The organism is Oryzihumus sp. (assembly GCF_054325275.1).
In genome coordinates this window covers 1-56,341 of the sequence record NZ_JBTCWL010000001.1, presented here as the reverse complement: position 1 = coordinate 56,341, position 56,341 = coordinate 1, and the positions used below count along the sequence as shown (strand labels likewise).

Annotated in this window: 52 protein-coding genes and 1 tRNA gene (1 of these 53 cut by a window edge); 30 read left to right on the top strand and 23 right to left on the bottom strand. The window is 74.0% G+C overall.

Going from position 1 to position 56,341, the window contains the following annotated elements; translation table 11 throughout:
• The 3 genes in view from ACXVGS_RS00265 to ACXVGS_RS00255 are tightly spaced (at most 44 nt apart) and all read right to left on the bottom strand, a layout consistent with a single transcriptional unit that may run on beyond the window.
• A protein-coding gene (locus tag ACXVGS_RS00265; protein ID WP_458527885.1) for an SCO1664 family protein crosses the window boundary here: on the bottom strand, positions 1-9 show its start. Its footprint begins 792 nt before the window's first position; 9 of the gene's 801 nt are visible here — the first part of the coding sequence; the start codon lies at positions 7-9; its stop codon lies beyond the left edge, outside the window.
• A 44-nt stretch (positions 10-53) separates the two neighbouring features.
• Positions 54-608, bottom strand: a complete 555-nt coding sequence (locus tag ACXVGS_RS00260) for a DUF3090 domain-containing protein (protein WP_458527886.1) — start codon at positions 606-608, stop codon at positions 54-56.
• Between the two features lie 9 nt (positions 609-617).
• The gene (locus ACXVGS_RS00255; RefSeq protein WP_458527887.1) at positions 618-1,355 is read right to left on the bottom strand and encodes an MSMEG_4193 family putative phosphomutase; all 738 of its coding nucleotides are present in this window, start codon (positions 1,353-1,355) and stop codon (positions 618-620) included.
• Positions 1,356-1,413: 58 nt separating this feature from the next.
• Here ACXVGS_RS00255 and corA point away from each other — a divergent pair, with 58 nt between their 5' ends.
• Positions 1,414-2,388 carry a magnesium/cobalt transporter CorA gene (gene corA / locus ACXVGS_RS00250; RefSeq protein ID WP_458527888.1) on the top strand — a complete coding sequence of 325 codons (975 nt, stop codon included), beginning with the start codon at positions 1,414-1,416 and terminating at the stop codon, positions 2,386-2,388.
• 116 nt (positions 2,389-2,504) lie between these two features.
• Here the strand turns inward: corA and ACXVGS_RS00245 are convergent, their stop codons facing one another.
• Positions 2,505-3,359 (bottom strand): undecaprenyl-diphosphate phosphatase, encoded by an 855-nt coding sequence (locus ACXVGS_RS00245; protein WP_458527889.1) that lies wholly within the window; start codon positions 3,357-3,359, stop codon positions 2,505-2,507.
• A 27-nt stretch (positions 3,360-3,386) separates the two neighbouring features.
• Positions 3,387-4,451: an LLM class F420-dependent oxidoreductase gene (locus tag ACXVGS_RS00240; RefSeq protein WP_458527890.1), complete on the bottom strand. Its 1,065-nt coding sequence runs from the start codon at positions 4,449-4,451 to the stop codon at positions 3,387-3,389.
• 63 nt (positions 4,452-4,514) lie between these two features.
• Here ACXVGS_RS00240 and ACXVGS_RS00235 point away from each other — a divergent pair, with 63 nt between their 5' ends.
• Positions 4,515-5,453 carry an aldo/keto reductase gene (locus tag ACXVGS_RS00235; protein WP_458527891.1) on the top strand — a complete coding sequence of 313 codons (939 nt, stop codon included), beginning with the start codon at positions 4,515-4,517 and terminating at the stop codon, positions 5,451-5,453.
• Between the two features lie 10 nt (positions 5,454-5,463).
• On the opposite strand, the gene ACXVGS_RS00230 is transcribed toward ACXVGS_RS00235, so the two are convergent.
• Positions 5,464-5,790 (bottom strand): primosomal protein, encoded by a 327-nt coding sequence (locus ACXVGS_RS00230; protein ID WP_141788191.1) that lies wholly within the window; start codon positions 5,788-5,790, stop codon positions 5,464-5,466.
• Positions 5,791-5,819: 29 nt separating this feature from the next.
• On the opposite strand from ACXVGS_RS00230, the gene ACXVGS_RS00225 reads away from it, so the two are divergent.
• Positions 5,820-6,014: a DUF5703 family protein gene (locus ACXVGS_RS00225; protein ID WP_331114678.1), complete on the top strand. Its 195-nt coding sequence runs from the start codon at positions 5,820-5,822 to the stop codon at positions 6,012-6,014.
• A gap of 104 nt (positions 6,015-6,118) precedes the next feature.
• Here ACXVGS_RS00225 and ACXVGS_RS00220 read toward each other — a convergent pair whose 3' ends face one another.
• Together ACXVGS_RS00220 and ACXVGS_RS00215 are read right to left on the bottom strand one after the other, a co-directional pair.
• Positions 6,119-7,204, bottom strand: coding sequence for a hypothetical protein (locus tag ACXVGS_RS00220; RefSeq protein WP_458534253.1), 1,086 nt, complete (start codon positions 7,202-7,204; stop codon positions 6,119-6,121).
• 132 nt (positions 7,205-7,336) lie between these two features.
• Positions 7,337-8,680: a M20/M25/M40 family metallo-hydrolase gene (locus ACXVGS_RS00215; protein WP_458536499.1), complete on the bottom strand. Its 1,344-nt coding sequence runs from the start codon at positions 8,678-8,680 to the stop codon at positions 7,337-7,339.
• Between the two features lie 108 nt (positions 8,681-8,788).
• Here ACXVGS_RS00215 and ACXVGS_RS00210 point away from each other — a divergent pair.
• The 9 genes from ACXVGS_RS00210 (at position 8,789) to ACXVGS_RS00170 (ending at position 18,268) form a co-directional block, all read left to right on the top strand.
• A tRNA-Leu gene (locus ACXVGS_RS00210) sits at positions 8,789-8,876 on the top strand.
• A gap of 184 nt (positions 8,877-9,060) precedes the next feature.
• A complete protein-coding gene (locus tag ACXVGS_RS00205; protein WP_458527894.1) occupies positions 9,061-9,663 on the top strand; it encodes a DUF4232 domain-containing protein in 603 nt (200 codons plus the stop codon).
• Positions 9,664-9,729: 66 nt separating this feature from the next.
• A complete protein-coding gene (locus tag ACXVGS_RS00200) occupies positions 9,730-11,649 on the top strand; it encodes an amylo-alpha-1,6-glucosidase (RefSeq protein ID WP_458531283.1) in 1,920 nt (639 codons plus the stop codon).
• Between the two features lie 14 nt (positions 11,650-11,663).
• Complete coding sequence (locus ACXVGS_RS00195; RefSeq protein WP_458536498.1) at positions 11,664-14,318, top strand: MGH1-like glycoside hydrolase domain-containing protein; 2,655 nt, start codon at positions 11,664-11,666, stop codon at positions 14,316-14,318.
• An 80-nt stretch (positions 14,319-14,398) separates the two neighbouring features.
• Positions 14,399-15,049 (top strand): DUF1614 domain-containing protein, encoded by a 651-nt coding sequence (locus ACXVGS_RS00190; protein ID WP_458527897.1) that lies wholly within the window; start codon positions 14,399-14,401, stop codon positions 15,047-15,049.
• A gap of 198 nt (positions 15,050-15,247) precedes the next feature.
• Positions 15,248-15,598 (top strand): SHOCT domain-containing protein, encoded by a 351-nt coding sequence (locus ACXVGS_RS00185; RefSeq protein WP_458527898.1) that lies wholly within the window; start codon positions 15,248-15,250, stop codon positions 15,596-15,598.
• 148 nt (positions 15,599-15,746) lie between these two features.
• Positions 15,747-16,427 (top strand): mechanosensitive ion channel family protein, encoded by a 681-nt coding sequence (locus tag ACXVGS_RS00180; protein WP_458531281.1) that lies wholly within the window; start codon positions 15,747-15,749, stop codon positions 16,425-16,427.
• Between the two features lie 93 nt (positions 16,428-16,520).
• On the top strand, positions 16,521-17,546 hold the full coding sequence (locus ACXVGS_RS00175; protein ID WP_458527900.1) for a hypothetical protein: 1,026 nt from the start codon (positions 16,521-16,523) through the stop codon (positions 17,544-17,546).
• Between the two features lie 44 nt (positions 17,547-17,590).
• Entirely contained in the window at positions 17,591-18,268 is a 678-nt protein-coding gene (locus ACXVGS_RS00170) for a hypothetical protein (RefSeq protein WP_458536497.1), read from the top strand.
• 46 nt (positions 18,269-18,314) lie between these two features.
• Here the strand turns inward: ACXVGS_RS00170 and ACXVGS_RS00165 are convergent, their stop codons facing one another.
• Entirely contained in the window at positions 18,315-20,486 is a 2,172-nt protein-coding gene (locus ACXVGS_RS00165; RefSeq protein WP_458536496.1) for a SpoIIE family protein phosphatase, read from the bottom strand.
• 84 nt (positions 20,487-20,570) lie between these two features.
• Here ACXVGS_RS00165 and ACXVGS_RS00160 point away from each other — a divergent pair, with 84 nt between their 5' ends.
• Positions 20,571-21,389 (top strand): anti-sigma factor antagonist, encoded by an 819-nt coding sequence (locus tag ACXVGS_RS00160; protein ID WP_458527903.1) that lies wholly within the window; start codon positions 20,571-20,573, stop codon positions 21,387-21,389.
• Positions 21,386-22,327 (top strand): MEDS domain-containing protein, encoded by a 942-nt coding sequence (locus ACXVGS_RS00155; protein ID WP_458527904.1) that lies wholly within the window; start codon positions 21,386-21,388, stop codon positions 22,325-22,327. The genes ACXVGS_RS00160 and ACXVGS_RS00155 overlap by 4 nt, the downstream gene beginning before the upstream one ends.
• A gap of 110 nt (positions 22,328-22,437) precedes the next feature.
• On the opposite strand, the gene ACXVGS_RS00150 is transcribed toward ACXVGS_RS00155, so the two are convergent.
• Positions 22,438-22,953, bottom strand: a complete 516-nt coding sequence (locus ACXVGS_RS00150; protein ID WP_458527905.1) for a hypothetical protein — start codon at positions 22,951-22,953, stop codon at positions 22,438-22,440.
• 80 nt (positions 22,954-23,033) lie between these two features.
• A complete protein-coding gene (locus ACXVGS_RS00145; RefSeq protein WP_458536495.1) occupies positions 23,034-23,867 on the bottom strand; it encodes a glycerophosphodiester phosphodiesterase in 834 nt (277 codons plus the stop codon).
• Positions 23,868-24,069: 202 nt separating this feature from the next.
• On the opposite strand from ACXVGS_RS00145, the gene ACXVGS_RS00140 reads away from it, so the two are divergent.
• From ACXVGS_RS00140 to ACXVGS_RS00110, 7 genes are all read left to right on the top strand, one after another.
• Complete coding sequence (locus tag ACXVGS_RS00140) at positions 24,070-24,741, top strand: FHA domain-containing protein (RefSeq protein ID WP_458527907.1); 672 nt, start codon at positions 24,070-24,072, stop codon at positions 24,739-24,741.
• Positions 24,742-24,751: 10 nt separating this feature from the next.
• Positions 24,752-26,569: a glycoside hydrolase family 15 protein gene (locus ACXVGS_RS00135; RefSeq protein WP_458536494.1), complete on the top strand. Its 1,818-nt coding sequence runs from the start codon at positions 24,752-24,754 to the stop codon at positions 26,567-26,569.
• Entirely contained in the window at positions 26,566-27,966 is a 1,401-nt protein-coding gene (locus ACXVGS_RS00130) for an FHA domain-containing protein (RefSeq protein ID WP_458527909.1), read from the top strand. Before ACXVGS_RS00135 ends, ACXVGS_RS00130 begins: the two co-directional genes overlap by 4 nt.
• Before the next feature lie 4 nt (positions 27,967-27,970).
• On the top strand, positions 27,971-28,798 hold the full coding sequence (locus ACXVGS_RS00125; protein ID WP_458531277.1) for a protein kinase domain-containing protein: 828 nt from the start codon (positions 27,971-27,973) through the stop codon (positions 28,796-28,798).
• A 146-nt stretch (positions 28,799-28,944) separates the two neighbouring features.
• On the top strand, positions 28,945-29,907 hold the full coding sequence (locus ACXVGS_RS00120) for an ATP-grasp domain-containing protein (protein ID WP_458527911.1): 963 nt from the start codon (positions 28,945-28,947) through the stop codon (positions 29,905-29,907).
• Positions 29,904-30,746: an ATP-grasp domain-containing protein gene (locus ACXVGS_RS00115; protein ID WP_458527912.1), complete on the top strand. Its 843-nt coding sequence runs from the start codon at positions 29,904-29,906 to the stop codon at positions 30,744-30,746. The genes ACXVGS_RS00120 and ACXVGS_RS00115 overlap by 4 nt, the downstream gene beginning before the upstream one ends.
• Positions 30,743-32,131 carry a phosphotransferase gene (locus ACXVGS_RS00110; protein ID WP_458527913.1) on the top strand — a complete coding sequence of 463 codons (1,389 nt, stop codon included), beginning with the start codon at positions 30,743-30,745 and terminating at the stop codon, positions 32,129-32,131. Before ACXVGS_RS00115 ends, ACXVGS_RS00110 begins: the two co-directional genes overlap by 4 nt.
• Positions 32,132-32,170: 39 nt before the next feature.
• Here ACXVGS_RS00110 and ACXVGS_RS00105 read toward each other — a convergent pair whose 3' ends face one another.
• The 4 genes from ACXVGS_RS00105 to ACXVGS_RS00090 all read right to left on the bottom strand — a co-directional run bounded on the left by ACXVGS_RS00105 (position 32,171) and on the right by ACXVGS_RS00090 (position 40,185).
• A complete protein-coding gene (locus tag ACXVGS_RS00105) occupies positions 32,171-34,126 on the bottom strand; it encodes a serine/threonine-protein kinase (RefSeq protein ID WP_458534249.1) in 1,956 nt (651 codons plus the stop codon).
• 13 nt (positions 34,127-34,139) lie between these two features.
• The gene (locus ACXVGS_RS00100) at positions 34,140-36,140 is read right to left on the bottom strand and encodes a hypothetical protein (RefSeq protein ID WP_458536493.1); all 2,001 of its coding nucleotides are present in this window, start codon (positions 36,138-36,140) and stop codon (positions 34,140-34,142) included.
• A 144-nt stretch (positions 36,141-36,284) separates the two neighbouring features.
• Entirely contained in the window at positions 36,285-39,617 is a 3,333-nt protein-coding gene (locus ACXVGS_RS00095) for an ABC transporter transmembrane domain-containing protein (RefSeq protein WP_458531275.1), read from the bottom strand.
• Positions 39,618-39,720: 103 nt separating this feature from the next.
• Complete coding sequence (locus ACXVGS_RS00090) at positions 39,721-40,185, bottom strand: NUDIX hydrolase (RefSeq protein ID WP_458527917.1); 465 nt, start codon at positions 40,183-40,185, stop codon at positions 39,721-39,723.
• 210 nt (positions 40,186-40,395) lie between these two features.
• Between ACXVGS_RS00090 and ACXVGS_RS00085 the strand changes: the two genes are divergently transcribed.
• Positions 40,396-41,133 carry a hypothetical protein gene (locus tag ACXVGS_RS00085; protein ID WP_458536492.1) on the top strand — a complete coding sequence of 246 codons (738 nt, stop codon included), beginning with the start codon at positions 40,396-40,398 and terminating at the stop codon, positions 41,131-41,133.
• Between the two features lie 85 nt (positions 41,134-41,218).
• On the opposite strand, the gene ACXVGS_RS00080 is transcribed toward ACXVGS_RS00085, so the two are convergent.
• On the bottom strand, positions 41,219-41,422 hold the full coding sequence (locus tag ACXVGS_RS00080) for a cold-shock protein (RefSeq protein WP_141788164.1): 204 nt from the start codon (positions 41,420-41,422) through the stop codon (positions 41,219-41,221).
• A gap of 322 nt (positions 41,423-41,744) precedes the next feature.
• On the opposite strand from ACXVGS_RS00080, the gene ACXVGS_RS00075 reads away from it, so the two are divergent.
• Positions 41,745-43,706, top strand: a complete 1,962-nt coding sequence (locus tag ACXVGS_RS00075; protein WP_458527919.1) for an N-acetylmuramoyl-L-alanine amidase — start codon at positions 41,745-41,747, stop codon at positions 43,704-43,706.
• Positions 43,707-43,795: 89 nt separating this feature from the next.
• Here the strand turns inward: ACXVGS_RS00075 and ACXVGS_RS00070 are convergent, their stop codons facing one another.
• Positions 43,796-44,401, bottom strand: coding sequence for a DUF47 domain-containing protein (locus tag ACXVGS_RS00070; RefSeq protein ID WP_458527920.1), 606 nt, complete (start codon positions 44,399-44,401; stop codon positions 43,796-43,798).
• Complete coding sequence (locus ACXVGS_RS00065; protein WP_458536491.1) at positions 44,398-45,405, bottom strand: anion permease; 1,008 nt, start codon at positions 45,403-45,405, stop codon at positions 44,398-44,400. Before ACXVGS_RS00065 ends, ACXVGS_RS00070 begins: the two co-directional genes overlap by 4 nt.
• 234 nt (positions 45,406-45,639) lie before the next feature.
• Here ACXVGS_RS00065 and ACXVGS_RS00060 point away from each other — a divergent pair, with 234 nt between their 5' ends.
• Positions 45,640-46,494 (top strand): LytR C-terminal domain-containing protein, encoded by an 855-nt coding sequence (locus ACXVGS_RS00060; RefSeq protein WP_458532531.1) that lies wholly within the window; start codon positions 45,640-45,642, stop codon positions 46,492-46,494.
• Positions 46,495-46,507: 13 nt separating this feature from the next.
• On the opposite strand, the gene ACXVGS_RS00055 is transcribed toward ACXVGS_RS00060, so the two are convergent.
• Positions 46,508-46,903: a hypothetical protein gene (locus tag ACXVGS_RS00055; protein WP_458535244.1), complete on the bottom strand. Its 396-nt coding sequence runs from the start codon at positions 46,901-46,903 to the stop codon at positions 46,508-46,510.
• Between the two features lie 599 nt (positions 46,904-47,502).
• Here ACXVGS_RS00055 and ACXVGS_RS00050 point away from each other — a divergent pair.
• On the top strand, positions 47,503-49,143 hold the full coding sequence (locus tag ACXVGS_RS00050; protein ID WP_458535816.1) for an alkaline phosphatase D family protein: 1,641 nt from the start codon (positions 47,503-47,505) through the stop codon (positions 49,141-49,143).
• Positions 49,144-49,437: 294 nt separating this feature from the next.
• A complete protein-coding gene (locus tag ACXVGS_RS00045; protein WP_458527925.1) occupies positions 49,438-49,680 on the top strand; it encodes a DUF2795 domain-containing protein in 243 nt (80 codons plus the stop codon).
• 16 nt (positions 49,681-49,696) lie between these two features.
• Here the strand turns inward: ACXVGS_RS00045 and add are convergent, their stop codons facing one another.
• Complete coding sequence (gene add, locus ACXVGS_RS00040; protein WP_458536490.1) at positions 49,697-50,695, bottom strand: adenosine deaminase; 999 nt, start codon at positions 50,693-50,695, stop codon at positions 49,697-49,699.
• A gap of 148 nt (positions 50,696-50,843) precedes the next feature.
• On the opposite strand from add, the gene ACXVGS_RS00035 reads away from it, so the two are divergent.
• Positions 50,844-51,860 (top strand): LLM class flavin-dependent oxidoreductase, encoded by a 1,017-nt coding sequence (locus tag ACXVGS_RS00035; protein ID WP_458536489.1) that lies wholly within the window; start codon positions 50,844-50,846, stop codon positions 51,858-51,860.
• 102 nt (positions 51,861-51,962) lie between these two features.
• A complete protein-coding gene (locus tag ACXVGS_RS00030; protein WP_458527928.1) occupies positions 51,963-52,265 on the top strand; it encodes a hypothetical protein in 303 nt (100 codons plus the stop codon).
• A 75-nt stretch (positions 52,266-52,340) separates the two neighbouring features.
• On the opposite strand, the gene ACXVGS_RS00025 is transcribed toward ACXVGS_RS00030, so the two are convergent.
• The 3 genes from ACXVGS_RS00025 to ACXVGS_RS00015 are packed head-to-tail and all read right to left on the bottom strand — an operon-like array spanning position 52,341 to position 54,965.
• Positions 52,341-52,805: a peroxiredoxin gene (locus tag ACXVGS_RS00025; RefSeq protein ID WP_458527929.1), complete on the bottom strand. Its 465-nt coding sequence runs from the start codon at positions 52,803-52,805 to the stop codon at positions 52,341-52,343.
• A gap of 49 nt (positions 52,806-52,854) precedes the next feature.
• Positions 52,855-53,661: a DUF1295 domain-containing protein gene (locus ACXVGS_RS00020; protein ID WP_458535315.1), complete on the bottom strand. Its 807-nt coding sequence runs from the start codon at positions 53,659-53,661 to the stop codon at positions 52,855-52,857.
• Positions 53,661-54,965: a class I SAM-dependent methyltransferase gene (locus ACXVGS_RS00015; RefSeq protein WP_458527931.1), complete on the bottom strand. Its 1,305-nt coding sequence runs from the start codon at positions 54,963-54,965 to the stop codon at positions 53,661-53,663. The genes ACXVGS_RS00020 and ACXVGS_RS00015 overlap by 1 nt, the downstream gene beginning before the upstream one ends.
• Before the next feature lie 321 nt (positions 54,966-55,286).
• Here ACXVGS_RS00015 and ACXVGS_RS00010 point away from each other — a divergent pair, with 321 nt between their 5' ends.
• Together ACXVGS_RS00010 and ACXVGS_RS00005 are read left to right on the top strand one after the other, a co-directional pair.
• Positions 55,287-55,874: a DinB family protein gene (locus tag ACXVGS_RS00010; RefSeq protein WP_458536488.1), complete on the top strand. Its 588-nt coding sequence runs from the start codon at positions 55,287-55,289 to the stop codon at positions 55,872-55,874.
• The gene (locus ACXVGS_RS00005; RefSeq protein ID WP_458532847.1) at positions 55,871-56,335 is read left to right on the top strand and encodes a TspO/MBR family protein; all 465 of its coding nucleotides are present in this window, start codon (positions 55,871-55,873) and stop codon (positions 56,333-56,335) included. Before ACXVGS_RS00010 ends, ACXVGS_RS00005 begins: the two co-directional genes overlap by 4 nt.
• Positions 56,336-56,341: the final 6 nt, after the last annotated feature.

The following is a 56,341-nucleotide window of genomic DNA, read 5'->3' as shown; positions in this document are numbered from 1 at the left end:
CTCGAGCACCGCGGACACCTCGTCCGCGGTGCTCGGTGGCGTCAGCTCAGCGCTCAGCGCTTGTAGCCGTTCGCGCGCGGGCAGATGTGTCCGGTCAGGTCGAGCGGACCACCACAGAACGGGCACGGCGGGCGGCCGGCCGCGACCAGGGAGGCGCACCGGCGGGCGAACGCACGAGCTGCGGCGGGCGCGATCGCGACCCGCAGCATGGTCGGCTCCTCGCCCTCCGGGCCCGGAGGCGCGACGATGTCCCCCTCCTCGTCGACCTCGACCGGCTCGTCGTTGTCGTGGCACTCGAGGATGACGACCTCGCGCCCGGCGTCCCAGGCCAGGCTCATGCTGCCGACGCGGAACTCGTCCTCGATCGGGGTGTCCAGCGGGGCGTTGTCCTCGACCTCGGCCGCGACGGCCTCGGTCGCCGTGCCCCCGGCGAAGTCGTCGAGCAGGTCGTTGATGCGGTCGGCGAGCAGGCTCACCTGCTGCTTCTCCAGCGAGACGCTGACGAGGCGACGCCCCGAGCTGGCCTGGAGGAAGAAGGTGCGCTGCCCGGGCGGGCCCACGGTGCCCGCGACGAAGCGGTCGGGCGGGTCGAAGTCGATCACCGGCATGGCTCGAGCCTAGTCCGCGCCGCCCGCGCCACCGCCGACGGCGGCGTCTCCCGTCGTGTCGGGCCGTGCCTCGTCGCCGGCGCTCTCCGGCCGCGGGGGCGGGACGATCGAGCGCAGGTCGGCGCCTGCGTCGTTGACCCGCAGGACGAACGGGCGCCGCGCGGTGTAGCGCACCACCGACAGCGAAGCCGGGTCCACGACGATCCGCTGGAAGTGGTCCAGGTGCGTGCCGGCGGCATCGGCGAGGACCGACTTGATCACGTCACCGTGGGACACCAGCAGCCACAACGCATCCGGGCCGTGCGCCCGCTCCACTGCGGCGTCCACGGCGCGCACGGCCTCCACGGCGCGGTGCTGCATCTGGGCGATGGACTCCCCCGGGAAGTCCTCGCCGTCGGGGAAGCGCGCCGCGCTGGGCTGGTCCTGGACCACCCGCCACAGCGGCTCCTTGGCCAGGTCCTGCAGCCGGCTCCCGGTCCACGCCCCGTAACGGCATTCACCCAAGGCGTCCTCGACGTCCAGGGCCACCCCGTCCATGACCTCGAGCAGCTCCTTGGCGGTCTCCTGGCAGCGCTGCAACGGGCTGCTGACCAGCCGCACGACCGGCATCTCGCGCAGCCGAAGGGCCAGGTCGCGGGCCTGCTGCCTCCCGACGTCGTCCAGCCCCACCCCCGGCGTCCAGCCGGCCAGGGTCCCGCTCGCGTTGGCAGTGGTGCGCCCGTGGCGGACGAGGAGGCAGATCGGCACGCACGCCACTGTATGCCGGGTGTTCGCCTCGGTGCCCAAAGCGTGGTGACATTGCCTCGTGATCGTGGACCAGGCCGTCTACCGGGACGGCAAACGCATGCACTGTGGAGACCTCAGCGACGAGCTCGAGCTGTTGCGACGGCGTGGCGAGGGCTTCATCTGGATCGGCCTGAAAGACCCCACCGACGCCGAGTTCGCCCTCGTCAACGACGAGCTGCAGCTGCACCCCCTCGCCGTCGAGGACGCCGTCAAGGGCAACCAGCGCCCCAAGCTCGAGGTCTACGACGGGTCACTGTTCATCGTGCTGAAGACCCTGCGCTACGTCGAGGCCACCTCCGACATCGAGACCGGTGAGGTCATGCTCTTCGTGGGCGACCAGTTCGTGGTCACCGTCCGGCGCGGCGAGGCCAACCCGCTGGCCCGGGTCCGGTCCGGGCTGGAGCACTCCCCCGAGCACCTCGAGCACGGACCGCTGGCGGTGGCCTACTCGGTGATCGACTCGATCGTCGACAACTACACGGTCATCGACACCGAGCTCGAGGAGGACCTCGACCGGATCGAGCGCCAGGTGTTCTCCGGCTCCCGCGAGGTGCACGCCCCGAGCATCTACAACCTCAAGCGCGAGGTGCTGGAGTTCAAGCGCGCCAGCGTGCCGCTGGCCGAGCCGCTACGTCGTCTGGCCGAGGACGAGGAGCTGCCCGGGATGAAGGACGAGGCCCGGCCCTTCTTCCGCGACATCTCCGACCACCTGCTGCGGGTCAACGACCACGCGGAGACCTACGACCGGCTGCTCACCGACGTGCTCAACGCCCACCTGGCCCAGATCTCGGTCCAGCAGAACGACGACATGCGGCGCATCTCGGCCTGGGTCGCCATGGCCGCGGTGCCCACGATGATCGCCGGCATCTACGGCATGAACTTCGACAACATGCCCGAGCTGCACTACCGCTACAGCTATTTCATCGTGCTCGGCGTCATGGCCGTGGCCTGCCTCGGGCTGTACCGCGCGTTCCGCCGCTCCGGCTGGCTCTGAGCACTCAGGGACAGCCACCACCGGACGCATGAAACGGCTCGTTCCGAGCCCCGATACGGCGCCGGAACGGGCCGTTTCATGCGTCAAGCGCGGGTGGGGCCAAGGGCCGGGTCGGCTCAGGTGGCGCTGAGCAACCCCGCCGCCAGGATCACGATCAGCGCGGCGCCGAGGAAGATGCGGTACCAGACGAACGTCGTGATCCGGTGACCCGAGACGTAGCGCAGCAGCCAGGCGATCGAGGCGTAGGCCACGACGAACGAGACGACGATGCCGACGACGAGCTGCCCGATGCCGACCACCTTGGGGTCGACGTCCTTGAGCTCGAACAGGCCCGCCGCGGTCAGCGCCGGGATGGCCATGAAGAAGGACAGCCGGGTGGCCGTGACGCGGTCGATGCCGCGCAGCAGGCCCGCCGAGATCGTCGCACCGGAGCGGGAGACGCCCGGGATGAGGGCGAAGCACTGCACGATGCCGATGATGACGCCGTCGCGCATCGTGATCGACCCCTCGCCGCGGTGGTAGCCCTGGCGCGCGAGCTCCTTGTTGCGCACCTCGGCCACGAACATGACACCGCTCCACAGGATCAGGGCCGCGGCGACGACCCACAGGCTGCGCAGCGCACCGGTGATGAGGTCCTTCGCGAAGAAGCCCACGATGCCCACCGGCAGCGAGCCGACGATGACGGCCCAGGCCAGCCGGTAGTCGTGGTCGTCGCGCATGCGCGGGTTGCGCAGCCCGCCGAACCACGCGCCGAGCAGCCGGGCGATGTCCTTGGCGAAGTAGAGGAACGTCGCCAGGATCGCGCCCATCTGGATGATCGCCGTGTAGGCCGTGACGGCCTTGTCGTCCACGTTGAGGCCGAGCATCTTCTCGGCGATGGTCAGGTGCCCGGTCGAGGACACCGGGAGGAACTCGGTGAGCCCCTCCACGATGCCGAGGACGAGCGAGTCGAGGTAGGTCAGGTGCTCCACGGGGCCACTTTCGCGTCGGTCGGTGGTCTACTCGGCGAGGCCGGTCTCGCCGATGAGCTCGGCCATGGTTCGCACCACGTGCACCCGCTCCTGGAGGGAGCCGGCGAACGGCGAGATCGTCAGGGTCGACACGCCGGCCTCGGCGTAGCGTACGAGGCGATCCCTGACCCGGTCACGCGGGCCGATCAACGCGGTCCGGTCGATCAGCTCGAGCGGCACCGCCGCCGCGGCGTCCCGGTGCTGCCGCGCGAGGTACAGGTCCTGCACCTTCGCGGCCGCCTCCTCGTAGCCCATCCGCACGGCGAGCTGGTTGTAGAAGTTCTTCTCCCGCGAGCCCATGCCGCCGATGTACAGCGCCGTGTAGTGCCGCAGCGGCTCCGCGGCCGCCTCGAGGTCGTCGCCGAGCACCACCGGCACGGTGGGCACGATGTCGTAGCCGGCCAGCGGGTCGGCCTCGGTGCCCTTGCCCGCCTTCGCCGCGCCGGCGCGCAGCGGCTCGAGCAGCTCCTTGGCGTTCTCCGGGCTGAAGAAGATCGCCAGCCAGCCGTCGGCGATCTCGCCGGCCAGCTCGAGGTTCTTCGGCCCGACCGCCGCGAGGTAGACCGGGATCTGCTCACGGACCGGGTGCACGGTCAGCTTCAGGGCCTTGCCGGGCCCGTCCGGCAGCGGCAGCGTGTAGTGCTTGCCGTCGTAGCGCACCGTCTCGCGCCGCAGGGCCATCCGGACGATGTCGACGTACTCGCGCGTCCGCCCCAGTGGGGCGTCGAAGCGCACGCCGTGCCACCCCTCGCTCACCTGGGGGCCGGACACACCCAGGCCGAGCCGGAACCGGCCACCGGAGAGGGTGTCCAGCGTCGCGGCCGTCATCGCGGTCATCGCCGGCGTGCGCGCCGGGATCTGCATCACCGCGGCACCGAGGTCGATCCGCTCGGTCTGGGCCCCTACCCAGGCCAGCACCGTGGGGGTGTCCGAGCCGTAGGCCTCCGCCACCCAGGCCACCGAGTAGCCCAGCCGGTCCGCCTCCTTGGCGAGTGCGATGTTGTCGGCGTCGTTGCCGGCGCCCCAGTAGCCAAGGTTCAGACCGAGTTTCATGGCCGGGAGGCTATCGGCGGGGCTCCACCGTGGGGAGGGGGCGGCGTGGATACAGTCCGAGACATGCACCACAGGAGGATGGGCCGGTCGGGGTTGTCGGTGTCGCGCCTGGCGCTCGGCACGATGACGTGGGGCCGCGAGACGGCCCCCGACGAGGCACGCGACCAGCTGGCGGCGTTCCTCGACGCCGGTGGCGACCTCGTCGACACCGCCCACGGGTATGCCGATGGGCTCAGTGAGCAGGCCCTCGGCAGCTTCCTGGGCGACCTGGTCGAGCGCGAGGACCTCGCGATCTGCACCAAGGCGGGCATCTCCCGGCGCTCGGGCGAACGGGTCGTGGACACCTCCCGCCGGGCCCTCATGAACCAGCTGGACACGTCGCTGGAACGACTCGGCACCCACTACGTCGACCTGTGGCTGGTCCACGCCTGGAGCGCGGACACCCCGCTCGAGGAGACGCTGTCGGCACTGGAGTGGGCCGTGACCAGCGGTCGCGCCCGCTACGTGGGCGTCTCCAACTACTCCGGGTGGCAGAGCGCCCGCGCGGCCACGCTGATGTCCGCACGCTCGATCCCGTTGGTGGCCAACGAGGTCGAGTACTCCCTGCTGAGCCGCAGGGTCGAGGAGGAGGTGGGTCCGGCCGCCGAGGCGCTGGGCCTCGGCCTCCTGCCGTGGTCCCCGCTGGCCCGGGGCGTGCTGACCGGCAAGTACCGCCACGGCATACCGGCGGACTCGCGGGCGGCCTCACGCGACTACCCCGGCTTCACCAGCCGGTTCCTCGGCGAACGGACCGCCCAGGTGGTTGACGCCCTGGTCATCGCGGCGCGCGGGCTGGAGGTGTCACCGGCCGAGGTGGCCCTGGCGTGGGTGCGCGACCGGCCCGGGGTCGTGGCGCCGGTCGTCGGGGCGCGCACGCTGCAGCAGCTGCGCACGGCCCTGGCCAGCGAGTCGTTGTCGCTGCCGCCGGAGCTCGTCCAGGCGCTGGACGACGTGTCGTCCTGAGCCGGCCGGCTCAGCGCGCCGGCGTCTCCTCGTAGTCGGAGTCGTCCAGGCCGAGGTAGACCCCGCCGTCGCCGTCCTCGTCGTCGTGGTCGTCGAGCTCGTCGTCGTCCTCGTCGAGGTCCTCGTCATCGAAGGGCCCGCTGTAGATCTCCAGGGGGGTCACCTCGCCGTAGGCGTCGAGGAGGGCGTCGTCGTAGTCGTCGAAGGCGTCCGCCAGGTCCTGGTAGGCCGCGACCACCGTCGGGTCATTCTCACCCCGCCGCGAGGCGGAGGCCTCCAGATGGCGCTCGAGGGCGGCCACGAACGTGGCAAGGGCGGCGCGCGGATCGGCGGTCATGCCTTGAAGGTATCGGGTTCTGGGCCAGAATGGGCAGGGTGGTCGAGTACGAGTGGCGCGTCCTGAGCTTCCCCCGCGACATGTCCCGCGGGGACGTCCGCCGTGTCATCACCGAGCACGCCGAGTACGGCCACTGGGAGCTGTCCCGGATGCGGCTCTACCTCGGCGGCGCGCGCCGGGCGTGGTTGCGCCGTCGCATCATCCGGGCCCAGCGCACCGCCTAGACCCCACGGCCGGTCGGGAGCCGGCCCCCACCGGTGCCCTGGCACGGCGCACCGGGTGGCCCTCCCCCACGGGGGCCACCCGGTGGCGTCAAGCGCTGCGGGGGTCAGACCAGTCGCACCGCCGTCGTGGCGGCGCGGCGGGCCCGGGCGACCAGCGTCGCGCCCGAGGCAAGCAGGGCCGAGGCCAGCATCAGGAAGAGCGAGACCTGCGTGCCGGTGAAGGGCAGGCTGCCCCCCAGCGAGGGGACGTCGCTGGCGGCCGAGCTGAAGCCGCCGGTGCCCGTGCCGGTGCTGCCGGACGCGCCGCCGGAGCCACCGTTGTCACCGCCGGTCCCACCCGTGCCACCGCCGGACCCGCCACCGTTGCCACCGCCGTTGCCACCGCCGTTGCTGTCCGTGGGGCACGGCACGATCAGCTGGTCGAGCGGCAGGCCCGCGTTGGTCAGCGAGGTGATCAGGTCCTGGTCGAGCACCACCACCGTGCTCTCGACGGGGACCACCGAGGTGGTCAGCCGGGCGCAGGCCCCCACGAGGCTGCCGGCCGTGGCACCAGCGGTGGCCACCGTGTCGGAGCCGGTCCCGGGGGTGCCGGCGCCGTTGCCCGTGCCGGAGCCTGCGCCCGTGCCGGCCGGGCACGCGTTCACGACGCCCGGAAGCGTCTGCTGCAGGGGGGTGCCCACGTCGGCGCCGAGGGCGGTCAGGTCGACGTTGGCCAGGGCCGTGCCGGTGCCGGTGGCCTGGACACAGGCCGTGGTCAGCGGGTCGGCGTCGACGGCCACCGCCGCCAGCTTGGCCGCAGCGCCGCTGGTGTTGAGGACCGACAGCGGCGTGCCCGCGGTCGCCTGACCCACCTGATCGAGCGCGCCCTTGACCCCGACGCTGGCCTGCTTGAGCCCGTCCACGAGCGGGGCGGGCGCCGGCGCCGCGCTCACCGGCGGCAGCGGAGAGGCGGGCGGCGTGGGTGCCTGCTTGAGGATGGGCAGGTTGAGGTCGACCTTGACCGGCAACAGCGTCGTCGACGAGGACGGGGCGGTTGCCGGTAGCGATGGTGCCGGCAGGGCCGGTGCCGACGGCAACGGCAGCGGCAGCCCGTCCGCCTGGGCACCTCCCGCCAGGGCGAGTGCCGACCCACCCGCCAGGACCACTGCCGCGGCGCCGCGGAGCATCGTGTTGTTGAGACGACCATTCATCGTGTCCATCCCCCATTTCCCTGCGTTGGCCGCGCACTGTGCGCGGACGTCCGGTGCTGGGGTCAACGAGGGGTGGGTACGTCAGGTGACGTACCCCACAGGGTGACGGGGGCCGCTACACGCAGTGACGACTCAGCAGTCGGCCAGCAGCCGCTGCAGCACCCGCGCCCCGAAGCGCAGCGAGTCCAGCGGCACGCGCTCGTCGATGCCGTGGAACATCGGGGCGAAGTCGAGGTCGGCCGGCAGCCGCAGCGGCGCGAACCCGTAGCCGGTGACGCCCAGACGGCTCAGGGCCTTGTTGTCCGTCCCGCCCGAGAGGCAGTACGGCAGGATCGCCGCGCCCGGGTCCTCGGCGAGCAGCGCCCGCTTCATCCGGTCGACCAGCGCCCCCTCGAACGGCGCGTCCAGGGCGATGTCCCGGTGCACGACCTCCACCTCGACGTGCTCGCCGGCAAGCTCGCGGATGACCGACATCAGGTCGTCCTCGTGGCCGGGCAGGAAGCGGCAGTCCAGCGAGGCCGTGGCGCCCTGCGGGATGACGTTGTGCTTGTAGCCCCCGTCGAGCATGGTGAAGTTCGCCGTGTCCTGCAGCGTGCCCTGGACGAAGCCCCGGGCCCCGCCGAGGTGGACGAGCAGTTCCTCAGGCGACCGGTCGTCATACGGCGTGCCGGTGAGCTCGCTGAGGCCGTCGAGCAGGGCGCGGACCGAGGCGATGTACTCCCGCGGCCAGACATGCGCGTCGATCCGGGCGATGGCCTGCGCCAGCCGCACGACGGCGTTCTCGCCGTTGGGCACCGACCCGTGGCCGGCGCGGCCGTGCGCGCGCAGCCGCAGCCAGGCGATGCCCTTCTCGGCGGTCTGCAGCAGGTAGGCGCGGGTCGGCTGGCCGGTGCCCTTCGCCGGGAAGGTGACGCTGTAGCCGCCGACCTCGCTGATCGCCTCGGAGACGCCCTCGAAGACCTCCGGGTGGTGGTCGACGACCCAGTGGCTGCCCTTGACCCCACCGGCCTCCTCGTCGGCGAAGAAGGCGAACACCAGGTCCCGCGGCGGCCGGGTGCCGGTGCGGGCGAGGTGGCGCAGGTTGGCCAGCACCATCGCGTCCATGTCCTTCATGTCGACCGCCCCGCGACCCCAGAGGCAGCCGTCGCGGACCTCGGCGGAGAAGGGGTCCACCTGCCAGTCCTCGGCGTTGGCCGGGACCACGTCGAGGTGGCCGTGGACGGCCAGGCCCGGACGGGAGGAGTCCCGCCCCTCGACCCGCACCAGGACGCTGGCCCGCCCCGGCTCGCTCTCGACGTACAGGGGGTCCAGGCCGACCTCGGTGAGCTGGCCCATGACGTACTCGGCGGCCTTGCGCTCCCCCGGCCTGCTGCCGTCGCCGTAGTTGGTCGAGTCGATGCGGATGAGGTCCTGGCAGATCCGCACGACCTCGTCCTCGGGGGCGACGGACGTGGCGCGAGCATCGTTGGAGGTCATGGGCTCCACCCTATTCGGGGGCCGGGTGGCGGGTTCGGAGATGCCCCTCGTTGCGTGCTATCGTTCCGACCCGTTGGAACGCCGCAGGGCGCACCGACACTCACCCTCGTCCGGGTGGCGGAATGGCAGACGCGCTAGCTTGAGGTGCTAGTGCCCTTTATCGGGCGTGGGGGTTCAAGTCCCCCTCCGGACACCACACCAGAAGGCCCCGGTCGCACTGCGGCCGGGGCCTTCCGCGTCCCGACCCACCGGCCCGCCAACCGGGAAGGGTCCCGGGACGTCTCAGGGGTGAGCAGCCCTGCGCTCCCGGCGCTGACCGCGGCTGCGACGCACGAGCCACCCGGTCCCCACCGGCCCGGGGGCGAAAGGAGCCGACCACCATGCGCAGACCACCGTTGGCCCTCACCGGAGCCGTCGCCCTGCTCGCCCTGGCGGGCTGCGGCACGACCACGACGCCCCAAGCCCTCCCGCCATCACCGCGCAGCACGACCGCCGAGCCGTCCTCGCCCTCCCCAGCCTCGCCGACCGGCGGCTCCCCCACCAGCGCCCCGGGCGCCGCGACCCCGACGGGCGAGGGCGCCTGCACCACGGCGCAGCTGCGGCTGGTCGCCGGGCGGGTCGAGGGCACCGCCGGCAGCTTCTACGCCACGTTCTTCCTGCGCAACGGCGGCGCCCACGCGTGCTCCCTGCGGGGCTACCCCGGGTTCGCCCTGCTGTCTGCGGACGGCGCGGTCATCCAGCACCCCGCGACCCGCACCGGCCAGGCGTACCGCACGGTGCTCGTGCGACCGGGGCAGGCGGGCGCCTTCGTGGTGCGGACGGTCGACGCGACCATCCCCGGCACCGGCTGCAACCCGGCCTGGAGGACGGCCACCGTGCAGGTCTACCCGCCTGGACAGCGCAGCCCGCTGCGCCAGCCCAGCCACCTGCAGGCGTGCAACCTGACGGTGGGACCGGTCACCGCCAGCGGGCCCGCCGACTGAGGCACGCCCGGCATCTCACCCCCTCCGGGTGAGGCCGGGCAGGGTCCGGCCGGTGATGCTCGGGGCATGACCGGACCGGTGCCTGACCCGATCGCCTTCGGCCCACAGGTCTGCGCCGACCTCGGGCAGGGCGCCGAACGCGAGTGGCTGCTCGCCGACGGCCTGGGCGGCTATGCCATGGGCACGGCCAGCGGCCTGCGCACCAGGCGCTACCACGGGCTGCTCACGGTGGCTACCGCCCTGCCGGCGCGGATGCTCGCCCTCGCCTCGCTGGACCCGGTGCTGCTGCTGCCCGCCGGACCGGTCCGGCTCGCGGTGCACGAGTGGCGCGGCGGAGCCATCTCGCCCGCCGGACACGTCCTGCTGGAGTCCTTCGACCTCGAGGACGGCGTGCCGCGGTGGCGCTGGCGGGTCGGTGAGACCGTGCTGGAGCGCGAGGTGGCGATGCGCCACGGGGCGGCGTCGGTCGCCGTCGTGCACCGGCTGCTGGCCGGTCCACCGGTCCGTCTGGCCGTGGAGCCGCTGTGCACCTGGCGGGACAGCCACGGGGAGCGCTTCGGCGACGGCTCGCTGGAGATGGTGCAGGTCGCCGACGGGTTCGAGCTCGCGGGGGCCTACCGGGTCCGGGGGCCGGGCTTCGAGCCGGACGGCCGCTGGTTCCGCGGGGTGCACGCCAGGGCCGAGGCCGCGCGGGGGCTCGGACCCGACGAGGACCTGTGGTGTGCCGGCCGCTTCGCCGCCGACCTGGTGCCGGGGCAGGCCCTGCAGGTGGACGCGTGGGCGACCCGCACCGGCGCGCCCGCCGCTCCCCCGACCCCGGAGCAGGTCGTCCTGGAGGCCCGCGAGAGGTCCCGCCGGCTGGTCGCGAGCGCCGCGGCGCCGGACGGTGTGGCCGCCCGCCTCGTCCTGGCCGCCGACGGGTTCGTCGTGGACGTCACCGGGCACCCCGAGGTGGTCGCCGGCTACCCGTGGTTCGGTGCGTGGTCGCGGGACACGATGACCTCCTACGAGGGGCTGTTCCTGGCCACCGGGCGGGCCGCGGAGGGCGAGGCGCTGCTGCGCCACTACGCCGGCACCGTATCCGAGGGCATGCTCGCCAACACCGCGGACACCGGGACGCTGGAGTACAACACCGCCGACGCGACGCTGTGGTTCGTCCATGCCCTGGGGCGCCACCACGAGGTGACCGGCGACGGGGACCTGGCGGCGGCGCTAGTGCCGGTGGTCGATGCCGTAGTGGCGGCGCACCGGGACGGGACCCGCTACGGCATCGGGGTCGACACCGCGGACGGGCTGTTGCGCCAGGGCGCGGAGGGCTTCGCGCTGACGTGGATGGACGCCCGGGTGGACGGGCGACCGATCACCCAGCGGGCCGGGAAGGCGGTGGAGCTCAATGCCCTGTGGGTGCGCGCCCTGGCCGTGGCCGGACGCCTGCGTCGTCTCACCCGCCGACCCTCCGGTGACGTCGATGCGCTGGCGCGGCAGGCCTGCTCGTCGTTCGCGCGCCGGTTCCCGCGCGAGGGTGGTGCGCTGTTCGACGTGGTCGACGGGCCTTCCGGGGACGACCCGTCGCTGCGGCCCAACATGCTGCTCGCCGTCTCCCTGCCCGACGCCCCGCTCCGCGACGCCGCGGTGGTGCATGCCGCGGCACCGCTGCTCACGCCGCTCGGCCTGCGCAGCCTGGCCCGGGGCGCACCGGACTACCGGGGGCGGCACCGCGGCGGTCCCGCCGAAAGGGACAGCGCCTACCACCAGGGCACCGTCTGGCCGTGGCTGCTCGGGCCGTATGTCGAGGCGGCCCGGCGGACGGGCGCACCTGTCGGCGACCCGCTCGGCGGGCTGGTGCGCCACCTCGCGGAGTGGGGGCTCGGCTCGGTCTCGGAGACCGGCGACGGCGACGCCCCGCACGGCGGCACCGGCTGCCCGTTCCAGGCCTGGTCGGTCGCCGAGGCCCTCCGCGCCTGGCGGATGACCCACGACGCGTGACGAAGGAGAGCCCCATGGCCGAGCAGCAGCACCCGGTGACCGCCGAGCACGCCCGGCTGGCCGCCGCCCACGACGAGGGCGGCCAGGACTGGGCCGCCTGGGGGCCCTACCTCAGCGAGCGAGCCTGGGGCACCGTCCGGGAGGACTACAGCGCCACCGGTGAGGCGTGGGACTTCCTGCCCCACGACGCGGCACGCTCCAAGGCCTACCGCTGGAACGAGGACGGCCTCGCCGGCGTCTGCGACCGCGGCCAGACGTGGTGCCTGGCGCTGGCGCTGTGGAACGGGGTCGACCCCATCCTCAAGGAACGGGCCTTCGGCCTGGCCGGGCCGGAGGGCAACCACGGCGAGGACGCCAAGGAGTACTGGTGGTACCTCGACTCCACCCCCACACACTCGTGGATGCGGTGGCGCTACCACTACCCCCAGCGCAAGTTCCCCTACACCGATCTGGTGCAGCAGAACCGCGGCCGCGGCAAGGACGACCCGGAGTACGGGCTGGTCGACACCGGTGTCTTCGACGAGGGCCGGTTCTGGGCGGTGACGGTGGACTATGCCAAGGCGGGGCCGACCGACCTGTGCCTGCGCGTGACCGTGCGCAACCACGGCCCGGACGAGGCGGCGCTGCACGTGCTGCCGACCCTGTGGTTCCGCAACACCTGGGCATGGGGGCGAGACGACTACCGGCCCGAGATCCGCGCGGAGGACCACCGGCTGGTGGCCGTCCACCACGACAGCGGCCCACTCGTCCTCGCCGGTGACGGCTCCCCCGAGGTGCTGGCGTGCGAGAACGAGACCAACTTCGAGCGGCTGTACGGCGTCGCCAACACCACGCCCTGGCCCAAGGACGGGATCAGCGACCGGGTCGTGTCCGGAGCCGCGAGCGTCAACCCCGAGGGCGTGGGCACCAAGGCCGCGCTGCACTACACGGTGACCGTGCCCGCGGGCGGGTCGCGCGAGATACGGCTGCGGCTGTCCCGTCCGTCCGGGGAGCCGGACCTCGGCGGCGGGTTCGCGTGGACGATGCAGGCCCGCGAGGAGGAGGCGGACGAGTACTACCGGGCGCTGACGCCGGCCGGGACGTCCGCGGACGAGGCCCTGGTGCTGCGCCAGGCGCTGGCCGGCCTGCTGTGGAGCAAGCAGTACTACGCCTACGACGTGCGGCAGTGGCTCGACGGGGACCCGGCCGGCCCACCGCCACCGCCGCAGCGCCAGCAGGGGCGCAACAGCAGGTGGAAGCACGTCGCGAACGCCGACGTCATCTCGATGCCCGACACGTGGGAGTACCCGTGGTATGCCGCGTGGGACCTGGCCTTCCACACCGCGGTCCTGGCCCACGTCGATCCGCGCTTCGCCAAGAACCAGCTGCTGCTGATGACCACCGAGCGCTACATGCACCCGAACGGCCAGCTCCCCGCCTACGAGTGGGCCTTCGGCGACGTCAACCCGCCCGTGCACGCCTGGGCGGCCCTGGAGGTGTTCCGCATCGACGGCGGCACCGACACCGACTTCCTCGAGCGCATCTTCCACAAGCTCATCGCCAACTTCACGTGGTGGCTCAACTGCAAGGACCCCGACGGCAACAACCTCTTCGAGGGCGGCTTCCTCGGCCTGGACAACATCGGCCTGTTCGACCGCTCGGCGCCGATGCCGTCGGGCGTGCACCTGGAGCAGGCGGACAGCACCGCGTGGATGGTGATGTATGCCCTGGACATGTTCCGCATGGCGATGGTGCTCGCCGAGCACGACCCGACCTATGAGGACATGGCGATCAAGTTTGCCCGCCACGCGATCACGATCACCGTCACCGCCAACCAGCAGGGGCTGTGGGACGAGGAGGACGGGTTCTACTACGACCGGCTGCGCACCGACGACGGCCGGGTGCTGGAGCTGAAGGTCCGCTCGATGGTCGGGGTGGTGCCGCTGTTCGCCGTGGCCGTGGTCGGCGAGCGACGCCTTTCCCAGCTGCGCCGCCTCGTCCTCACGTGGGCACGCGAGCACGCCCCCGAGCTGGTCGAGGTGGTCGAGACCGACGAGCGCCGGCACGTGCTGTCCCTCATCCGGCCGGACCGCCTCGTGCGGGTGCTGGGCACGGTGCTCGACGAGGAGCAGTTCCTCTCCCCCTACGGCCTGCGCTCCATGTCGGCGTGGCACCGCGACCACCCTCTGCACGTGCAGCTGCGCGGGACCGACTTCTCCGTCGACTACGAGCCCGGGGAGTCGCACACGGTGATGTTCGGCGGCAACTCCAACTGGCGCGGGCCGGTGTGGTTCCCGCTCAACTACCTGGCCGTCCAGGCGCTGCGCACCTACGAGCAGGAGTACGGCGCGCGGCTGACCGTCGAGCATCCCGCCGGGTCGGGACGGCATTGCCGGCTGGGCGAGGTCGCCGACGACCTCAGCGCTCGGCTGGTCTCCATCTTCTGCGAGGACGCCGGCGGCCGGCGGCCGGTGTTCGGCGACTGCGAGCTGTTCCAGACCGACCCCGCCTGGCACGACCTCATCCCCTTCTACGAGTACTTCCACGGGGACACCGGAGCGGGCCTGGGCGCCGGGCACCAGACCGGGTGGACCGCCCTGGTGGCCAACCTCATCCTCCAGCGCGGGGACCGGGCCACCGCGCCGAGACCGGCGGATGTCCCCCGCGCGGAGCCCGTCGCCCGCCGGTGAGCGTCGGGGCCGGCGGAGTCGGTGGGGCCGGCGGGCGCGTCCCGCCGTCCCGTCACGGACCACGCGCCCGCGGGACCGCGGTGCTGGCCCTGGTCCTCGGCCTGGTGGTGGCCGCGGTGGTGGTGCACGCCACCAACGTGGCGTTCTCGGTCGTCGGCCTGAGCCCGGCCTGGGCGATCGCGGTGCTCGCCGGCAGCCTGCTGGGCAGCGCCGTCAACGTGCCCGTGCTCTCCCTCGTGGCCGAACCGGAGGACGCCGGGCCAGGGCGGGTCGACGTCGTCCGGGGCGGCATGGTCTGGACCCTGTGGCTGGACCGGCCCCGGCGCATCACCGTCGCGGTCAACGTCGGCGGGGCCATCATCCCCAGCGCGGTCTCGGTCTACCTGCTGGTGCGCACCGGGCTGTGGTGGGGTGGGCTGTTCGTCGTGGCGCTGGTGGCGCTGGTGGTGCACCGCTACGCCACGCCCGTGCGCCGGGTGGGCATCGTGGTGCCGATGATCCTGCCGGCGCTCACCGCTGCCGCTGCCGCGCTGGCGGTCGCCGGCCGCGCCGACGCGCCGGTGCTCGCCTACGTCGGTGGCACCCTGGGCACGCTCGTCGGTGCCGACCTGACCAACCTCGCGGCGGTACGCCGGATGCCCGCCTCGCGGGTCTCGATCGGCGGGGGTGGGACCTTCGACGGGGTGTTCGTCTCAGGGGTGCTCGCGGTGCTGCTGGCCGCCCTGAGGTGAGGCACGGCATACCTGCGTCGCGCACGCCCCGCCCGGGGACCTTTGGCACTCCGGCAGATCTGCACGGCCGCCCTACGCTCGCCGTGAGGGGGTCACTAGCGTCCGGACCCAGGGCACCCGCCCCGGGACGGAGCCGGAGAGGGAGGAACGATGCTTCACGCCGCAGCCGAATGGGGGACCGGGCAAGTGTTCTGGTCCATGTTCTGGTTCTTCATGTTCTTCATCTGGATCTGGCTGCTGATCGTCATCTTCGGTGACATCTTCCGCAGCGACGACCTCTCCGGCTGGGGCAAGGCGCTGTGGGTCATCTTCGTCATCGTCCTGCCCTACCTCGGCGTCTTCGTCTACCTCATCGCCCGCGGGCACAAGATGCAGGAGCACGCCCAGGAGACCGCGGCCCGCAGCCGGGGCTACCAGGCGCCCGCCGCGGCCGCACCGGCCCACAACGGCAGCACCGCCGAGGAGATCAGCCGCCTGGCCGACCTGCGCGACCGCGGTGTCATCAGCGAGGCGGAGTTCCAGCAGGCCAAGGCCCGCGCGCTCACCTGAGCCGCCCGACCCGCACCGGGCCCGTCCCTGCAGGGGGACGGGCCCGGTGTGTAACGTCGAGGGCCGGGCCAGGGGGCCGGATACGCGTCGCGCCGCCTCCTGCGGCCCGTGACCAGCGATCCCCAGCCGTGCTTGGAGGTATGCCGCTGTGCACCTTCCGACCCACCCCCTGACCGTCTCCTCCCGCCCGGACCTGCGCCGTGCCGGGTCCGCCGCCGCCCTGGCGGTCGTCGGCTTCGCAGTCCTCGCCACGTTCAGCAGCCCGCACTCGCCCCAGCTCGGCGCCAAGCTGCTGGCCTTCGGCGGGGCCACGCTGTTCGCCGTCGTGGCGGCGGTGGCCGTGCGCAGCGGTGCCAACGAAGTGGCGCGGGTGACCGCGCTGCGCGCCGGGCCCGGCACCGCGTCCAACCTGCGCCTGGGCCTGACCATGGCGGGCTACGTCATCGTCGCCTCGGCCACGCTGAGCCTGCTGCAGGTGCCCATCGAGAAGCTGCTGCTCTCCGGCGCCATCACCGGTGTCGTCATCGGCATCGCCGCCCAACAGGCCCTGGCCAACCTCTTCGCCGGTCTGGTGCTGCTGACCTCCCGGCCCTTCGACGTCGGCCAGTGGGTCGTGCTGCGCTCGGGCGCGCTCGGGGGCGAGTACACCGGCGAGGTCGTCGGCGTGGGGCTGACCTACACCGAGCTGCTCACCGACGAGGGACGCTTCTCCCTGCCCAACGCCGGGGTCCTCGCCGCGGCCAGCGGTCCGCGGCAGCGCCCCGCCGGCGCCCGCCCGGCGCACCGCGGTGCCCCGCCGCGTCTGTCCGAGGCGTCCCGCTCCTCCTGACACCCAGGTTTCAGCCCGACGACGCCGGGCGTTCACCCGCGTCGACGGCGCGGGCGGCAGGGTCTGGGGCACCCGCCGACGAGGAGGAGTGCCATGCCCGCCCGCCGCCTGATCGCCCTGACCGCACTCGCCCTGGCCGGCACCCTCGCCGGTGCCGCCCCGTCGTTCGCCGGGACCCCCGCGCCCGACCGGGAGCGGGAGCGCTCGTTCGCCGTCATCGGGGACGTCCCCTACGGCGCGGACCAGGTCGCGGCGTTCCCCCGCTGGGTGGACCAGATCAACGCCGCCGACCCCGCCCTGACCTTCCACGTGGGCGACATCAAGAACGGCTCGACCCGCTGCGACGAGCCGTACTACCGGACGATCCGGGCCGACTTCGACCGCTTCGAGAACCCCCTCGTCTACACCCCCGGGGACAACGAGTGGACCGACTGCCACCGCGAGAACAACGGCGGCTACGCGCCGCTGGACCGCCTCGCCCTGGACCGTCAGGTCTTCTTCGACCACCCCGGTACGACGCTGGGCCGGCACCCGGCGCGCGTCACCTCCTCGGCCGGGGCCGGGTTCCCCGAGAACGTCCGGCTGCGCCGGAGCGACGTCGACTTCGCTGTGGTGCACGTCGTCGGCAGCAACGACGACCTGCAGCCGTGGAGCGGCCTGGGCCAGAGCACGGCGACCCGGGACCAGGTTGCCGAGGAGCAGGCCCGGATGGCCGACAGCATCGCGGTCGTCCGCGAGGCCTTCGCGCAGGCCCGCCGGCGCCACGACCGGGCCGTCGTGGTGATGCAGCAGGCCGACATGTTCGACCCCACCTACACGCCCGCATGGACGGACATCTCGGCCTTCCAGCCGCTGGTGCAGGCGCTCACGGACGAGGCGTCACGTTTCGCCGGCCCGGTCTACCTGTTCAACGGCGACAGCCATGTCTTCCACACCGACCGGCCGCTGGCCGCAGGGTCCCCGTGGCTGGCAACGTATGGCGTGCGCGGCAGCGCCGACAACCTCCAGCGGGTCACGGTCGACGGGTCGAGCAACAACACCGACTGGCTGCGGGTCACGGTCACCCGGCCGGGCACGGCCGACGTGCTGCGCTGGGAGCGGATCCCCTACACCGGCTGAAGGTCGGCCGGTGCGAGCCAGGCTGACCGACGAGACGAGGAGACATGACCCAGACGCCCTCCCTCGACTCACTGGTCCGCACCCGCGAGTCGCTGCACCAGGTCGCCGAGCACGTCCTCGCGGCTGCCCGCAAGCGGCAGACCGGCCACTTCACCCTGCGCGCGAGCCCGGGCGGCTTCTGCACCCCTCCCCTGGAGGACGGGCGCGTCATCGCGGTCGACCACACCGACCTCACCGTCACCGACGCCGGCACCGTGCACCGGGCCCCGCTCACCACCGTGCGGGCCGCCGCCGACCTCGCGGGCATCACGGCCGGCTTCCCCACGACGCACGGCTGGGCGACCCCGCTGGAGCCGGACGCCCGCCTGACCGTCGACCCGGCCGCAGCGGACACCCTGGCCGCCTGGTTCGCCCTCGGGCAGCAGGCGCTGGAGGCACTCGTGGCCGAGCTCTCCGACGAGCACCCCAGCGAACCGAGCCTCTTCCCGGAGCACTTCGACCTCGGGATGACCGCGGGCGAGGTCAACTACGGTGTCTCCCCGGGCGACGCCAGCATCGCCGAACCGTACGTCTACGTCGGACCGTTCGCCGGGCCGCCGGGGCAGGACGAGTACTGGAACGCGCCGTTCGGGGCCTACCGGACCCGCGCGCAGGTGACCACCAGCGACGACGCCCTGGCCTTCTTCCGCGACGGCCGCCGACGACTGCGCACGGGAGCCTGACACCCGGCACACATGCTGACCCGGCTGCCCGGGCGGCTGGAGGCGGTCACTCCTCCTCGGCCGCACCGGCCAGCGGCGCGGCCGACGAACCGGCTGGCGGGGCGTCTCGCGAGCCGTTCGGCGAGTCAGGCGAGGGGGGCACCGGCACGGCATACCTGGCCAGCAGCAGCGACAGGTCGTCGCTCTCCTTGCCCAGCCTCGCCTGGAGCAGCTCCTCGGCGATGGGCTCGGGGGCGTGGCCGTGGCTCAGAGCGGCCACGCCCACGCTGGCGACGAAGTCGGAGAGGGTGTCCAGGCCGTGCTTGCGGCTCTCGACCACCCCGTCGGTGTAGAGGACGAGCAGACTGCCGACCGGCACGCGGACCTCGGCCTCACCCCGGCCCTCGACGGGCACGCCGAGCGGGGGCGACCCGCCACCCTCGAGCGCGGTGACCTGGCCGTCGGGATCGACCAACAGCGGCGGCAGGTGCCCGGCCCGGGCGATGCGGGCCACGCCGGTGCCGAGGTCGAGCAGCACGTAGGCCATGGTCGCGATCTCGTCCGGGTCGAGGTCGAGGGTCACCCGGTCGAGGGCCTGCAGGACCACCGCCGGGGACGGGTCCACGGCCGTGACCGAACGCAACGTCGTGCGCATCTGGCCCATCAGCGCCGCGGCGCGCAGCCCCTTGCCCATGACGTCACCGACGACGAGGGCGACCAGCCCGTCGCCGACCTCAACGCAGTCGTACCAGTCGCCACCGACCTGCAGCCCGCTCTCGCCCGGGACGTAGCGCGCTGCCAGGGTCAGGTCCTGCCGCACCGGCAGCCGGGTGGGCAACAGGGATTCCTGGAGGGTGCGGGCGGCGCTGGCCTGCGCCTCGTAGGCCAGCGCCCGGGCGATCGCCTGCCCACCCTGGGCGGCCAGTCCGGCCAGCAGGTCGGTCTGCTGGCGTGGCCACTCGTGCGGCTCTGGGCCCCAGAGCAGCAGCACCCCGATCGGCTCGTCGCGTTCGCGGATCGGCAGCGCAGCCACCGAGAAGACCTGCTGCCCCAGCTCCCGAGACAGCGAGGGGAAGGATGCCTCGACGTCGCGGCGGGTGCCCAGGAGGACCGGCCGGCCGTGCTCCACCGCCAGCATGGCCGGACCGAATGGCACCCAGGACGCGTCGGCCACGCCGTCGCGCGGACGCGCCGACCCCGTGCCGCCCAGCACGCGCAACCCGCCCGCCCGGCTCGAGACGAGGACGGCGGCGTTCGGGGCACCGGAGGCACTGACGGCGTCCTCGGCGAGCACCCGGCCCACCTCGGCCGGGGTGACCGCCCTGGCCAGGTCCTGCGCACAGGACAGCAGCTGGTGGGTCAGGCGCAGCGAGCGGCGCAGCTGCCCCTCCCTGCGGACCAGCTCGCTGTCGCTGTAGGTCTCCATGTCGTGCAGCTGGGCCAGCACGCTCCACACCGCGCCGGCGGCGAGGACGGCGTAGGTCGCGACCCGCAGGGACAGGCTGGCCCACCACACCGGGGCGAACCGCTGCCCTCCGACGGCGTTGAGGACGAGGTCGTAGACCGACAGCGACAGCGCCACCCCCACCCAGCCGCGCAGGGCCTCCGGCGCGCGGCCCACCCGGTGGACCCACAGGACCGCCGCGACGGCCACGAGCCCGCCGGTGACCAGCAACAGCACCCGCAACAGCGGCAGGTAGGACCCGTCGGGCCGCAGCAGCTGCGGGAACGGCACGAGGTCGAGGGCGAAGACCACGGCGAGGACCACGCCTGCCCCGGCGGCCACGGGCCGCCACCGCGGCGGGGTCCGCAGGATGCCCAGCACCGCGCCCGCGGCGAAGCTGAGGTGGTAGGTCAGGAACAGCGCGCTGGCACTGGGGGTGCTCGTGCCCAGAGGGCCCCCGGACGGCATGACGAACGGGAAGGCCAGGGTCTGCAGCACCATCGCCAGCAGGCCGACGCCCAGCCCGGTGACGACCCAGCCGAGGGCCTCGTCGCCCTCCGCGCGGGAGCGGCGCAGCAGGATGACCGTCGCGAAGGCCGAGCACAGTGGCGTGGCGACGACGAAGGCGACGGACAGGCCCGAGGGGGGCAGCGTGTCGGTGAACAGCGCCGCGACGTAGGCCAGGCCAGCGAAGGCGGCCGTGCCCACCGCGACGACGAGGTCCAGGCGTCGCACCGGTGTCGGTGTCCGGGGCTCCAGCTCCGGGTTCGCCGCACGGGCGAAGGTCTGCGCCACGCCGACATCGTCGCAGGCAGACGCCCTTCAGCCCACCCCTTGCGGAGTCTCGCCCTGCGTCCGCGCCCGGCGTAACCTGCTGGGGTGGAGCCGCCCCGGTGGACGTCCCCCGGCTGGGACGGGCACCTCCTTCTCCTGCACCGCACCGAGCACGACCGGTCTGCGGTCCTGGCCGCGTGGGCGCGGCACGGCCTGGACCGCGGCGAGCGGGTCGTGCTCATCGAACCGGCGGGCGCGGCATACCCTGACTCGGCGACGACGGTGCTGCGGCAACATGGCACCGACCCCGGGGCCTTCCTGGCCTGCGGCCAGCTCCAGGTGCTGACGGCCGACCGGGACCTCTACTCCCTGCAGGGCCAGGTCGGCCTCGTCGAGGGCGCGTTGCGTGACGGGTTCCCCGGCGTGCGGGTGAGCGCTCGGGCGGAGGCAGCGGAGCGCCTGGTCGACGGGCAGGAGCACGCCGACCTCGAGCGGGCCATGAACCGGCTCTGCCACACCCGACCGGTCTCGGCACTGTGCCAGTACGAGGCGGACCTCGCGCCGATGATGCTGCACGCCCTGTGCGGCATGCACGCCGACGGCATCGTGGAGGCCCAGCTGCGGTGCCGGACCACCGGCGACGGGCTGTCCCTCGCGGGAGAGGTCGACGTCTCCAACCACGAGGTGCTCCGGTTCGCCCTGCGCGCTGCCACCACCACCGAGTCCCCCCAGGACCTCGTCGTCGACCTGACCGACCTCGAGTTCCTGGACGTCTGCGGCGCCCGCGCCCTCCTCAACGGCACCAGCGAGCACCGGGAGGCCGGCGGCCGGCTTCGGCTGCTCGGCCCCAACCCTGCGGTCGAGCGGCTGCTGCTGCTGCTCGGCCTCGACCGTGCACCCGGAACCATCCTGGAGCCTCGATGACCCAGCCCCTCGGCATAGACCGGGACAGCTACAGCCACGACCTGCTCGTCCATGACACCGACGAGGAGCTGGTGCGGGCCACCCAGGACTTCGTCGCGGAGGGTCTGGACTCCGGGGGCCAGGTGCTCGTGCACAGCAGCCGCGAGCGGGTGCCACTGCTGCAGGACGCGCTGCGGCCGCACCCCCGGCTGACCTGGGGTTACGACGAGGACCTCTACCAGTCCCCCACCGCGACGCTGTTCGCCTACCAGCGCCAGCTCGCCCTGGCGCCCGAGCCGACACAGGTGTGGGTGACCGGCACGGTGCCGCTGGCGCAGGGCCGCGCCGCCCAGGCCGCCTGGTCGCGGTACGAGTCCATGGTCAACGTGGCGCTCGGGAGCTTCGCCTTCCACGCGCTGTGCACGTATGACGCGCGCACCCTCCCCGGGCACGTCGTCGAGGCTGCCCGGGCGGCACACCCGCACCAGGGCGTCGGTCCGCTGCGGCAGGAGAACCCCGACTACGAGCCGCCGGGAGCGTTCCTGGCCAACCCGCTGGCGTTCACCCCCGGGGTCCCGGACACCGCGCCGACCGCGGACCTCGTCCTGCGTGACCTGCGTGAGCTGCACCTGGCCCGGAGCCTGGTCGCCCGCGAGGCCAGGGCGTCGGGGCTGCCCTCCGAGGCACGTGGCGACTTCGTCAGCGCCGCGCACGAGGTGCTGGCCAACGCGTTCCGGCACGGGGCCCCGCCCGTCAAGCTCGAGATGTGGGTCGGCCAGGGTCGCCTGACTGCCCGGGTGACCGACCGGGGGCCGGGCCTGGCGGACCCGATGTCCGGCGTCGGCTACCCCGACCGCGGTGGGTCCGTGGGCCTGTGGGCCGCCCGCCAGATGTGCGAGGAGCTCGTCATCGGCACGAGCCCCGGCGGCGGCTGCAGCGTGCTGCTGTCCACCGGTTGACCACGCACCTGGCGCCGAGGTCGACGAAACCCACACCGCCCGCGCCGGGAGGTGTGGGTTTCGTCGAGCTGTTGGCATGCCGCGGGTGTGGCCCCCGCGGGCGCCTGGGCTCACTCGCGGAACTGCGGGCCGCTGTGGCGCACGATGCGGTCCTGCTGCCGCTGAACGTCCTCGGGCACCGTGGGGGTGGTGGTGGCTGCCGGGGTCGCGGTCTCCTCGTCCTCGGGATGGTTGCCGGCACGCTCGGCGGGCTGCTCGTCGGAGTCGGTCCTGGTCGCGACGACCATGCCGGTGGCGGGGTTGACGTCCACCTCGACGGCGCTGCCGTCGGTGCGGGCGACGGTGACCGCGAAGACCATGCCGGAGCCGGTCGCCATGCGCGAGGTGAGGACGACGTGGCCGGGCACGGAGGTCAGGGCCACCTCACGTGCCTGGTCGAGGGTGACGGCGTGCGCCCGCGCCGGGTGGGCGTGACCGCCGGCGGCACCCTGGGCGGGTGCGGCCATGGTGGTGGTCTCGACCGGTGCGGCCGAGGTCGCGCTGCCCAGGGCGACGGCGGCGCCCGCGAGGGCTCCGGCCAGGGCGATGCCGAGGACGGCGGGGCGGTGACGGGTGATGGCGTTCATCGGTGTGCTTCCTTTCCTGCCGGTGACCCGGGTGGTCACCTGGTGTGGTCCAGAGGTGGCGGGCACGGCCGGGCCGTGGCTCAGCCGGCACGGGTGCCGGCGGCCGCCGGGACCCGGCCCAGGGCCTCGCGGGCCCGCGCCGGGTGGTCGGTGATGAGGGCGGCGACGCCGAGAGCCGCGACCTGGCGCAGGTCGCTGCGGCGGTTGACCGTCCACGGGGTGACGGCGACGCCGAGCCGGCGCGCGGTGGCGACGGCCGCCGGTGCGTCGAGGACCGCGGACAGGGCGGGGTGCACCTCGTCGTGGCCCGCGTCGACGGCCTGGCGCAGCAGGCTGCTCAGGGCGGTGCCCGGCCGGCCGAGCAGGGCGGTGGGCACCCGGCGCGGGCGCAGGACCGGCGCCAGCGCGGCGAGCAGGTCGCCGTCGAAGGAGGAGACGGTCACGCGCTCGGGCGCCGGGCCAAGGACCCGTGCCAGCTCGCGGCCCAGCCGGTCGGCGTAGCCGGGCAGGTCCACCGCCTTGGCCTCGACGACGACCCGACGGCCGTGGACGCCGGCCACGGCGAGCACGTCGGCGAGGGTCGCCGTGTGGTGCCCGGCCCCCAGGTCCAGGGCAAGCAGCGCCGCCGCCGGGGCCCCGGCGATGTCGACCTGCCGCCCGTCGGCTGCGGTCAGGTGCGGGTCGTGGCTGCACACCAGGACGCCGTCGGCGGTGAGGCGCACGTCGACCTCGACGCCGTCGGCGCCGAGCGCGAGCGCGGCCGCCACTGCCGCCACGGAGTTCTCCGGGCGGCGCAGGCCGGCCAGCCCGCGGTGGGCCAGGACCCGGGGCGCCACGCCTGCCGGCGTGAGCGCCGGCCGGGGGGACGCGGCTGTGGCGGGTCCGGCGCCCGTGGTGGCGGTGATCATTGTCATCGCGGCGTTCCCTCCATCGAGTCCTGGTGCTGACACCGACGACGGTGCCCGGACCGGCCCTGCCCGGGGCAGGCACCGCAGGTGTTGGCCGGCCCGCGCAAGGTGTCGGCCGAGCACCCCCTTGGGGTGGGTCCCGAAAGCGCCCGGGGAGCCCCTGCCCGGGTCGTAGACTGGACGGACGAGCGCACGCACGGAGCGGCCAATGGACGACCCAGCAGCTGGTCAGGGCCCGGCTCCCGCGCCGCCCCGGGTCGGTGTCGGCTGGACCGAAGGGCCGTTCCTCACCTACCCCGACGGCGGCGGGGAGCGGCAGTTCGTCGCGCTCGAGCCCGGGCGCACGATGACCCTGGGCCGTGGCGCCGGCTGCGACGTCCAGCTCGGCTGGGACGAGGCCGTCTCCCGGGTGCACGCCCAGCTCGAGCCGGTCGGGCGCGACTGGACGCTGGTCGACGACGGCCTGTCCCGCAACGGGACCTACCTCAACGGCGAGCGCCTCACCGGGCGCAGGCGCCTGCGCGACGGTGACACCTTCGTGCTCGGCGGCACGTCCTTCACCTACCGCTCCGGCCAGCGGGGCCGCTCGCAGGAGACCAAGGTCGCCGACGGCATCGTCACCGTGGGGTCGCTCTCGCCCACCCAGCGCCAGGTGCTCACCGCCCTGTGCCGCCCCTACCGGGACTCCTCCGGCTTCGCCACGCCCGCGTCCAACCAGCAGATCGCCGGCGAGCTCTACCTCAGCGTCGACGCGGTCAAGACCCACCTGCGCACGCTGTTCCAGAAGTTCCACATCGAGGACCTGCCGCAGAACCAGAAGCGGGCCAAGCTCGTCGAGCGGGCCATCTCCCTGGGCCTGGTCTCCCGGCGCGAGCTGTAGGGGAGGCGCGGTGGCGGGCACACGGCATACCGGACAGGCCGCGATCGAGGACCACGGCGTCATCGGGGACCTGCACACCGCGGCCCTGGTCTCCACCGACGGCGACATCGACTGGCTGTGCCTGCCCCGCTTCGACTCCCCCTCGGTGTTCGCCGCGCTGCTCGACGGCGAGCGCGGTGGCCGGTTCACGGTGCGGGCGGTGGGCGCCGCGCGGACCAAGCAGATGTACCTGCCCGACTCCAACGTGCTGCTGACCCGGTTCCTCGGGGAGCACGCCGTGCTCGAAGTGGTGGACTTCATGGTCCCCCACGCGCACGGCTCGGCCGACCACCGCAGCGCCCACCAGCTGGTCCGCAAGGTGCGCGCGGTCCGCGGCCGGGTCGAGGTCGACATCCGGTGCGAGCCGGCCTTCGACTACGGCCGGGTGCGCGGCGAGGTCGACGTGGTCGAGGGGTCCGGGGCGTTCTTCTCCTCGGCGGCGGGCCGCCTGGTGCTGCGCTCGACGGTCCCGCTGTGGGCCGACGGGGCGGCCGCGGTGGCCCGCCCGACCCTGCACGAGGGCGAGACGATCGCGCTGTCCCTGTCGCGTCAGGGCTCGCCGCGGCCGCTGGACCTGGTCGAGGTCGAGGCCCTGCTGGAGGCCACGACCTCGTTCTGGCAGGACTGGATCCGCCAGTCGCGCTACCGGGGTCGCTACCGCGAGATGGTCGAGCGCTCGGCGCTGACGCTCAAGCTGCTGGTGCACCAGCCGACGGGCGCGCTGGTTGCCGCGGCGACGACCTCGCTGCCCGAGGCGCTCGGCGGCACGCGCAACTGGGACTACCGCTACACCTGGGTGCGGGACGCCGCGTTCACCGTCTACGGGCTGATGGCGCTGGGGTTCACCGAGGAGGCGCAGGCGTTCACGACCTGGCTGGAGGCTCGCTGCCTCGACGCCCCGCCCGGGGAGAGCCTGCAGGTGCTCTACGCCGTCGACGGTGAGCCCTCACCGCCGGAGCAGGAGCTGGGACACCTCGCCGGCTACCGCGGGTCGCGCCCGGTGCGGATCGGCAACGGTGCGGCCAACCAGCGCCAGCTCGACATCCACGGCGAGCTGATGGACTCGGTCTACCTGTTCAACAAGCACGGCCAGCCCATCTCCTACACCTTGTGGGTGGCCCTGTGCCGGCAGCTGGACTGGCTGGAGAAGCACTGGGACGAGCCGGACTGCGGCGTGTGGGAGGTCCGCGGGCCCATGCGCCGGTTCACCTACTCCACGCTGATGACCTGGGTGGCCTTCGAGCGCGCCGAACGCATCGCGCGCCAACGCGGGCTGCCCGCCCCGCTGGCCCGGTGGCGCGACGCCGCCGACCGCGCCTACCTGCAGGTGCAGGAGCAGGCGTGGAACCCCAGCCTGCAGGCTTACGTGCAGTACCCGGGCAGCACCACCCTGGACGCCGGCGCGCTGGTGATGCCACTGGTGAAGTTCACCGGACCGCAGGACCCCCGCTTCCTGGCCACGCTCGACCGGATCGAGCGCGAGCTCGTCACCGACAGCCTCGTCCAGCGCTACCGCACCGACGGCAGCGACGGCTTCGAGGAGGGCGAGGGCACGTTCAACCTCTGCTCCTTCTGGTATGTCGAGGCGCTCACCCGCGCGGGCCGGCTGGAGCAGGCGCGCCAGACCTTCGAGAAGATGCTCACCTACGCCAACCACCTGGGCCTGTACGCCGAGGAGATCGGCCCGTCCGGCGAGGCACTGGGCAACGTCCCGCAGGCGTTCACCCACCTGGCCCTCATCAGTGCCGCGGTCAACCTCGACCGCGCCCTGGCACCGGAGCGACGATGAGCAGCACCGTGGCCCGCGCCCTGGGTGAGGGGTCGCGGGTGGTGGTGCACCCCGGCTCCGGCGTCGTGCACCGCAGCGGCGACGCGCTGCTCGTGATGCCGACAGTCGAGGGTGGCCAGGTCGACGTCGCCACCGACCTGCTCGCCGCCTGCGCGGTGGCGTCCGACCCCACCGGCCGGCGGCGGGCACGGCGGGTCGCGGCGCTGCTGGGGGCCGTCGAGGACCCCGACGCGGTGCCGGGGTTCGTGCTGCTGCTGGACACCGAGGCCGGACCGGTGCTGCTCGCCTCCGGGGACACCGACGCGCTCGTCCGCGGGGAGCACGAGCAGCGGGTCAGCGGTCGGGACTCGCTGGCGTGGGTGGAGCACCGGGTCGACCCCGGCTTCACCGCGATTCTGCTCGGTGGTGTCGCGGAGTCCGGGGCCGTGGCCGAGGCTCCCGTGCTGCCGCTGGACCTGGCCGGGGGCACGGTGCCCGGCGCCGGCGCCACCGTGCTCGCGCCGCAGGCCGGCCTGGGAGCCGGCCGGCCCGGCCCGGTCACGGCCCGGGAGAAGCCGGCCCCCGAGAAGGCGCCCCCGGAAGAGGCGTTCCCCGAACAGGCGCCTCCCGAGGAGACTGCCGCCGGGGCCGGCGCTCCCGAGAAGACCGCGGTCCAGCCACCCGCTGCGGCCGGTGCGGCAACACCGGAGGCGGTGGCCCCGGAGCCCGTCGCCGCCGAGGAACCTGTCACCGGGCCGCTCGGCGGGTCGGTCGGCGACGGAGCCGGCCGGCGTGAGCCCGTGGCCGCGCAGTTCACCGTGATGCGCCCGGTCACCCGCGTCCGCAATGTCGCGCTCGGCGCCGCCCCGACACCCGCCCGCGCGCCCCTGCCCGTCGCCGGGGCAGCCGCCGACCGCACCGAGGCGCCCACGGTGGACCGCGACGTCGTGGTCGAGGGCCTGCCGTGCCCGCAGGGCCACCTCAACGACCCCCGGGCCAGCGCCTGCTCCCTGTGCGGGACCGACCTCGACCCGAAGGCCAGTCCCGTCCGGGCCACGCGACCACCCCTGGGAGTGCTCGTCACCGACGACGGCTCGGTCTTCCTGCTCACCTCCGACGTCGTCGTGGGGCGCGAACCGGCCGGGTCCGAGGAGGTCCGGTCCGGACTGGCCCAGCCGCTGCAGCTGCGCGACGAGGGGCACAGCGTCTCCCGCGTCCACGCCAGGGTGCACCTCGACGGGTGGGACGTCACCGTGGTCGACTCGGGGTCCGCCAACGGCACTTACCTCAGCCGGACCGGTTCGGCCGGCCCCTGGGAGCCGGTGCAGGAGCCGACGCCGTTGGTGGCCGGTGACCGGCTGCGGCTGGGCAAGCGGCAGCTGATGTACGACCGCCACCCCGCCGGCCCGGGGCGGTGAGCCGGTGGACGGGATCGCCGACTACGGCTTCCTGCGCGAGGTCGGCCGCGGCCCGCAGGGGCGGGTCTACCTCGCGCGCCGGCCGGAGCGGCTCGGGCCCGGCGACGAGTGGGTCGCCGTCAAGGTCCTCGACGCCACCGCCTCCGAGGAGACCTTCGAGGTGGTCGCCGCCGAGCTGCAGTGCTTCGCCGCGGTCGACGGCGAGGACCTGGTCGCGTTGCACGAGGCCGGGCTCGTCGGGCCCCGGGTGTACTACGTGCTGGCCCACCACCCGATGGGGTCCCTGGAGCACCCGGCCCACCCGCTGAACCGGCAGGCCCGGCTGGAGGCCGTCGCCCGGGCCGCCCGCGCCGCGCATCGGCTGCACGAGGCGGGGATCGTCCACCGGGCGATCAAGCCGGCCAACGTCCTGCTGGCCGGGACCGGCGCCGTGCTCGCCGAGCCCGGCGTCGCCCACCTCCTCCAGCCCGGGATCACCACCACCGGGACCCACCCGCTCGGTGGCTCGACCACGCTCGAGCTCACCGACCCGGCCGTGGTGCGCGGCGCCCCGGCGGGCCGGGCCAGCGACATCTGGGCGCTCGGGGTGACCCTGCACCTGGCGCTGACGGGCACCGGGCTCTTCCCCTCGATGATGTCCGCCGACCCCATGGTCGCGGTGCGGATGTACCTGCGCAGCACCCCCGAGCCGGACCCCGACCTCGGGGCGGCCGAACGGGCGGTGGTGCTGCGAGCCCTGCAGCCCGACCCGGCCGCGCGCTACCGCACCGCGGCCGACCTCGCGGACGCGCTGGACCAGCTCGCCCCCGCGGCGGGCGGGCACGTGCACTGACGGGCACGGCATACCCACCCAGGGTGGTGCCGACCCACACCTGCCGGGCGCGGCGACCAGCCCTGGGGTCGCTACCCGCCCCTGCCCCGCGAGCCGAGAGTGGTGCTCAGGTCGACACCGGGTCGACAGGATCGGAGCAGCAGCAGATGTCACACCTCGAGCGGCACCAGGACCAGCGGCACTCGTCGCGGGCGATGCGCACCATCTCGGCGTCGACCAAGTCGGCCCCGACCCGCGTGTGCTTCATCGTCGAGGGCAAGTACGAGAACGACGTCATGCCCGGCGCGGTGGCCGACGTGCTCACCGGCTGGGGCCACGAGGTCGACGTCCTGCGCCCCCTGAGTGGGGCGACCGACGTCGACGACCTCGACCCGTTCAACGGCCCCCGCTACGACGCCTACGTCCTCAAGACCGTCTCCGGCGGCCCCGGGCTGAGCATCCTCGAGGCGGCCGCGGCCACCGGCGCCGCCACGGTCAACGACGCCCGCGCCATCCGTCTGGCCCGCGACAAGGCCGTCGCGGCCAGCCGGGTCCGGGCCGCCGGGCTGCCGTTCCCGCGCACCTGGTTCGCCGCCCGCAGCGCCCTGCTGGAGGGCCTGCCGCGCGAGGCATACCCCCTGGTGGTCAAGCCCAACAACGGCAGCTCCTGCGAGCAGGTGCTGCGGGTGGACCGGCCCGAGGACCTGGCCGCGCTGGACATCGACGACTCCGGCTACCTGCTGGCCCAGCCGTACCTGCCCAACCCCGGCTACGACGTCAAGCTCTACAACACCGGCGACGACGTCTTCGCCACGGTCAAGCGCTCCCCGCTGCACCCCGGCGCCCCCGTCGTCGAGGAGCTCATCCCGACCAGCCCCGAGCTCAAGGCCCTGGCCCTGGCCGTCGGCCGCGCGTTCGGCCTCGACATCTACGGCATCGACGTCATCGACACCCCGCAGGGCTGGATGGTCCTGGACGTCAACGACTTCCCGAGCTTCGGCAACGTCCCGCACGCCGCCGAGCGCCTCGCCCGCACGGTGCTGCGCCTGGCCCGCCAGGCCGTCGCCCGTCGCGTCACCGCCGAGACCCGCACCCTGCACGTCCTGCCCGCCCTGGAGGCATCCGCATGAACATCACCCTGATCGCCGAGCCGTCGTCCAACCCCGTGCTGGACACCGCACTGGACCTGCTGCGCGAGCGCCACACGGTGGCCGTGCTGGACCCGAAGTCCTTGTCCCCGTGGGGGTTCCGCCCGGAGCCGTCCGGGCGTAGGGATGGAGACATGGTCCTGCTCAAGTCGCGCACCGCCGAGGCCCGCAGCTGGGCCCACCACGCCGAGCGTGCGGGGGCGGTCGTCGTGAACACGCCCACCGCCACCGACACGGCCCTGGACCGGCAGCTCTCCGCCGAGCTGCTGGAGGCCGCCGGGGTGCCGACACCGCGGACGCTGGCGTTCGCGTCGCTGGCCGAGCTGGCCCGCGAGGCCTACCGGCCCGGCGCCGCGCCGCTGCCGTGGCCGCTGGTCGTCAAGAGCCGCACCAGCCGTCGCGGAGACCTGGTCCGCCTCGTGGTGGGCCGGCACGAGCTGGCCGAGCTGCTGCCGGAGTGGGGCCGGGAGCCGGTGATCGCCCAGCGGTTCCTGCCCAACGACGGCTTCGACCTCAAGTTCTGGGTGGTCGGCGAGCACGTGTCCGTCGCCCGCCGCCCGGCGGCCCTGGAGGTGCGCCGCAAGGACGCCGACGTCGAGCTCGACCCCTCCTCGCTGCCCGAGGGCCTGGTCGACATCGCCCGCCGGGCCGGGCACGCGATCGGCCTGGACCTGTTCGGCGCCGACATCGTGCTCAGCGAAGGACGCCCCGTGGTGATCGACGTCAACGCCTTCCCCGGCTTCCGCGGCGCCTCGGACGCCGCGTCGCACCTGGCCGGCTTCGTCGAGCACGCCTGGCAGCGGCGGGCGGTGGCGTCATGAGCACCACGTGGCTGACCCCGGAGGGCGTCACCTCCACCCTCGCGGGCGTCCTCGACGCCCACGACGACCACCAGGGAGCGCTGCACCTGACCTACCTGCGGCGCAAGCCGGGGCGCGGCATGGTCGCGGTCTACGGCCAGCCCTCGGACCCGGAGCACCTGTTCACGCTCACGGTCGAGGAGCAGGCGATGGCCACGGCCGGGGAGGCACCCCAGCCCTCGGCGTGGCTGGGCCGGTGGCCGGGCATGCTGGAGGTCGCAGGACGCGGGCTGACGCTGCAGTCGTTCCCGCACGACGTGGGCCTGCCCGCCCTCGCCGCCGCGATGACCCCGATGCAGACCCCGGCTCTGCGGAACGCGCTCGAGCAGGCCGTGCGGCACACCCTGCCGGCCGGGGAGCCGTGGCGGCTGGAGGACGTGGAGGCCACTGCGCTGCGCTACAAGCCGGGCGACCGGTGCGTGGTCCGCTACCGGCTGCGCCTCGGCGCGACCGAGCCCGCCTCGCAGCGGGTCGAGCACGTGACCCGCAGCGTGGTCGGCAAGGTCTACCGCGACGTCGCCCAGGCCCGCGAGGCCGCCGCCCTGCTGGAACGCCTTGCCGCGTCGCCGCAGTCACCGCGCTGGAGCCCGGACTCCCTCGGTGTCGTCGAGCCCCTCCCGCTCGCCCTGAGCGAGGACCTGGGGGGCCCGCGTGACACCCCGCCGACCGTGCCCGGCACCGCCGTCATCCGCCCCGCGGACCCCCACGCGCAGGACGCCGTGGTCGCCGCGGCCGGGGCACTGGCCGACCTGCACACGGGCACGGCCGCGGCGCCCGACACCCCGACCCGCACCGGGGCCGACGAGGCGGCCAGGGCGGCCAAGCGCGCGAGCGTCCTCACGGCATACGTGCCTGCCCTGGCCGGCACGGTGGCGGTCGCGGCGGACACCCTGAGCACCCACCTGCTGGCGGCGTCACCGGACACGCTGGTGCCGGCGCACGGCAGCTACAAGCCCAGCCAGCTGCTGGTGCGCGACGGCGCGGTGAAGCTCGTCGACTTCGACCAGTTCTGCCTGGCCGACCCGGCGCTGGACGTCGGCTACTTCCTGGCCTACCTGCGCCCGCCTGGCCTGTGGTACCACCGCGCCGGCACCCGGGAGTGGTTCGAGCAGGCCGCGGCGACGTTCACCCGCGCCTACGACGCGGCGCTGGCCGAGCACGGCTGGTCGGCCGCCTCCCGCACGGGCGTCCAGGCCAGGGCGCACGTCTACGAGGCCGCGCTGCTGCTCAAGATCGCGGCGCGCCGACCCAACCGGCTGCACAGCCCCCGGGTGGGTGAGGTCGACGCCGTGATGCAGGAGGTGCACGCCTGCCTCGCCGCCGCGGACGCGGCGCTCGGCAGCTGACCGGTATGCCGGGTGGCCGGCGTCCCGGTTGCCCGCCGGTCAGCCGAGCCGCACCGAGGCCCGCACCCGGTCGAAGAGTGCGCGCTGGGCGTTCATCTCCCCCTGCGGCGCGAAGAAGGCCAGCAGGACCTGGTCGCCCTGCGGGGTCTGCACCACGTCGACGAGCAGGCTCAGGCTGGCCCCGCCCGCCGGCGACGCGGCCACCCCGGTGAGCTCGACAGCAGGGACCCCGGCGACGGTCACGGTGCGCCGGCCCGGCAGCAGCTGGGTGCCCGGCGGGAGGCTCTGGATGACGGTGTCGCCGAACGTCGGGGAGGCCGGGTCGACCGCGGTGAAGCCCGAGGTCAGGTAGGCGCCCACCGCGTCGCCGGGGTTGCTCCCGATCAGCCGGCCCATGGCGGTCCAGCCCCCGTCGCTGCCCTCGCCGAAGAAGACCGGACCGGCCACGTCCGGGCGTGCCGCGACCACGGCGGAGGTGCCCGGGCTCTCACGCACCGACCAGGCGTCGGGGTAGCGCATCGTCAGGGGGACCGTGCTGTTGCCGGGACGGTAGGTCCGCGTGAGGTCCTGCCCGCCGGAGCCGGTGAGGCGGACCAGCAGGAAGCCCAGCACGGCCAGGAACACCACGAGCCCGGCGACCACCGGGAGCAGCCAGCGACGGGTCCGGCTCGCGGGCGGCGCCTGGCCTGCGGCCTGTGGTGTGGCTGCCAGGGCGGCTCCGGCGGCCGGCTCCTCAGCCCCGGGCGCCTCGGCTCCCACGACCTCGCCGGCGACCAGCTCCTCCTCCAGAGGCCAGCTCGTCCCCTCCCCGTCCCAGCCCCACTGCTCTGCCGCCGCGGCGTCCGCGTCGTTGGCCTGCACCTGCTCGGCCCAGGCGGCCTCCGCCCAGTCCTCACCCGGACCAGCCTGCGCCCACTCCCCGGCCGGTGCGGCCGCCTGGTCACCGACCTTCCCGAGGGCCTCGTCCACGTCCGGCGCCGCGGCGGCCCCGACCGGACCTGCTGACACACCGGCCTGAGCGTCGGCCGGCATGTCGACCGGCACGTCAGGGACCGCACGCTCCCCCGACCAGCGCGTCTGCTGGGCCCCTGCCACCGGCCCGAGGGCCCCCGCTGCGCCCTCGCTGTCCGCCCCGGGCTCGCGCACCGCGTCGGCGAGCGCACGGACCATCTCGTGGCAGGAGGCGAACCGCTCCTCGGGGAACTTGGCCATGGCCCGGGCGACCACCGCGTTGACCCCGGTCGGCAGCTCCGGACGCAGGACCGACGGGGGCGGCGGCGGCTCGATCAGGTGCGCCCACAGCACCGCCGCGTCGTCGTCGCGGCGGAACGGCACGCGGCCGGTGAGGCACTCGTAGAGCAGGCACCCGAGGGCATACATGTCCGCGGCCGGGCCGACCGGCTTGCCCTGGATCTGCTCGGGGGCCACGTAGTCCACCGTGCCGAGGAAGTGGCCGGTGCCCGTCAGCCCACCGGAGAGCGAGGACGTCCGCTTGGTCAGGCCGAAGTCGGTCAGGTAGACGTGCTCGGCGGTCACGTGGTCACCGTGCTCGTGGGTGTGCGTGATGAGGATGTTGCCCGGCTTGACGTCCCGGTGGACCAGGCCGAGCTCGTGCGCCGCGTCGAGGGCGTCGCCGATCTGGGTGAACAGACGCACCGCGCGCTCGGGGTCCAGCGCGCCGTCGCGCGCCAGCAGGTCCTTGAGGTCGCTGCCCACGACGTAGCGCATGGCGATGAAGAGCACGCCGTCGGCGTCACCGGCCTCGTAGATCGGCACGATGTTGGGGTGGTCGAGCGAGGCCGCCAGCCGTGACTCGCGGATGAAGCGCTGGCGGAACTGCTCGTTGGCGGCCAGAGCCGTGGAGAGCAGCTTGAGGGCGACCTTGCGGCCGAGGCGGGTGTCCTCCGCTCGGTACACCGTCGCCATCCCGCCTCGGCCGATGACCGACTCGATCCGGTAGCCGGCGATCACCGACCCGGTCGTCTGCTCGGTCATCTCGACTCCCCTGTCACGCCACGGGCTGGCCGCACCAGCCGCAGAACCGGTCGCCCGGGGTGAGCCGGCCGCCGCAGGTGGTGCAGAAGTTGCGCGTCCGGGCGCCGCCGCCCGGGGTGGCGGGTGCCGAGGCGGGCGGCCGTCCCGGCCCGGAGGCGGACGAGGGTGGGCCAGCCGGTCCGGACGCCGGGGTGCGCACCGGGCCGGGGCCCGACGGGGACGGCACCGGGCCGGATCCCCCGGGCCGCACGGCCGAGGCCCCGGGAGGACGGCCGCCCACGGCAGCGCCGGCGGGTGCCGGTCGCGGGCCGGCCTGTGCCGGCGGAGAGCTCCCCGGGGAGGGCGCGGTCGGCGGCGGCACGGGCCCCGAGGGCTGGGCGCCGGGCCGGGGTGCGCCGGGCCCCGACAGGGGTCGTGAGGCTGCCGCGCCGCTGGGGCGCGCGCCGGCGGGCCCTGCGCCACCCGCAGCGCCCGGACGCGGGCTGCCGGCCGCGGCGCCTGCCACCCCGGCCGTGGCCATCGCCGGCGCCGGAGGTGTCCCCTGCGGTGCGGCCGCCGCAGGCGCCACCGGGGTGGACGGACCGGGCGCGCGCCGTCGACGCAGCACCGCCCAGGCCACCAGCCCCAGGAGGACCAGCCCGAGCAGGACCAGCCCGGCGACCAGCCAGGGCGAGACCGAGGTCGAGGTGTCCGCGGCGGCCTGGCCCGGCAGCTGACCGGGCTGGCTGACCGAGCTGCCGCGCAGCTTCGTGGCGATCGCCAGGTTCTGGGTGGCGAGGTAGTGGCCCGGGAACAGCGCGAGGGCGTTGCGGAACCCCGGGATCGACCCGGCATACCCGCGGTTCTTGAACAGGTGCATGGCCTGCTCGAAGGAGGTGTCGACCGGCCCGCGGTGCGGGGTGATGCTCGCGGCCCGCAGCGCGGCCGTGATGGCCGCGGCGGTGACCAGGCGTGGGGTGGCAGCGGGCGGCAGCGTCGCCGTGCCGCCCGGGCTGGGCGACGCAGACGCCGAGGCGGACGGGCTGGCAGCGGTGGTCGCGCTCTCCGTGGCCGGTGTCGGGGTGCTGCTGGCGATGTCGGAGGGGCTGGCCGCGGACGGGTTCGCGCTGGCGGGACCGCTCGGGGGCACGAGGAGGCCGATCACCTGTCCCTGCTCGGCCACCACCGGCCCACCGGTCAGCCCCGCGGGGACGAGCCGGCCGAGCCGCAGCGCGTCCGACAGGTCCTCGGCGGTGAGCCCGGTGGTCTTGAGCCCCGTGCCACCGACGGTGGCCAGGTGCGTGTTGAGCGCCAGCAGGGGGTTGCCCGGGCGGGGGACGCCGGTGAAGCCGAGCGCGGACAGCGCCTGCGCACCCGAGGTCGACCGGCCCAGGTCGACGGTCGGCATGCTCGTGGCGCCCCGGACCCGGACCACGGTCACGTCGGGAGTGGGCTTGCCGATGACCTCGGCCGGGAACGCGCCGAACCTCGCCTGTGACGTGACGTAGGGGTAGACGCGGAAGTCCCACGTGGCCCGGACCACGCAGCCACCGGCGTCGTTGGTCTGCCCGCCGGGGTAGCAGGCCTGCAGCCGTTCCTCGGTGCGGTCGCCGGCGGGCCCGATGTGGTGGCGGGAGTACGGGTCAGCCGGGAGCGGAGCCGCGCTGCCGTACTGCTTGAGGAACGCCTGGTTCACGGCGTAGACCTCGGCCCGGGTGAGGTCGGCCGCACCGAGCGCGCCGGTGGTGACGACGACCCCCGAGGGGTCCACGGCGAAGCCGCTGGCCGAGGCGAGCACCGGGTTCCAGACGCTCTGGATGATCCCGATGTGCACGCCCGAGGGGTCACCGACCGGCCGGTGCTCGATCAGGGCGACCTCGACCTGGGCCCGGGCCTCGACCCAAACCACGGCCGGCGCGGCCCGCTCGGTCGGCGTCGGGTGCTTGTGCGCCCAGGCGAGCGGTGCCGGCCCGAGCACCAGGGCAAGGACCACCGCCACCCCTGCGTAGATGTAGCGAGACCTGCGGCCGGTCATGACAGCTCCGCTCGACGTGGCGGCTCAGCCCGGTGTCCACGGCGGACCAAACCATCCAAAACCCGTTGCCGAGGGGTGTCAACGCACCGCTGAACCCCTTGCACCACAAGTGGATACGTGTTTCGGACTAGGCCGGTTCAGCCCTCAGGCGCGGACCCTCAGGTCGGCCGGCAGGGGCGCCTCCAGCGCCGCCAGGGCCAGGCCCAGCCGGTCGGGCTTGAGCTGGCACCAGCTGCGCAGCGCGAGCCGGGCCAGGGACACCTGCCGGTATGCCGTGACGCGGGCCAGCAGCGCGTCCGCGCCGCCGGGGTCGGTGGCCAGGTAGGTCTCCAGGAACAGCCGCTCGGGGTCCTCACCGGTGGGAGCCGCCCCCGCGCCGGTCACCGCGCGGGCCTTGCGCGTGGTGACCGCCAGGTGCCCGACGAACTGCCCGACATCCAGGGCCGGGTCGGCGGTGCAGGTGTGCCCGAGGTCCACGACGCTGCTCATCGGCCCGTCGAAGATCACCCGCGAGGGCGTCAGGTCGCCGTGGGCGAACCCGGCCGGCCCCTCCCCCATCCCCAGCGCCAGCACCGCGGACAGGTGGGTCTGCAGCCGGGCGGCCAGGGCCGGCGCCAGCGGGGCGACCGCATCGAGGTCCTCGCGCAGGGCGTCCACGTCCCCACGCAGGGTGCGCGTGGGGCCCAGCCGCAGGCCGCAGGCGTGCCACGTCGCCGCGATCCGCGCACTGGCCCGCGTGGCGGACTCGACGGTCAGCTCCCCCGGGCCCGGCGCGGGCGCGCCGGCGTGCTGGGCACGGACCAGCCCGGGCAGCAACGGCGTCCCGGGCAGCGCCTCGAGCAGGACCAGGCCGAGGTCGGGGGCCTGTCCCTGCAGCCGGGGCACGAGGAAGGGGTGCGCCGCCTCCCCCGCTGCCTCGAGGTGCCCGCGCAGGGCGGTGGCCACCCGGCCGACGAGGCGGCCACGGTCGTCGGCGTCGACCCGGCCGTAGACGACCTGCTTGACCGTGCGTCGGGTCGGCCCGATCCGCCAGACCAGCTCGTGGCGCAGGACGGCGTGCCCACGCCGGGCGTACTGCACCACCCCGGTGCGGCACCCCTCCAGGCCCAGGCCGTCCAGCGACGCGGCCAGACCCGGCTCCAGGGCCCGGGTCAGCCGGGCGACGTCCGTGGCCCCGACCAGACCGGGCAGGTCGGGGTCCACCGGGAAGGCGTGCAGCACGAGCGAGAGCTCCGGCACCAGCGCGGCCGGCCGGGCGAAGGGGGCCAGGTCCTGGTGCCCGGCGGCCTGCTCCACCAACGGGACGGTCGCGGCGTGCCAGCGCTGGGCGAGCTCGGGTGCGGCGAACACGCGTCCGCCGACGAGGGTCTCCACGGTGTGGCCGGACGCGACGTGGCGCAGCCCGACGCGGTAGCGGACGGTGGCGCCGGCGCGGGGCTCGACGACCGCCTTGCCGGGGGTGCACCAGTCCAGCGCCCACGGCTCGCGCAGCAGGGACTGCAGCCGCGGCCCCATCGCGTCGGGGTCGAGTGCCTCGGTCAGCCCGGGGAGCGCCCGGCCCAGCGCCGGCGCGCGCAACGGGTCGAGGTCGCTCTGTTCCAGGGCCACGCCGACGGGTGCCACTGCGCGGCCGGTGAGCCGGCGGAACGTCTCCACCGTCGCGGGCAGCGGCACCGCCTCGTCCAGGGCCGCCTCGAACTCCTCGACCCGGCCGGCGCCGTCGGCCGTCGCCGCGCCCACCCCCATCGCCTGGCCGAACTGGCGCACGTAGAGGTCGGCATACAGGCCGCCGCGCTCGAGCAGGTCCGCCGGGGTGCCTTCCTCCAGGACCCGGCCCGCGGAGATGACCAGGATCCGGTCGACGTCGCGGATGAGGTTGAGGTCGTGCGAGACGATCACGGTCGAGCGGCCACGGACCAGGCCGGCGAGCGCCTGGCCGACCAGGTGGGTGGACTCGGCGTCCAGGCCGGTGGTCGGCTCGTCGAGCACGAGCACAGGGGTGTCCCGGATGAACGCCCGGGCGATGGCCAGCCGCTGGCGCTGACCGCCCGAGAGCGTGGCCGCCCGCTCGCCGAGGGCGGTGTCGTAGCCCTGCGGCATGGCCGTGACGAAGTCGTGGGCGTTGGCCAGCTTCGCCGCGGCGACGACCTCCTCGCGGCTCGCGCCCGGCCGGCCGTAGGCGATGTTGTCCGCGACCGTGCCGGTGAACAGCACCGTCTCCTGCAGCACCATGCTGATCTGCGCCCGCAGGGAGGCGATGGTGAAGGCCCGGATGTCGTGGCCGTCGAAGAGCACCGCTCCCGCGTGGGGGTCGTAGAGCCGGGGCAGCAGCTGGGCGATGGTGCTCTTGCCGGCGCCGCTGTGCCCGACGAGGGCCACCACCTCGCCGGGCTCGATGGTGAAGCTCACCTGGTCCAGCGCCGTGCGCAGCGGGGCGTCGTCACCGTCCTGGTCGCCGATCGGCTGGTAGGCGAAGCTGACGTCACGGAACTCGATGTGCCCGTGCAGCGGCGGGGCCTCGACCGCGTCCGGGGTGTCGACGACTGCGGGCTTGCGCTCCAGCAGCTCGGAGATCCGCTCGACGCTGGCATAGATCTTGCCGACGGTGTTCCACTCCTTGATGATCCGGCGGGTCGGCTTGAACATCCCCTGGATCAGCAGGATGAACGCCACCAGCAGGCCCGCGTCGATGACGTGGGCGCCGACCAGCCGGCTGCCGATCAGCACGACCGCGGCGATGACGACCGCCTCGAGCATGCTCACCGTGAAGCTGAACAGCGCCTCCAGCCGGGCGGTGCGCAGGATCGCCGCCATCGCCGAGCTGCTCTCGCTGGCGAACTTGCGCTCCTCGACGTCGCCGCGGCCGTAGGTCTGCACCACGCTGATGGAGGAGAGCATCTCCTGCGCGGTCGAGGCCAGGTCGCCCTCGCGGGCGCGCTGTTCCTTGGAGGCCTCCTTGATCCGTCGGGCGAACGCGTTGGACATCAGGGCCAGGACCGGCACGACCACCAGGGCGAGCAGCGCGATGCGCCAGGACTTCCACAGCAGGTAGGCCATCGTCCCTGTCAGCAGCAGGGCGCTGCCGAGCAGGTCGCTGACCGAGTCGCAGACGAACTCCTCCAGCGCCTGCACGTCGCTGGTGATCCGGCTCAGCACGTCGCCGGTGCGCCGGCGCAGGTGGAAGGCGAGCGAAAGACGTTGCAGGTGGCCGAACATCGCCGCCCGCAGGTTGTAGCCCAGGGTGCGCCCGGCCTTGGCCAGGGAGATCTCGGCCATCGAGTCGGACAGGCTGTTGACGGCGGTCACGACGACGATCGCGCCTGCCAGCACCACGATCGTGGAGCCTGCCGCCGGCCTCCAGGAGAACAGCTGCCAGCGGGCCCCGTCCTTGAGCACGTTGATCAGGGTGCCGATCAGGGCGGGCAGGGCGACGGCGGTGAGCGCCTCGAGGGTGAGCAGGACGACCGCGAAGAGCATGGAGCGACCCTGCGTGCCCGCGTAGCGGCGGAAGAGCGCGACGGTCCGGCGGGTGTCCCCGCGGCCGGCCCGGTCGCCCCGCCTGCGCATCAGCGCCGCCCGGTCATCCCGCCCGGCCCAGTGCCCGCAGCCGCGGCCAGGTGCGGGCGAAGCCGGGGTGGAGCCGTAGCTGGTCCACCAGCGACTCCCGGACCCAGCGCAGCGCCGCGCTCTCGGCGTTGAGCCGCACGGCCAGCAGGTGGGGGGCCTGCGCCACGACCGTCACGTAGGACCAGCCGCCGTGGTCGTCGACGAGCTCGTCGACGAGCTGCACCGCGCCGGCGACGATGCCGGTCTCCTCGGTCGCCTCGCGCAGCGCCGCCTCGTGCGGGCTCTCGTGGCTGTCGCGGGCACCACCGGGCAGCCCCCAGGTGTCGCCGTGGGCCGTCCAGGAGGCCCGGTGCTGCATGAGGATCCGCGGCTCACCCTGGGCGTCCAGGCTGCGCAGCATCAACCCGGCCGCGCCGTGCACGCCCCAGTGACGGTGGCCGTGGGCACACCAGGTCCAGCCGTTGCCGTCGCCGTGCACCCACCCATCATCGACCACCGGCCACCGGCAGGGGTATGCCCCCCGTTGACTTTCCGGGACGGGTCGCCGCGCCCTGCGGCCGGCAGCGACGGCGGGTCACCGACGCGCCCGGCCACTGACGCGCCGTGCAGGGACGCGCGGTGCAGGGATGCGCGCGCCGGCCGGGCCCATGCGGGATGCTGGTCCCGTGGACACGTCGATGGCGCACGCATGGGCCTAGGTGGGCAAGCCCCCGAGTGGGACGAGTACGACTGGATCCTGGTCCCGCCGGCGCGGCTGCCCGCCGGCCGGCCCGAGCCCCGGACCGGTCCCCCGAGCCGGCCCCGACCCGCGGGCGGCTCCAGCACCCGACCTTCCGGCCGGGCTGCGGCGGCGCCAGCGGCAGCACCACCGAAGGACGTCACCGACCTTGGCGAGGCCGTGCGCCTGTGGGTCGAGCAGGACCCGGTCTGGGCCGCCTCCGTCGCCCCCACCTTGCTGCTGGTGGACCTGGACAACCTGCGCGCGGGGCGGGTGCGCTGGCAGGACCGGATCACCGCGCTCGCCGCGCTGGCGCGGCGCTTCGACCACGTCACGATGGCGGGCCAGCACGACGCGGTGCGCCGGGCGCGGCCCCACCTCGGCGACCTCATCGAACACGCCCGGGCCGTCGACGACGGGCAGGACCTGGCCGACCACGTCCTGCTCGACGCCGCGAAGGCGATCCCGGCCCGGCAGCTGCGGGTGATGGTGGTGAGCAACGACGGGATCTTCGCCACGCTGAAGGACCGGGGGCCGCTGACCGTGCTCAGCCCCGACTACCAGGCCCTCAGCGACCAGCTTCGGGCCCGGGCCACCCGGCTGGCGGACCTGGCCTCGATGGAGCGGGAGGTCACCAACGCCCGCCGCCGCGTCGGCCGGCGACGCCGATCCACCACCTCACCGTCGCCCGCGACCGCAGGCCGCTGAGGCGGCGCCCACGACACGACGGGGCCCCCGTCCCTGCGAAGGGACGGGGGCCTCGTGGCTCAGCCGCCGAAGGACGGCCGGTGCATCAGAGCGCGCGAACCCGCTCGGCCTGCGGACCCTTGGGGCCCTGGGCGAGGTCGAACTCGACCCGCTGCGCCTCGTCGAGGGAGCGGTAGCCGTTGGTCTCGATCGCGGAGTAGTGGACAAAGACGTCGGGGCCGCCACCGTCCTGAGCGATGAAGCCGAAGCCCTTCTCCGCGTTGAACCACTTCACAGTGCCTTGTGCCATGGGAGTAACTCTTTCCTGATTAGCCGATGGAGCCGTCCCCGGACGGGGAGCTCCTGGCTGGTGCAACACCCACGGCCGCGCACCGAAGTGCTGGCCCTACGAAAAGAGCCCGCCGATCAAGGCGGGCTCGTCCTGAGAGGAACTGCAACGTCAACCACCACCACCGTAGCACCGCTGGGTCCCGAACCCCAGCCGGCGCCGCGGTCGAGGTCGCCTGGCAGCGGCATGGCAACGTCTTGGCAGAATCCTCCGACGAGCGAGCCTGCGCCGCCAGTGGTTGACTCCGGGCAGCGTGTCCCGTCGACCTCCCGGAAGGCACTCCATGACCATCCCCCGCAGAGCGTCCGGGCGGGCCGCCGCCCTCGGCGCGGTGTCCGCCCTCGCGGCCGCCCTCGCGCTGGCCCCCGGCGGCCCGGCCACCGCCAGCCCCGCCGTCCCGGCCGCAGGATCCCCCTCCGGCCCGGCGTCCGCACCGTCCTCCGGGCCACACGCCCGCGAGGACGCCTTCGCCCGCGCCGCAACGCAGTTCGGCGTTCCGCAGTCCGTCCTCGAGGCGGTCTCGTACTCCTGGACCCGCTGGGAGGGCCACGCCGGCCAGCACAGCACCGACGGCGGCTACGGACCCATGCACCTCGTCGACGGGGCGGCCTTCGAGCGCGACGGCCGCGACGGCATACCGGCCGGCGGCGAGCGCCGCCTGGCCGCGGACACCCTCGGGCGGGCCTCGGACCTGCTGGGGGTGAGCCCGCAGGTGCTACGTGACGACCCCTCGGCCAACATCCTCGGCGGCGCCGCGCTCCTGGCCGACAAGCAGCATGCCCTGGGCCTGCCCACGGGCACCTCCTCCGACCCGGGCGCGTGGTACGCCACCGTCGCCGACGCGAGCGGCTCGCCCGAGCGGGACACCGCGGTCACGTTCGCCGACGACGTGTATGCCGTGCTGGCCGCGGGCGCGGCGCGCACCACCGCGGACGGGCAGGCCGTCAGCCTCCCCCCGACCCGCTCGACGCCCCGTCGCGCGGACGTGACCCGGCTGCACCTGGCGGCCCCCCGCACCGACCCGCGCCTGGACTGCCCGCCGGGCCTCGGCTGCGCCTGGGTGCCCGCGCCCTACGCGCAGTACGGGCCGGGCGCCGGGGACTACGGCAACCACGACGTGGCCCACCGGCCGGTGTCGCCGCGGCTGACCACCATCGTCATCCACGACACCGAGTCCAGCTGGGACACCACGCTCAAGCTCGTCCAGGACCCCACCTACCTGGCGTGGAACTACACGGTCCGCTCCTCCGACGGGCAGGTCGACCAGCATCTCGACCCGAAGGACGTCGGCTGGCACGCCGGCAACTGGTACGTCAACGCCCACTCGATCGGCATCGAGCACGAGGGCTTCGCGGCCCAGGGCGCCACCTGGTACTCCGAGCCGATGTACCGCGCCTCCGCCCGCCTGGTGCGCCACCTCACCGACGAGTACGGCATCCCGCGCGACCGGGCCCACATCATCGGCCACGACCAGGTGCCGGGGACGACGCCGTCCACCGTGGCCGGGATGCACTGGGACCCGGGCCCGTACTGGGACTGGGAGCACTACTTCGCCCTCATGGGCGCCCCGCTCTCGGCCCGTCACGGCGCGCCCGGCCACGACGTCGTGCGGATCCTGCCGGGCTTCGAGAACAACATCCAGCCGGTGACCGGGTGCACCACGGCCGGGGCTCCGTGCCCGGCCCAGGGGACCAACTTCGTCCCGCTGCACACCGCTCCCGACGCGTCCTCCCCGCTCGTCAGCGACACCGGATTGCACCCCGACGGCAGCCCCAGCACCACGGAGGTCGCCGACATCGGGGCCCGTGCGACCGCCGGCGTGGAGTACGCCGTGGCCGGCCGCTCGGGTGACTGGACCGCCATCTGGTACCTCGGGCAGAAGGCGTGGTTCCTCAACCCGACCCACGAGCGCACGGCCATCACGGTCGGGGGCCTGCTCGTGACCCCGAAGGCCGGGCGCACCTCGGTGCCGGTCTACGGCCGGGCCTACCCTGAGGCGTCGGCCTACCCGGCCGGGGAGACCCCGCAGGCGGTGGTGCCGCTGCAGTACTCGATGGCGCCGGGCCAGCGATACGTGCTCACCGACGCGGCCGTGCCGACCGACTACTACAAGGCCAAGACGTTCTCGCCGGACACCCCCGGCGACCACGTCGACATCGTGGGCCAGGACCGCTACTACGAGGTGTCCTTCGGGCACCGGGTGGCCTACGTTCGGGCCGCGGACGTGGACGTGGTCGGCCGCTGAGGCGGCCCGTCTGACCAGCCGGCACGACAGCACACGAAGGGGGCGCACCATCGCGGTGCGCTCCCTTCGTCGTCCCCTGCATGCCCGCCTCACCCCTCCTTGACCACGGCGTACCAGACCCGGTCGGCCACCCGGACCTCCGCCTCGCCGAGCTCGAGCATGCGGCGGTAGATCTCGCGCCGGTTCACCGACGTCTGCAGGTCGGTGTTGCGCAGGGAGTCGTGCATCGCGGCGCGGTAACGCTTCTCCATCCCCCGCTCGGCCGCGACCGCCGCGTCGGCGTGCGCCGTGGCCGCGTCGGGGTCGGCCGCCAGGGACGGCAGGGCAGCTGCCAGCTCCCGCAGCACGTCGAGGGCGATCGCGGCCATGTCGGCCAGTGCCGGGTCCGGTTCCAGCTCGAGCGCCTCGGCCTCGCGCAGCACGTTCTTGGCCGTGTTGAGGACCATGTCCAGCCGCTCGGACAGCGTGAACAGGTCCTCCTGGTCCACCGGGGTGCTGAAGGCCACGCGCAGCTGCCCGGACAGCTCCCGCCGGATGGCGTCCGCCTGGTGCTCCGCCTCGCGCACCGGCGCCCCCGTGCCGGTGCCACACGCCCACGCCACCATCGCGGTCAGGCCCGTGACGGTGACCTCGGCCTGGCGAGAGAGCGTGCCGATGACGTCGGGCGTCTCGGGCAGGAACCAGTGCCGCCTCATCCGAGCTCCCGGGCCACCAGCCCGCCGACGGCGCCCATGAGGGCACAAGAGGGCAGGGTTACCAGCCAGGCCAGCAGGATCTCCTGCACCACCGGCCAGCGCACGTGCCGTCGACGTTGTGCCGTGCCGACCCCGACCACCGAGGACGCCACGACGTGCGTGGTGCTGACCGGCGCCCCCAGGAACGCCGCCACGCCGATCACCCCGGCGCTCGAGCCCTGGCTGACCAGGCCGTCCAGGGGGCGGATCCGGTAGATGCCGCGGCCGATGGTGCTGGCGATCCGCCAGCCCCCGAGGGCCGTCCCGACGGTGAGGGCGGTGGCACAGACGACCTTTACCCACGGGGGCACCACAAAGGCGTGGATCTGCCCGGACACGACCAGCGCCAGGGTGATCAGGCCCATCGTCTTCTGGGCGTCGTTCGTGCCGTGGGAGAACGCCAGTGCCGAACCAGTGACCCACTCCGAGCGGAGGATGGGCTTCTGCACCGTCTGCCGTGCGCGGCGAAGGGCCCGCCGGGCGAGCAGCTCCACCGCCCACCCGGCCACGGCTCCCACCAGCGGGGAGATGGCCAGCCCGATCAGCACGCCCCACACCCCGACCGGGCGGAGGCCGTCCAGGCCGCCCCAGCTGACCGCGGAGGCCCCGGAGTCCACCACGGCCGCGCCCACGAGGCCACCCACCAGCGCGTGGGAGGACGACGAGGGCAGCCCGCGCCACCAGGTGAGCAGGTTCCACGTCAGTGCCGCGCCCAACGCGGCGACGAGGATGCCCAGGGTGCTCGCAGGGTTGACCTTGATGATCCCACCCACGGTGTCGGCGACCGCGGTGCCGGCGATGACCGGGCCGAGCAGGTTGAACACCGCGCACAGCATGACCGCCCCGCCCGGGGTCGCCGCGCCCGTCGCGACCATCGCCGCCGTGACGTTGGAGGAGTCGTGGAACCCGTTGGACACGTCGAAGGCGACTGCCAGGACGACGACCAGGACCAGGGCCCACTGCATGGGACCAGTCAAGACCCGGTCGAGGCCGCGCACATCAGGTGGACGGGTGAGACAGCCGGTTCGCGGCACGGGGACCACAGCGGCCTCCGGCGGGCCGGGGCCTGCGCCTCCAAGGTGTCCGATCCGTGGAACCGCAACCACTTCGTTGCCCGGAAGTCCCTACCCGGACAGGCGCGCCGCGCGATCATCGGAGAGGATGGCGCGCGCTCGGGAAGTGTGGGAGGGGGTGGACCGGTGGACGACATCGAGGATTCCCCACGAGCCCTGCGCAGCCGCCGCCTGCGCCGCCGGCACACCGTCGTCCTGGTCTCGGTCCTGTCCCTCATGGTCCTCGCCTTCGGCTACTCGGCCGCCTACTACAGCGGCTGGCGCCCCTCGGCCATCGCGGCCGGACAGACCTGCACCCCGGTGGCCGTCCCGGCCCCACGACCGGCCAGCTTCGTCCTCAACGTCTACAACGGCAGCGACCGGGCCGGCCTGGCCCACAACACCTCCAGGGTCCTGGCGCGTCGCGGCTTCCGCATCGGCAAGGTCGCCAACGACCCCGCCCAGGGCGTCGTCCGCGCGCCGGCCGAGGTGCGCTACGGCGACAAGGGGCTGGACGCCGCGCTCCTGGTGGCCGGGCTGGTCGCCGATGCCCGGCTGGTCAACGACACGCGCACCGACACCCGGGTGGACCTCGTGCTCGGTCCGGACTTCCGCTCGCTCAAGCCGGCGCCGCCGCTGCCCATGCCGGCTCCGGGCAAGGTCACGGTCAACGTGCTCAACACGACCTTCCGCACCGGCCTGGCCAGCACCGTGGCCGCCGAGGTGCGTACGCGCGGCTTCCACGTCGCCAAGGTGGGCAACGACCCGACCCGGGTCGTGCTCGGTACGGCCGAGGTCCGCTACGGCGAGGACGGGGAGCCGGCCGCGCGGCTGCTGGCCCGGCAGGTCCAGGACGCCAAGATGGTGCTCCTGCCCCGGACCGGCGCCACGGTGGACCTCGTGCTGGGCAACGCCTACACCGTGCTGGTGCCGGCGGCCCAGGCCGCCGTGCCGCCCCCGCCCAAGGCCCCGACCCCGATGGTCACCCGCCCCGGCTGCTGAGCCCGCCAGGCCGTCACAGGCGTCGCCCGGACACCAGCACCCGCGCCGCCTCGCGCCACAGGCCGCTGCTGCACGAGGTGTAGTTGGTCCAGGTCGCGCCCTGCACGATGGCCATGCAGTCTGCGGCCCGCTCCCGCGCCGTCCCGGCCGAGCCGCCGAAGGTGCGCATGAGCGCGACGTCGGCGCCGGCGGAGCTCCCGTAGACCCAGATCGCCAGCGCGTGGCTGTACTCGTGCACCACCACCGAGTAGAGGATGCCCGTGGGCACGCGCGGGGAGATCGTCACCTCACGGGTGGCGAGGTTCGTGGCGCCGTAGTGGCCGTAGCGGTCACTCCAGACCCAGGCGGACACCACGCCGGGCCGGTATGCCGGGATCCGCCCGACCGCGTAGCGCAGGGCCGAGGGCACCCCCGCCACGCCGGCCGGCGCCGGCGCGGAGGTCGTCCGCAGGGTCGGCTTCGGCTTCGGCCGGGGTCGCGGCGCGGGTCTCGAGGTGGGTCTCGCGGCCGGCCGGGCCGTCGGTGGCGCCGGGGTGGGCCGCCGGACCGGTGGGGTGGTACGGGCGGGTGCCGTCGCGGTAGGCGTCGGGGCGCTCGTGGGCGCCACCGCGGTGGCCGATGCCGTGCCGCCTGTCCTGCCCCCGGTCGGTGCCCCCGGCGAGGGGGAGGCGGCCACGAGGGTCGCGGACCTCGTCTGCGGGACGCGGGCCGCCAGCGCCATCGTGCCGGTTGCCAGGAGCAGGGCCGCCGCGCCGAGGACGGCGGGGGCGCGCAGGGGGTGTGGGGATCCAGCCATGAGGTGCCTCGTGAGGGACGGGCGGCCGCGGGGAAAGGCCGCTTCCCTCGACCGTGTGGCCCGGGACCGTCGCGCGCGTCGGCCTCGAGCACCAGTGCCGGCTCGCCCCGATGCCGGAGCCGCAGGGGTGATGACACCCGGCTCTCGCGGGTGTAGCCCGCCGGGACGCGTGGGAACGGCCGGCACCCGCTGCAGGGTGGTAGACCTACGCCATGAGCCGACTGCTGCTGGGCCCGCTGCTGCGACACGTCGGCGAGGAGGACGCCACCGTCTGGGTCGAGACCGACGCGCCATGCACCGTCGAGGTGCTCGGCCACGCCGAGCGCACGTGGACCGTCGCCGGGCACCACTACGCCGTGGTCACCGTGCAGGGCCTGGCACCCGGCTCGGTCACCGACTACCAGGTGTCCCTCGACGGTGAGGTGGCATGGCCACCGGCCGACACGGCATACCCGCCCTCACGCATCCGGACGCTGTCCCCCGGCCGCGAGGTGACGCTGGCATTCGGCTCCTGCCGCTACGCCACCCCGGACGCGGTCGGCGACGACAGCCACTTCGCCCCGGACGCGCTGGACGCCTATGCCCGCCGCATGATGCGCCTGCCGGTCGAGAGCTGGCCGGACGCGCTGCTGCTGGTCGGCGACCAGGTCTACGCCGACGAGACCTCCGAGGCGACGCAGCAACGCATCCGCGAGCGCCGCGACCCCGACCAGGCGCCGGGCCTGGAGGTCAGGGACTTCGAGGAGTACACGTGGCTCTACCACGAGTCGTGGTCGGACCCGCAGGTGCGCTGGCTGCTCTCGACCATCCCCAGCTCGATGATCTTCGACGACCACGACGTGCGCGACGACTGGAACACCTCCGGGTCCTGGCGCCGCGAGATGCAGGCCACCGACTGGTGGCAGGAGCGCATCATCGGTGGCCTGTCGTCGTACTGGGTCTACCAGCACCTCGGCAACCTCTCGCCGCAGGGACTGGAGCAGGAGACGCTCTACCAGAAGGTGCGGGCGCACGAGGGTGACGCCGAGGAGCTGCTGCGCGAGTTCGCCACGGCCGCCGACAAGGAGGCCGACGGCCACAAGGGCGCGCAGTGGTCGTTCCGGCGCGACCTGGGCCCGGTCCGCCTGGTGGTGCTGGACTCCCGGTGCGGGCGCGTGCTCGACGGCGAGGCCCGCTCCATGCTCTCCGAGCGTGAGTTCGCCTGGGTGGCCGAGCAGGTGCAGGGCGACTACGACCACCTGCTGGTCGGCACGTCCCTGCCCTGGCTGCTGCCGCGCGCCCTGCACGACGTGGAGTCCTGGGACGAGCGACTCGCCAGCGGGGTGCAGGGCCGCCGGCTGGCCCGCTGGGGCGAGAAGGCACGCCGGGGCGCCGACCTCGAGCACTGGGCGGCGTTCCGCAAGTCCTTCGACTGGCTGACCGACCTGTTCGCCCGCGTCGGCCGGGGCGAGACCTCACCCAGCGGTCGCGCGCCGGCCACCATCTGCGTGCTCTCCGGCGACGTCCACCACGCGTATGCCGCGCAGGCCGACTTCCCGCGAGACCTCGACAGCGCGGTCTACCAGCTCACCTGCTCGCCGCTGCACAACTACGTGCCGTGGTTCATGAAGGTCGTCTTCCGGGTCACCTGGTGGCGGGCCACCGAGAAGTCGGTGCGGTTCCTGCTCAAGCGGGTCTCGCACGTCCCGGCGGTACCGATCGAGTGGCGGCGCCTGTGCGGGCCGTTCTTCGGGGACCAGATCGCCACGCTGACCCTGCACGGACGCTCGGCCGGGGTGCGTTTCGAGCAGACCCGCCACGACCCGAAGGCGGGGCCGGTGCTGGGCGCGGTGAGCGAGCTGACCCTGTCCTGACGCCGTCCTGACCCCGTGGTCCGGGGACGGCGGGCTCCCCCGCCGGACGCTGCATGCTCATCCTGCGCTCACCCCGCGCTCACCCGGCGCTCACCCCGCCGCGCGAGGCTGACCTCGTCCGTTCGGCCGATGGTCGGGACCTTCGGCACTACGGCATCGTGTGGGCCGTTGGGACGGTAGGGACACCGCCCCGACGACCCGCGACGCTCGACTGCGCCGGATGCCCGGCCGCCCCGGTTGAGATGTCCGTTTCGTGGGTAACCAGAGGGGCACCGACGGCGAAGGTGAGACGACATGCTGCAGACTCAGCAGAGCGCTTCGAGGTCCAGCTCCCGTGAGGACCTGGCGAGGATCCTGACAGGTGTCCACTACCCGGTCACCGCCGAGGACCTCATGGTGCTGGCGTTGCGCCGCCGCACCCCGAGCGAGGTGCTGTGGCAGCTCAACCAGCTCCCCTACGACCGGCGCTTCAACAGCGCCGCGGACGTGGCCGGCTACCTCGACACCGTCGCCGCACCCACGCTGGGCCGCAACTGACCGCCGGCCACCCGGCTCACCCCGCAGGCATCGACGCCCACGCGTCGATGCCTGCGTGCATCCTGGCTCGCAGCTGAGCCGGAGCGAACGACGCGTCGACACCGGAGCGCGCCAGGTCCGCGAGCTGGTCGTCACTCCACCCGAAGGTGACGCGGACCCGCGCATACTCCTGGCTGAGGCTCACCCCGAGCACCGAGGGCACATCGGTGTTGAGGGTGACGCGCAAGCCGGCGTCGACCAGCCGGGGCAACGGGTGGGATGTCCAGTCGCGGACGAGTCCCAGCCCGACGTTGGAGGACGGGCACACCTCCAGCGCGATGCCGCGGTCGCGGACCTCGGCCACCAGCCCCGGATCGTCCAGCACCCGGATGCCGTGCCCCAGCCGCTCGGCCCGCCCTGCCCCGATGGCCTCCCGGATGCTGTCCGGGCCGCAGGCCTCGCCCGCGTGGTGCACCAGGTGCAGGCCGGCCTCGGCCGACTCCCGGACGAGCGGCTCGAACGGCGCCAGCGGGTAGCTCTCCTCCCCCGCCACGCCCCAGCCGAGGACGCCGTCGTCGCGGTGGCGGAGCGCGAGGTCCACGGTGCGCCTCGCCCGCTCCACCGGCCGCCGCCGCGAGTGGTCCAGCAGGACCCCGGTCGTGACGCCGTGCCTCGCCTCCCCCTCGCGCAGGCCGGCCAGGACCGCCTCCAGCGGCATCGAGGGGTCGCCGAGCCGCTCACCGTGCGCCGCCGCGGTGAAGGTCACCTCCGCGTATGCCGTGCCGTCACCGGCCTCGTCCTCGCAGAACTCCCGCGCGATGCGGGTGAAGTCCTCGGGCCGTTGCAGGCAGGCGCGCACGAGCGCGTTCTGGTCGGCGAAGTCCCGGAAGTCCGCGAAGCGGGTGCGACCTGCGGCCAGGTGCTCCGGCACCGGGACGCCGTTGGCATCACCGATCTCGCGCAGTGTCTTCCAGCGCACCGTGCTCTCCAGGTGGACGTGCAGGTGGGCCTTGGGTAGCAGGGTCAGGTCGCGCACGCCGCGGACCCTACTCGTGCGCCGCCGCCCTCCGCGCAGGCCACCGCCGCCGCCCTCCGCGCAGGCCACGGGCGGGGCGCGCGGCATACACGTGATGGGAACCGACCTCCGGGGAACAACAGGTGCCCGCGGCCGGTTGCCCCCTCGCGTGACCCTCCCGCTCTCCGTCCTGGACCTGTCCCCCGTCGCCTCCGGCCGCCCGCCGTCGCAGGCGCTGCACGAGACCGTCGAGCTGGCCCGCAGCACCGAGGCCGCCGGCTACTCCCGGTTCTGGGTGGCCGAGCACCACAACATCGCCAGCGTCACCAGCAGCGCCCCCGAGGTGATGATCGCGACGGTCGCCGCGGCCACCTCGCGGATCCGCGTCGGTGCGGGCGGGATCATGCTGCCCAACCACGCCCCGCTCAAGGTCGCCGAGACCTTCCGCGTCCTCGAGGGCCTGCACCCCGGGCGCATCGACCTGGGCCTCGGCCGGGCGCCGGGCACCGACCAGCTGACCGCGTTCGCGCTGCGCCGCAGCCGGGAGGCGCTGGCGGCCAACGACTTCCCGCAGCAGTACTCCGAGCTGCTCGGCTACGTCGACGGCTTCCCCGACGAGCACCCGTTCGCGCCGGTCGTCGCCCAGCCCACCGACGCGGCCCTGCCGCCGGTGTGGATCCTCGGGTCCAACCTGTACGGCGCCCAGGCCGCGGCGGCTTACGGGACGGGCTTCGCCTATGCCGGGCACTTCGGCGAGGCCGACCCGGCCGAGGCGATCCGGCTCTACCGCGAGGGCTTCCGCCCCTCCGGTCGCCCCGGCGACCCGGACGCCCCGCGGGCCATCCTGGCCGTCGCGGCGATCGTGGCGCAGACCGATCAGGAGGCGCAGGTACTGGGCCGGGCGGCGGCGCTGTCGATGGTGAGGCTGCGCCAGGGCCGCCCGGGGCCGCTGCCCTCGCCCGAGGAGGCCGCCGCACACCCGTGGACCGCGCAGGAGGAGCAGGTGGCCCAGGCGTTCTCGCGGTTCGCCACCGTCGGCACCCCCGACGTGGTCTGGGAAGCCCTGCAGCGCCGCGCCAAGGACGCCGACGCCGACGAGCTGATGGTCACCACGAACGTGCACGACCCGGCCGCGCGGCGGCGGTCCTACGACCTGCTCGCGCGCGTCGCGGGCCTGCGGGACTGAGAGGGACGCCACGGCGGACCCGACGGGGTCCGATTTGTGTCATTCCGGCATGTGCGAAACGGTGGAGTGGTCCCCGAACGCTACGGAACGGAGAGCGAGCTCGTGCTCACCCTCACCGAGAACGCCAGCACCATCGTCAAGGCCATCACCGAGCAGACCAGCTCCGCCGACAGCGCCGGTCTGCGCTTCAGCCCCAACGTCGCCGGCGGCCAGGGCCTGGACGTCGCCCCCGTGGAGGCGCCCGAGCCTGGTGACCAGGTCGTGGAGGAGGGCGGCGCGAAGGTCTACCTCGAGGAGACCGCGGCCGTGGCCCTCGGCGAGCAGATCCTCGACGCCGCCGTCGACGAGTCCGGCACCGTGCAGTTCAGCATCGCCCCGCAGAACGGCGCGACGGTCGCGGGCTGACACCCCCCAGACCTCACGCGAAGGGCGCCTCACCGATCGGTGAGGCGCCCTTCGCCGTTCAGTCAGGGATTCACCTCAGCGGCGCTGGAGGGCCTTGAGTGCCTCCAGGGCCGTGTCCGCGTGGGTGGTGAAGTTGGTCTCGCTGCTGACCACCTCGCGGATCGTGCGGTCGGTGTCGATGACGAACGTCGCGCGCTTGACGTAGGAGACCAGCTTGCGCTTCACGCCGAACCCGGCCGCGACCGTGCCGTCCGGGTCGGACAGCAGCGGGTAGTCGAAGCCGTGGGTGTCCGCGAACTGCTTCTGCGCGGACACCTCGTCGCGGCTGATGCCGACGCGCTGGCCGCCCGCGGCGGCGAACTCCGCCGCGAGGTCCCGGAAGTGGCAGCTCTCCTGGGTGCAGCCACCGGTCATGGCGGCGGGGTAGAAGAACAGCACGACGGGCCCGTCGAGCAGCAGGGTGCTCAGCCGGGTGGGAGTGCCGTCCTGGTCGGGCAGCTCGAAGTCGGGGGCCTGGTCGCCCACGCTCAGGGTCTTCATGCTCGGGCCTTCCTCTCATACAGGTGCACGGGCGGGGAGTCGCCGTCGTTCAGACGGCGCCCTTCTTCGGCGGGAGCGGGACGAAGCCGCTGGTCCGCCTGACGTAGTCCACGTAGCCGGGACGGCGCGAGGACATGTCCTTCTCCAGCAGCGGCTTGCCGGTGCCCTTGGCCAGCAGCCACGTCATCACCACCGGCGAAAGCACCGTGAGGACGCCCGGCCACGTGCTGAACGCGATGACGGACAGACCCCACCACACGCACGCGTCGCCGAAGTAGTTGGGGTGCCGGGTGTAGCGCCACAGGCCGGTGTCGAGCACCTGGCCCCGACTGGCCGGGTCGTTGCGGAAGCGGGTCAGCTGCCAGTCGCCGACCGTCTCGAAGAAGAAGCCGACCAGCCAGACGAGGGCACCGGCCCAGGCGACCCACCCGAGCGGCGCCGGCTCGAAGCAGGCCACCTGCACCGGCAGCGACACGAACCACATGACCGCGCCCTGGGTCAGGTAGACCTTGCGCACGGCATACCAGGTGGGGTTGCCCGGCGCGCTGGCGAGCATCTCGGCATACCGGGGGTCCTCGCCGTGGCCGCGGGAGCGGCGCCCGATGTGGATGGCGAGGCGCGCGCCCCACACCACGGTCAGGAGGGTGACGAGCAGGCGACGCCCCGCGTCGCCCTCCCCCGCGGACAGCGCGTATGCCGTGAGTGCCACCGCCGCGAAGCCCAGCCCCCACGCCACGTCGACCACGGCGTGCTTGCCGAGGCGCAGGGCGACGAGCAGCGTCACGCCGAGGACGACGACGACAGCCACGACGGTGAACGGCAGCGCGGCGGCGAACGCCCCCCAGGGGAAGGCCATCACCAGGTCCGCACCGGCGGCATGCCACTGACGCCGCCGGCGCTCGGCCTCACCGCGAGGATCTGGTCGACGCCCATGCGGTTCTCCTCGAAGGACAGCGCGCTGCCGACCATGTAGAGGCGCCACACCCGGGCGACCTCCTCGCCGACCATGGCGACGACCTCGTCCCAGCGCTCCTCGAGGGTGGCGTACCAGGCGTGGATGGTGCGCACGTAGTGCTCGCGCATCACGTGCACGTCGCGGACCTCGAGGCCGGCCTGCTCGAGGAGGTCGACGGTCTCGCCGACCGGGCGCATCCACATGTCGGGGGCGATGAACGCCTCGATGAACGGGCCGCCACCGGGGTGGTGGCCCTTGCGCGACATCTGCTGGACCAGCACCCGGCCACCGGGCTTGAGCCGGCTGTGGATGAGCCCGGTGAAGACCGGGTAGTTCTCCCTGCCGACGTGCTCCCCCATCTCGATCGAGGTGACCGCGTCGAAGCCGGTCTCCGGCACCTCCCGGTAGTCCTGAAGCCGGACCTCGACCCGGTCGCCGAGGCCGCGCTCGTCGACCCGCGCCTGGACGAACGCCCGCTGCTCGGCGGAGAGGGTGACCGCCAGGACGTGCGCGCCGAAGTGCTCCGCGGCATACAGGGTCAGCGAGCCCCAGCCGCAGCCGATGTCGAGCATCCGCATGCCCTCGCGCAGGCCGAGCTTGCGGCAGACGAGGTCGAGCTTGTCCCGCTGGGCGTCCTGCACCGTGTAGGACGGGTCGTCGCTGGCCCAGTACCCGCAGGAGTAGGCCATGTGCGGGTCGAGGATCAGCGCGTAGAAGTCGTTGGACAGGTCGTAGTGGTGCGCGATGACCTGCCGGTCGCGGCCCAGGCTGTGCAACCGGCCGCGCAGCCGGGCCTGGGAGGCCGGCGGCACCGGCGGACGGCCGATCGCGCCGAGCTCCCGGGCGGTGCGAACGGCCTGGAGCAGCAGCGCGGGCGTCGGGCGCGGCGTGACGCTGCGCTCCCGGGCGGTGCGCCAGACCCGGCGGAAGCCGTCGAGCACGTCGCCCTCGACATCGATCTCACCCGTGACGTAGGCCTGCGCCAGGCCGAGCTCACCGGGGTGGAACAGCAGGCGACGCAAGGCATCCGGCGAGGTGACGGTGATGACGGGGGCGTCTGCGGGACCGTGCTCGGCGCCGTCCCAGGTCCGCAGTCGGAGCGGCAGCTCGCCGCCGAACATCGGCTCGACGAGCTCGCCGAGCCTGCGGGCGATCGAACGGCTGCCGTCGACCTGCGCGGCGGGGCGGGTCTGCGTGGTCGTCACGTGCGGTTCCTCCTGCTGGTCGCCGTCGACCGGAGGTCCCGGCCGCCCTCGCCGCCATCCTGCCTGAGCACGCCCGCGCGGGCGCGGCGGCAGGGAGTGCCGGCGACGCACCGGTGGTTCGGAGCCGCCCTCCGGGCGGATTGGCCGGTATGCCGTGCCGTTCCCTCGGGCGCGCGGCGCCAGGGCCGGGCTCCTGAGCGCCCGGGCTGCCTGAGCCGCCTGCGGTCGGCCACCGCACCTGTCGGCACGGGTGGCTGCGGTCGGTGGTGAGTGCCAGCATCGAAGGCACGGCAGCATTCATCGACGAGGACGGGGTGTGCCATGCCGGGGACTGTCCGACCCATCACCGACGAGCGCGACGGCCTGATGGCCTACCTCGCGCAGATGCGCCAGGTCCTGCGCCTGACCGCATGGGGGCTGACCGACGAGCAAGCACGGGCGACGCCGACCGCGAGCAGCCTCAGCATCGGCGGCATCATCAAGCACGTGGCGACCGCCGAACGGATCTGGAACGAGCGGGTGCGCGACGTGCCGCAGACCTACGGCCGTGAGGACTACGCCGCCAACTTCCGGCTCGCCCACGACGAGACGCTGCAGGACGCCCTTGACCTCTACGACACGGTGGCCACCGAGACCGAGGCGGCGATCGCCGAGGTCGGCGACCTGGGCCAACCGGTGCCGGTGCCGCGGGACTCGCCCTGGTTCCCCCAGGACGTCGAGGCGTGGTCGGTGCGCTGGGTGCTGCTCCACCTGATCCAGGAGACCGCGCGTCACGCCGGCCACGCCGACATCGTGCGCGAGTCGATCGACGGGGCCACGGCCTTCCCCCTCATGGCCGCCGCCGAGGGCTGGCCGGAGACGCCCTGGATGAAGCCATGGACCCCGCCGGTCGAGACGGGTCGGCCATGAGGCGCACCCTGCTGGCCACCTCGCTGGCCTCGGCCGCCACGGCGCTCATCGGCAGCCTCGGCACGGACCCTGAGTCACGGTGGTACCGCTCGCTGGAGAAGCCGCCGTGGCAGCCTCCGCCCGTCGCCTTCCCTCTGGTGTGGACCCCGCTCTACGGCCTCATCGCGTGGGGCACGGCCCGGATGATCGACGCCGAGCCCGACCCCGCCACCCGCCGCCGGCTCGCAGCCCTGGTGGCCGCCGACCTCGCCGCCAACGCCGCCTGGTGCTGGGTGTTCTTCAAGGGCAGGTCGCCGCGGCAGGGCCTGGCCGCCATCGCCGTCCTCGACGGGCTCAACCTCGCCTTGGTCGACCAGGCTCGCCGCCGCGATGCGCGTGCGGCGGGTGCGCTGGCCCCGTACGCCGCGTGGGGATTGTTCGCCACCGCCCTGAACGCCGCCATCTGGCGCCGCAACCGCTGAGCTCGC

Coding starts and splice junctions, on each gene's coding strand:
- ACXVGS_RS00065 (WP_458536491.1), bottom strand. CDS start 45,405: ATGCAGTGGGCCCTGGTCCTGGTCGTCGTCCTGGCAGTCGCCTTCGAC.
- ACXVGS_RS00140 (WP_458527907.1), top strand. CDS start 24,070: ATGGACGACCCAGCAGCTGGTCAGGGCCCGGCTCCCGCGCCGCCCCGG.
- ACXVGS_RS00205 (WP_458527894.1), top strand. CDS start 9,061: ATGCGCAGACCACCGTTGGCCCTCACCGGAGCCGTCGCCCTGCTCGCC.
- ACXVGS_RS00085 (WP_458536492.1), top strand. CDS start 40,396: ATGGGCCTAGGTGGGCAAGCCCCCGAGTGGGACGAGTACGACTGGATC.
- ACXVGS_RS00145 (WP_458536495.1), bottom strand. CDS start 23,867: ATGACAATGATCACCGCCACCACGGGCGCCGGACCCGCCACAGCCGCG.
- ACXVGS_RS00200 (WP_458531283.1), top strand. CDS start 9,730: ATGACCGGACCGGTGCCTGACCCGATCGCCTTCGGCCCACAGGTCTGC.
- ACXVGS_RS00080 (WP_141788164.1), bottom strand. CDS start 41,422: ATGGCACAAGGCACTGTGAAGTGGTTCAACGCGGAGAAGGGCTTCGGC.
- ACXVGS_RS00105 (WP_458534249.1), bottom strand. CDS start 34,126: ATGACCGAGCAGACGACCGGGTCGGTGATCGCCGGCTACCGGATCGAG.
- ACXVGS_RS00045 (WP_458527925.1), top strand. CDS start 49,438: ATGCTGCAGACTCAGCAGAGCGCTTCGAGGTCCAGCTCCCGTGAGGAC.
- ACXVGS_RS00225 (WP_331114678.1), top strand. CDS start 5,820: ATGGGCAGGGTGGTCGAGTACGAGTGGCGCGTCCTGAGCTTCCCCCGC.
- ACXVGS_RS00235 (WP_458527891.1), top strand. CDS start 4,515: ATGCACCACAGGAGGATGGGCCGGTCGGGGTTGTCGGTGTCGCGCCTG.
- ACXVGS_RS00115 (WP_458527912.1), top strand. CDS start 29,904: ATGAACATCACCCTGATCGCCGAGCCGTCGTCCAACCCCGTGCTGGAC.
- ACXVGS_RS00215 (WP_458536499.1), bottom strand. CDS start 8,680: ATGACCTCCAACGATGCTCGCGCCACGTCCGTCGCCCCCGAGGACGAG.
- ACXVGS_RS00025 (WP_458527929.1), bottom strand. CDS start 52,805: ATGAAGACCCTGAGCGTGGGCGACCAGGCCCCCGACTTCGAGCTGCCC.
- ACXVGS_RS00070 (WP_458527920.1), bottom strand. CDS start 44,401: ATGAGGCGGCACTGGTTCCTGCCCGAGACGCCCGACGTCATCGGCACG.
- ACXVGS_RS00095 (WP_458531275.1), bottom strand. CDS start 39,617: ATGCTCTTCGCGGTCGTCCTGCTCACCCTCGAGGCGCTCACCGCCGTC.
- ACXVGS_RS00110 (WP_458527913.1), top strand. CDS start 30,743: ATGAGCACCACGTGGCTGACCCCGGAGGGCGTCACCTCCACCCTCGCG.
- ACXVGS_RS00220 (WP_458534253.1), bottom strand. CDS start 7,204: ATGAATGGTCGTCTCAACAACACGATGCTCCGCGGCGCCGCGGCAGTG.
- ACXVGS_RS00005 (WP_458532847.1), top strand. CDS start 55,871: ATGAGGCGCACCCTGCTGGCCACCTCGCTGGCCTCGGCCGCCACGGCG.
- ACXVGS_RS00175 (WP_458527900.1), top strand. CDS start 16,521: ATGCCCGCCCGCCGCCTGATCGCCCTGACCGCACTCGCCCTGGCCGGC.
- ACXVGS_RS00195 (WP_458536498.1), top strand. CDS start 11,664: ATGGCCGAGCAGCAGCACCCGGTGACCGCCGAGCACGCCCGGCTGGCC.
- ACXVGS_RS00075 (WP_458527919.1), top strand. CDS start 41,745: ATGACCATCCCCCGCAGAGCGTCCGGGCGGGCCGCCGCCCTCGGCGCG.
- ACXVGS_RS00230 (WP_141788191.1), bottom strand. CDS start 5,790: ATGACCGCCGATCCGCGCGCCGCCCTTGCCACGTTCGTGGCCGCCCTC.
- ACXVGS_RS00100 (WP_458536493.1), bottom strand. CDS start 36,140: ATGACCGGCCGCAGGTCTCGCTACATCTACGCAGGGGTGGCGGTGGTC.
- ACXVGS_RS00120 (WP_458527911.1), top strand. CDS start 28,945: ATGTCACACCTCGAGCGGCACCAGGACCAGCGGCACTCGTCGCGGGCG.
- ACXVGS_RS00170 (WP_458536497.1), top strand. CDS start 17,591: ATGACCCAGACGCCCTCCCTCGACTCACTGGTCCGCACCCGCGAGTCG.
- ACXVGS_RS00260 (WP_458527886.1), bottom strand. CDS start 608: ATGCCGGTGATCGACTTCGACCCGCCCGACCGCTTCGTCGCGGGCACC.
- ACXVGS_RS00010 (WP_458536488.1), top strand. CDS start 55,287: ATGCCGGGGACTGTCCGACCCATCACCGACGAGCGCGACGGCCTGATG.
- ACXVGS_RS00050 (WP_458535816.1), top strand. CDS start 47,503: ATGAGCCGACTGCTGCTGGGCCCGCTGCTGCGACACGTCGGCGAGGAG.
- ACXVGS_RS00150 (WP_458527905.1), bottom strand. CDS start 22,953: ATGAACGCCATCACCCGTCACCGCCCCGCCGTCCTCGGCATCGCCCTG.
- ACXVGS_RS00155 (WP_458527904.1), top strand. CDS start 21,386: ATGACCCAGCCCCTCGGCATAGACCGGGACAGCTACAGCCACGACCTG.
- ACXVGS_RS00185 (WP_458527898.1), top strand. CDS start 15,248: ATGTTCTGGTTCTTCATGTTCTTCATCTGGATCTGGCTGCTGATCGTC.
- ACXVGS_RS00240 (WP_458527890.1), bottom strand. CDS start 4,451: ATGAAACTCGGTCTGAACCTTGGCTACTGGGGCGCCGGCAACGACGCC.
- ACXVGS_RS00020 (WP_458535315.1), bottom strand. CDS start 53,661: ATGGCCTTCCCCTGGGGGGCGTTCGCCGCCGCGCTGCCGTTCACCGTC.
- ACXVGS_RS00130 (WP_458527909.1), top strand. CDS start 26,566: ATGAGCAGCACCGTGGCCCGCGCCCTGGGTGAGGGGTCGCGGGTGGTG.